The sequence below is a fragment of the Aurantimonas aggregata genome, assembly GCF_010500835.1.
Classification (GTDB): domain Bacteria; phylum Pseudomonadota; class Alphaproteobacteria; order Rhizobiales; family Rhizobiaceae; genus Aurantimonas; species Aurantimonas aggregata.
Genome location: NZ_JAAAMJ010000014.1, coordinates 54,972 through 110,025, shown reverse-complemented (window position 1 = coordinate 110,025; position 55,054 = coordinate 54,972). Strand labels below are relative to the sequence as shown.

The following is a 55,054-nucleotide window of genomic DNA, read 5'->3' as shown; positions in this document are numbered from 1 at the left end:
ACGCCCTGGCCGTAGGTCGCCAGGCCACGCACCGCGAAGGCGAGGAACACGACGACCGGCAGGGTGACGATGGCGCTGCGGTTCTGCTTGACGAAGATCTCGTCGATGACGTCGCGCATGATCCAGGCGAGGAAGGCCGTCGTTGCGGCGACGAGCACCAGGCAGACGATCGCAACCGAATACTGCCGGAGGAACAGCCGGCCGTTTTCGGCGATGATCCGCTTCAGCAGCCGGACCACCAGCCCGCGCTCGTCGGGCTTCGTCAGGGACATGGATTTCTTCACGCCGGGCGAGGGCTCCGCAATCGGTCGGTCGGTTTCATCGCCGGTCTATAAACATAGAGGCGGCGGATGCCTATCCGCCTCGCACGCTTCGATGGGCGGAGCGGACGCTTTGCGGCAATATTGCCGCGCCGGGCAAGGGCAGTCGCTCGCCAGTCGCGTTCAAAAACGGCGCGGCGCCCAGGCGCCCGGCACGTGCACCGGCCAGTGCCAGGGCCGGACGGCGACGATGTCGAAGCGCAGCGACAGGCGGTGGTGGTCCTTCTGGCGTGCGAGCCACAGATCCGCCGCCGCCTCGATGCGCCGCTGGGCGGCCGGACCGACCGCGTCCATCGCTTCTACGACGCTCGGCCGCGCCTTGACCTCGACGATGGCGACGAGGTCGCCGCGGCGCGCGACGATGTCGATCTCGCCGAGCTTCGTGCGGTAGCGCACGGCGAGGATGCGGTAGAATTTCAGCCGCAAGGCCCAGCAGGCGAGGCGCTCGCCGCGGTGGCCCTTGCCGAGATCGCGGCGTCGTCGCTCCGTCGTGCCGGGCGCCGGCGTCATGAACGGTCCTTGAGCTCCAGCGCGCGCTGGTAGAGTTCGCGTCGCGGCAGGCCGGTGAGCCGCGCGGCCTCCTGCGCGGCCTGCGTCGGCTTCATCTCGGCGAGCAGCCCGGCGAGGATGCCGTCGGTATCCGCCGCGCTCGCCGCCGCCTCGGCCGGCGGCGGCGCGATGCAGACGACGATCTCGCCGCGCACCTGCTCCATGGCGGCGAAGCGTTCCGCCAGTTCGGGCAGCGTGCCGCGATAGACCGTCTCGTAGGCCTTGGTCAGCTCGCGGCAGACCGCGGCCGGGCGTTCCCCGAGCGCCGTGGCCATGGCCGAAAGGCTGGCGGCGATGCGATGCGGCGCCTCGAAGAACACCAGCGAGCCCGGCACCCGCGCCAGCTCCTGCAGCCGCGCCGCCCGTGCCTGCTCCTTCTGCGGCAGGAAGCCGGCGAAGAAGAACGCGTCCGAGGGAAGGCCGGAGGCGCAGAGCGCCGCCAGCACGGCGGAGGCGCCGGGAATCGGCACCACCTTGATGCCGGCATCGAGGGCCAGCTGCACCAGCCGGTAGCCGGGATCGGAGACCAGCGGCGTGCCGGCGTCCGATACCAGCGCCACCGACTGGCCGGCGACCAGATCGGCGAGGAGGGCGGCGCCGGACTGCTCGGCATTGTGCTCGTGATAGGGGGTCATCCGCCGCTTGATGGCGAAACGCTGCAGGAGCTTGGCGGTGACGCGCGTGTCCTCGCAGGCAAGGCGATCGGCGCCGGCGATGATCTCCAGCCCCCGTAGCGTCACGTCGCCGAGATTGCCGATCGGCGTCGCCACGAGATAGAGGCCGGGCTCGGGGCGCGCGGCGGTGCGGGTCTGGCCGAAAAGGGCGAAGGTCGGGGCGGGGTCGTTCAGGGCGATCATGCCCCGGTTTACACGAAAGGCTTCGAGCGTGGAAAACGCTGAGTAAGGGACAACACACCGCAGATAGAATTCGACGGAGAATTTGGCAATCTTTGCCAAAGTCGGTAGGTTCACGGCAGGAGATATCGCCATGGCCACGATGAACGTTTCATTGCCCGGACCACTGAAAGCCTGGGTCGAGGCCCAGGCCGAAACCGGCCGGTACAGCAACGCCAGCGACTACGTGCGCGACCTGATACGCCGCGACCAGGAGCGGCTGGAGAAGATCGCCCAAATGCAGGCGCTGGTCAGCGAGGGGCTGGAAAGCGGCATCAGCCGGCGCTCGATGGACGACATCGAAGCGGCAGCACGCCGCGAGGCCGGGATCGATCCGTCCGGGCATGACCTATAGGCTGACGGAGAAAGCCGCTGACGACATTCAGCGCATCTACGCGCAGAGCATCCGGCTGTTCGGCGTGGTCCAGGCGTCGCGGTACCACGCCCGCCTGCGTCGGAGCTTCGAGGCGCTTGCCCGCTACCCGGAGCTTGCCCGCGAACGGACCGAACTCACGCCACCGGTGCGGGTCCATCCCTGCGGCGCCCACGTCGTCGTCTACCTGATCGACGCCGAGGGCGCCCTCATCGTCCGCGTCCGGCACGGCCACGAAGATTGGGCGCAAGACAGCTGAGGCCAGCTGCCGCTGCCGACGTCACTCGCCGATCGAGCGCTTCAGAGCTTCGTCGATCCGCGCCTGCCAACCCGGCCCCGTCGCCTTGAAATGCGAGACCACTTCCGGGCTCAGTTGGAGCGACACCGAGACCTTTTCAGTGCTGGTCCCCGAAGTGGCCCGACTGCCGCCAAACTGCGCGAGGATCTCCGGCGGAAAGGTCGCCTCGGGCGACCTGGCGCGACGAAAATCCGCCTCCGTCCACTCCGGATTGTCGATGTCGGTGACGGGCTCTCTGCTATCGTCCGACATAACGTTCGAACTCCTTTCGGTGCGCCCGGCGAAGGCTGATCGGACGGACCGACCCACCGCGAACGGTGAACGCCACGCAATAGGGCTGCCCGTCGATCAGGCCGAAGCCCCGGTACCGGACCTCACCATAGTCGTAGCGGTCATCTTCGACCACCACGCGCAGATCCAACTCGGCCGTCCGGGCCAGGGAAATGCCGTGCTTTGCGACGTTCTCAGCATCCTTGGCGGCATCGAACTCCAAAGCAAGCCAGCTCCGGCCAAACCACGTTTCATGCTGATCATATGGTGTCTCAGGGCTTCGACGGAAGCCACCTCACGCCAGATCGGCGACCACCGCATCCAGCACCAGCATGCCGGCGGGCGTGGCGCGCAGGCGGTCCGGGCCGATGCGCTCGACCATGCCGTGGGCCCGCAATTCGGCTTCGCTTTCCGGGTCGATGTCGCGGCCGGTGAGCCGGCGCCAGCGGGCGAGGTCGATGCCTTCGGTGAGGCGCAGACCCATCAGCAGGAGCTCGTCCGCCTGTTCGGTCTCGGTCAGCAATTCGTCCGTGATGGCGCCGGAATCCCAGGCCTCGACCATCTTCAGCCAAGTTTCGGGCAACGGCTCGTTGGCGACGGCGTGGCGGCCGTCCTCGCCCATCATCCGGCCATGCGCGCCCGGGCCGATGCCGGCATAGAGGCCGTAGCGCCAGTAGGTGAGGTTGTGACGCGATTCGGCGCCCGGAACGGCGTGGTTGGAGATCTCGTAGGCGGGCAGGCCGCGGGTGGCGGTGAGCGACTGCGTCGCCTCGTAGAGATCGGCCGAGAGCTCGCCATCCGGGACGATGAGCTTGCCGGCCTTGTGCAGGGCGTGGAAGGCCGTGCCTTCCTCGATGGTCAGCTGGTAGAGCGACAGATGGTCGGCGGCGAGGTCGATCGCCTGGGTGAGTTCGGCTTCCCAGCCGGCGACGGTCTGCTCGGGCCGCGCGTAGATCAGGTCGAAGGAGAGGCGCGGGAAGGTGGCGCGGGCGAGCTCGATCGCGCCCAGTGCCTGTTCGACGTCGTGCAGCCGGCCGAGCCGCCGCAGGTCCCGGTCGTTCAGCGCCTGGACGCCCAGGGACACGCGGTTGACGCCGCTAGCGCGGTAGCCGCGGAAGCGCGTCGCCTCGACGCTCGACGGGTTCGCCTCCAGCGTCACCTCGGCGCCGTCGGCGACCGTCCAGCGCTCCGCGATCGCGTCGAGGATCCGCCCGACCGTCGCCGGCTCCATCAGCGAGGGGGTGCCGCCGCCGAGGAAGATCGAGGTGACGGTCTCGCCGGGCGAGCGGCGCGCCGCCTCGGCGATCTCCCGCTCGAAGGCCGCGGCATAGCGGTCCTGGTCGATCGGCTTCTGCCGGACATGGCTGTTGAAGTCGCAATAAGGGCATTTCGCCGCGCAGAACGGCCAGTGCACGTAGACGCCGAAGCCCGGATCGCGCGGAACCGGGGGAAAGGCGAGAACGCCGCCGCTCGGGGGCATGTGCAGGGTCATGTGGTGCCGAGCGCCTCGCGCGCGAATTTCTGGAACGCCCGCGCCCGGTGCGACAGCGCATCCGGCTGGCCGGGCTTCCAGGCGTGCTTTTCTAGCGACATCATCTCGCCGAAGGTGCGGTCCTGACCATCGGGCAGGAAGATCGGGTCGTAGCCGAAGCCGAGCGTGCCGCGCGGCGGCCAGACGCAGGTGCCATCGACCTCGCCGCGGAAGAAATGCCGCTCGCCGTTCGGCAGGGCAAGACACAAAACGGCGACGAAGGTCGCGCGGCGCTGCGCCGGCTCGGTCGCGCCGGTCGCCTGCAGCTTTTCCTCGACATTGCGCATCGCCATGGCGAAATCGCGCTCCGGCCCGCCCCAGCGCGCCGAATAGATGCCAGGATCGCCGCCCAGCGCCTCGATGGCGATGCCGGAATCGTCGGACAGCGACGGCAGTCCCGTCGCCTCGAGGGCGGCGAGCGCCTTGATCTCGGCATTTTCCTCGAAGGTCGTCCCGGTCTCTTCCGGATCGACGAGACCCTTGTCCTTGGCCGACACGACGGTGAAGCCGAACGGCTCCATGAGCTCGCGGATCTCCCAGATCTTGCCGACATTGTGGCTGGCGACGAGCAGTGGGCCGTCGGCGGGATCGAGCCGGTTCAAAGCTCGGCTCCGAGCGCCTCGCGCTGCATGGCGACCAGCTCGTTGATGCCCTTGCGCGCCAGGGCCAGCAGCTTCAGGAACTCGTCTTCCGAGAACGGCGCGCCTTCGGCCGTGCCCTGGATCTCGATGATCCCGCCGGCGCCGGTCATGACGAAATTCGCGTCGGTCTGGGCGGTGGAATCCTCCGGATAGTCGAGGTCGAGCACCGGTTCGCCATTGTAGATGCCGCAGGAGATCGCCGCGACATGGCTGGTCAGCACGTCCTTGCGCTTGACCATGGCGCGCGCCTCCATCCAGGCGAGGCAGTCGGCCAGCGCCACGAAGCCGCCGGTGATCGCCGCGGTGCGGGTGCCGCCATCGGCCTGGATCACGTCGCAGTCGACGGTGATCTGGCGCTCGCCCAGCGCCGGCAGGTCGACGACGGCGCGCAGCGAGCGGCCGATCAGGCGCTGGATCTCCTGGGTGCGGCCGGACTGCTTGCCGGACGCCGCCTCGCGGCGCATCCGGTCGCCGGTGGCGCGCGGCAGCATGCCGTATTCGGCGGTCACCCAGCCCTTGCCGGAATTGCGCAGCCAGCCGGGCACGCGCTCCTCGAGGCTGGCGGTGCACAGGACATGGGTATCGCCGAACTTCACCAGGCACGAGCCTTCGGCGTGACGGGAGAAGTTCCGCTCGAGGCTGACCGGCCTCAGCTGGTCGCCGGCGCGTTTGGATGGCCGCATGATATGTCCTGACGATCGGTCGATGGTTAAGGCTTAGTTGCTTCGGGTTGTGCCGGGCTTGTATCGGCGATGCGACGGGGGAGCAAAATAATTCCGGCGATCGGCGCGTCGCGAGGTCCAAGGCGACGCCGGGAGGGTGTCGTCGGCGCGATGACCGTCGATAAGCGTTGATTCCGGCGGAAATCGATGCCGCGGCGACGGCCGGGCAGGCTCCCCGCTTGGCGCGGGCGTCCGCGCTCCTTATAGTCGGACCATGCGGAAGAAATTTGCGACGTGATGACTGAATTCCGCCTTCCCGTCAGTGATTTGGCCGCGGCAGGGGCGCTGCCGCTCGACGACCGCTCGCGCGAGGTCTTCCGGCTGATCGTCGAAAGCTATCTCGACATCGGCGAGCCGGTCGGCTCGCGCATGCTGTCGCGGCTGATCACCAACTCGCTGTCGCCGGCCTCGATCCGCAACGTCATGAGCGATCTGGAGGCCCTGGGGCTGATCTATTCGCCGCATGTCAGCGCCGGGCGGATGCCGACGGAACTGGGCCTGCGCTTCTTCGTCGATGCGTTTCTCGAAGTCGGCGATCTCGGCTCGTCCGAGCGCGAGGAGATCGAGGAGAAGGTGCGGCTTTCCGGCGACGGCCGGCCGTTCGAATCACTCCTGACCGAGGCGAGCCAGCTCCTGTCCGGCCTGTCGCGCGGCGCCGGCATCGTCGTGACGTCGAAATCGGACCTGCGGCTCAAGCATATCGAGTTTATCCGGCTGGAGCCGCTGAAGGCGCTGGCCGTTCTGGTCGGCGAGAACGGCGAGGTGGAGAACCGCATCTTCGACCTGCCGGCCGGGGTCACCGCCTCGCAGCTCGTCGAGGCCGCCAATTTCCTCAACGCCCATGTCGTCGGGCGCACGCTGGGCGAGGCAAGCGAGCGGATCGGCCGGCTGAAGGACGACACTGCCAACGCGCTTGACGTCCTGTCGCGGGAACTGGTCGATCGCGGCCTCGCCGTCTGGTCCGGTGCCTCGGCCGACCAGCCGGCACGGCTGATCGTGCGCGGCCGCGCCAATCTCCTGGAGAACGTCACCGCCACCGAGGATCTCGACCGGCTGCGGCTGCTGTTCGACGATCTGGAGACCAAGAGCGGCATCATCGAGCTGCTCGACCTCGCAGAGACCGGCAATGGCGTGCGGATCTTCATCGGCTCGGAGAACAAGCTGTTCTCGCTGTCTGGCTCGTCGCTGGTGGTGGCGCCCTACAAGGGCGGGACCGAGGCGGTCATCGGCGCCGTCGGCGTCATCGGACCGACACGCCTCAACTACCGGCGGATCGTGCCGATGGTCGACTACACCGCCCGCATCGTCTCGCGGCTGCTCTCCAAGGGGGCAGCCGAGCGACAGGCTTGATTTTGCCGCCGGCCGCTTCGATATGCGGCACCGAAGACTTTTTTGCGCACGCAGCCTGCCACGTTTCCCCAAAGGGAGCGCGTCGGCGTCGCGGCGCCAGCCTGAGACGGGATTGAGGACGGAATGACGATCGAGAACGGCCAGCGCCACGAGAGCGAAACCGACGACGCGGCAGGCGAGACCCGGCCGGGCGCCGCCGAAGCCGAATACGCGGCAGCCGATGCTGCGTCGCAGGAGCCGTCGCCGAGCGGCTTTGCCGACCCGGATGCCGCGGCCGGCGCCGACGCCGAGCGGATCGCCAAGCTCGAGGCCGAGAACGCCGACGTCAAGGACCGGCTCCTGCGGCTCGCCGCCGACATGGAGAATCTGCGCCGGCGGACCGAGCGCGAGATCAAGGATGCGCGGACCTACGGCGTCACCGGCTTCGCCCGCGAGATGCTGTCGGTTGCCGACAATCTGCGCCGCGCCATCGAGGCGGTGCCGGCGGAAGCCAAGGCGCATGGCGACGACGGGCTGAACGCGCTGATCGACGGCGTCGAGGTCACCGAGCGCAGCCTCATCTCGGCGCTGGAGAAGCACGGCGTGAAGCGGCTCGACCCGGAAGGCCAGCGCTTCGACCCGAACTTCCACCAGGCGATGTTCGAGGTTCCCAACCCGGAAGTGCCGCACAACACCGTCGTGCAGGTCGTCCAGGCCGGCTACGCCATCGGCGACCGGGTGCTGCGCCCGGCCATGGTCGGCGTCTCCAAGGGCGGGCCGAAGCAGGCCGCCGGCGAGGCCAAGCCTGTCGAATAGGCTGAATCAGGGGCAGCTTTAAGAGTGGGATCGAGTGACAATGTTTCTGCCGTCCATTCGTAATCGAGAGCAGTAGGTGGGAGGCTTTTAATGGAGCACTTACAGGAATTTCTAGACCTACCGAGTGATCCTGAGGAGGCTTTTGCGGTTTATCAGAGCGAGAAATGGAAGCAGTTGAATGAGCGGCTTCGAGTTGAAAATCGACCTGATTGGTCGGTTGAACGTGAGTATGTTGACGCAATTATAGCGTTCGATGAAGTTTATAGCTTATCATTTTTCGATAACTATAAAGATGTTCCAAGTGACGATAATTTCTTTGGAAGTTACTATAAGCAATTTGTTCGCCTTTCTGCGAAATTGACTTTGAAGATAAATCTTGAAGCCGCACGTCGTATTAAGTCTTCAGGATCCGAAATAGTTGTTCTCGATCCGGCGTCGCGATCAGCAATTCGTCAACTTATCGACGCAATTCGACAGAATATTGACACTCTTAGTATTAGCGAAGAAAAGAGGCGTACTCTTTTTCGGAAGCTAAATGCGTTTGCAGCAGAGATCGATCAAAATCTAACGCGAGTTGAAGCGTTTAAATCTTTTGCTCTTGAAGTGAATCAAGCTGCTGCAAATGCCAGTGAGGAATGGCGACCGGTCTGGGAGCGAGTAGATCGCGTTCTTGGCATGTTGGATAGTGCGAAGCATTGGGTAGAGTCTTTACCGGCCTGGAGCGAGCGGAAAAAGCTTGAGGGGCCGAAAAAGCAATTGGCGGCGCCTCAAACCAAAGATCTGGAAGACGAGATTCCGTTTTAGCGATTAGAGTCGCGGCGGCGCCTTGCCCGCCGCGCGACAGGCGGAGGTGAGCGTGTTCGCCATCAGGAGCGCGATGGTCATCGGCCCGACGCCGCCCGGCACCGGCGTGATCGCCGCGGCCCTGGCGGCAGCCGACGCGTAGTCGACGTCGCCGACCAGCCGCGACTTGCCTTCGCCCTTTTCCGGCGCGGGCACCCGGTTGATCCCGACATCGATCACCACCGCGCCCTCCTTCACGTAGTCGCCGGTCAGCATCTCGGCCCGACCGACGGCCGCGACGAGAATGTCGGCGTTGCGGCAGACGGCGGCGAGGTCTTTCGTGCGCGAATGGGCGATGGTCACCGTGGCGTTGGCGGCCAGCAGCAGCTGCGCCATCGGCTTGCCGACGATGTTGGAGCGCCCGACCACCACTGCGTTGAGACCCGACAGATCGTCGCCCAGCGCCCCGCGGATCAGGATCATCGAGCCGGCCGGCGTGCAGGGTACGAAGGCCTTGTCGAGTGCGCCGGTGGCAAGCCGGCCGACATTGATCAGGTTGAACCCGTCGACGTCCTTGTCCGGGTCGATCGCCTCGATCACCCGTGCCTCGTCGATCTGCCTGGGCAGCGGCAGCTGGACGAGAATGCCGTGGATCGCGGGGTCGGCGTTGAGGCGTTCCACGACGGCGAGGAGGTCTGCTTCGCTCGTCTCGGCGGAAAGCTCGTGCTTGACCGAGTGGAAGCCGCACTCGCGGGCCATCTTCTCCTTCGAGCCGACATAGACCTGGCTCGCCGGGTCCGCGCCGACGATCACCACGGCAAGGCCGGGCTGCGGTCCGCCGTCGGCCGTCAGCGCCGTCGTTGCCGCCTTCACTCTGTCGATGATACCCGCCGCGACGGCCTTGCCGTCGATCCGCCGTGCTTCGGCCATGCCTGTCGTCCCTCGCCATTGCCGGTGCCGTTCGCTTCTTAGGCGAAGCGGCCGGCTGGGGGAAACCGGATTTTGCGGGGAGCGACTCCCGCGGCGTCTCCCGAGGGCCTAGCGGTTGGCGTGGGCCTCGAGCCCCTGCGGGTCGAGCACGATCAGCCAGCCGTCCTTCAGGTCGATCAGGCCGTGGCGCTGCCATTCCTTGAGGCAGCGATTGACGTTCTCGCGCGAGCTGCCGATCATCCGGGCCAGCTCGCCCTGCGCCAGCGACAGCTTCACCGGCTGGACCCGCGAGCGCTCCGCCGCATCGGCCGCCGCGCGGATCAGCGTCCGGGCGAGGCGGGCCGGCACTTCCAGGAAGGCAATCTCCGTCATCCGCTCCTCCGAGCGGCGCAGCCGGGCGCACAGCAACTCCAGCAGCCGCAGCGCGGCGTCGGCGTCGTGGCGGATCAGCGCGACGACGTCGCGCCGCTCCAGCACCAGGAGCTCGCAATTGGTCAGCGCCGTCGCGGCGGCGGAGCGTTCCTTGCCGTCGAGCATCGCGACCTCGCCGAACACCTCGCCCGCCGGCAGGTCCGCCAGGATGATCTCGCGGCCGCTTTCCATCGGCGCGGTGATCCGCACGACGCCGGCGGCGATGGCCATCATGCTCTGGCCCGGCGAGCCCATCTGGAAGATCGGTTCCTTTGCCGCGTAACGCTTGAAATAGGCGCGGGCGGCCAGTTCCTGGCGCGCCGCCTCGTCCAGCGACCGGAAGATCAGGCAGTCGCGCAGCAGCCGGATCTTGTCCGGGCCGGGCTTCGGTTCGACGATCGTCATGGCACCCCGCCTCCCTCGTTTCGCATGGCACAACGAGCCGGGCCCTCAGGCCGATGCGCTTGCGCTGTGACTGCCATCACAGGCCCGCGAGACCGATTGTGAGACCTTGACCCTGCGAGAGCAATGGCGCTCCGCGCCGGGGCCGACCCGGCACACCCAACCTTCGAGGTGGGTCATGGTCAAGACAATCTGTGCCCTCGTCTTCCTCTCCGCGATATTCGCGGCGGATGTCGCGAATGGCGGCGAGATGCAGCCGGGCCAGCCCGCCAGCATCGAGTTCGACGCGGTTCGCGGCTCGGCGGTCTACACGGCCGAAGCGAAGGGCTACCGCGTCGAGGCGACGCTGACCGGTCGCGGCAGCCCCGAGGCGATGCGCTTCGTGACGACGCTGGCCGATGGCCAGCGCGCCGTCATCGCCGTCCCCCGCGCCTTCGGCATGGCGTGGACCGAAGTCGAGTTCGCCAGGGCCGGCGACGTCGTGACGATCACCGCCCCCGGCGACCTGCAACTCCAGGCATTCGCAAACTGATCTTGTCGAAGAGGAGGGACTCTCGTGAGTGACATCAGCCTGACCCGATACCGGCGCCGCGCGCCGATGAGCATCGAACCCGCCAGGGCCCTCGCCATGGTCTGGTTCCAGCGCCACCGCCAGCGCACCGCGCTGGCTTCCCTGGACGACCGCCTGCTGGCCGATGTCGGCCTGTCGCGCGAAACCGCGCGGGGCGAATGCCGGAAGCCGTTCTGGCATGCGTGAGCGGCGGGAAAGTCGCGCCCGGCAGCGCCGGGCAGCCCGCAAGCAGGCGAACCGGCGGCAGGCGCTGCGCGCCCGCATCCGGATCACCGCCCGCACCCATGTGCGCCGCAGCCCGCGCGTTCGGCTGCGGCGCTACACCGGTTGCCCGTTCCTGGTCGCCGTGCCGGTCGGGCGGGTGCTTACAGGCTTGCCGCCGTTCGTGCAGCCTGGTCGTAGTGCCCGGAGAGAACGCGCATCAAGCGCGCGACGCTGGACATCGCTTCAGCCGAAACGCCGAGTTCGGCGGCGCCAGCGACAAGGATTCGCTCTCGTAGGTCTCGGTAGCGGCGGCAGGCGGCTTCGCCTTCGCTGGTAACCTGGACCAGCCGCTCCTTGCCGGATTTTTCGCGGGAAACGAGGCCCTTGGCCTCGAGCTTGCGGATGGCGTAGGTCGCCAGATGCGTGTCCTCGATGCCGAGGACGAGGCAGATGTCGGCAAGGCGCTTGGCCTTGCCGCGATGCGTCACGGTGTGGAGGACGAGGATCTCCGTCGCCGTCAGCCCCGGCTGGCCGGCGGCGGTCATGCAGCGCTCCATCCAGCGCTCGAAGGCGTGGCCGCAGAGGATCATCCCGAACTCGACCTCCGACAGCGCCGGCATGGCGCCATCGGCTAGATGCGCCGAGGAGACGATCGGGCCGAAGGGCGGCTCGGTTGCGTCCCTGTCCGCCATCTCAGCCGCCCGAGAACATCGTGCGCGGCAGGAACAGCGCGAGGTCGGGGAACAGCGCGAGCAGCACCACCATCAGCGCCAGAAGGCCGAAGAACGGCGCGGTGGCGGACGCGATCCTGAAGATGTTCTGCCCGGTCAGGCCCTGGATGACGAAGAGGTTGAAGCCGACCGGCGGGGTGATCTGCGCCATCTCGACGACGATCACCAGATAGATGCCGAACCAGATCAGGTCGAAGCCGGCCTCGGTCACCAGCGGCATGACGACGGAGGTGGTCAAGACGACCATCGAGATGCCGTCGAGGAAGCAGCCGAGCACCATGAAGAACAGCGTCAGCGCCGCCAGCAGCGCCAGCGGCGAGAGCTCCAGCGAGCCGATATAGGCGGCGAGTTCCCGCGGCAGGCCGGTGAATCCCATGGCCGTCGTCACCACGGCGGCGCCGGCGAGGATGAAGGCGATCATTGCGGAGACGCGCGTCGCCGCCATCAGGCTCTCGGTGAAGTTCGCCCGCGTCAGCATGCCCTGCGCCGCGGTGATGGCCAGCGCCAGCACGACCCCGATCACCGCCGCCTCGGTCGGCGAGGCGATGCCGCCATAGATCGAGCCGATGACGCCGGCGATGAGCAGGATCGTCGGCAGGATGCGGCGGAGCGAGCGGAAGGCGCTCTCCGGCGCGATCACGTCGGCCTCCGGCGGCATCAGCGACGGCCTGAGGGTGGCGACCAGCGCCACGTAGCCCATGAACAGCAGCGCCAGCACGATGCCCGGCACGACGCCGGCGATGAACAGCCGGGCGATCGACTGCTCCACCGCGGCACCATAGACGATCAGGATGATCGAGGGCGGGATCAGCAGGCCGAGCGTGCCGGCGCCGGCCAGCGAGCCGATGGCGATCCTGTCGTCGTAGCCGCGGCGCTTGAGCTCCGGCAGGGAGATCTTGCCGATCGTCTGGGTGGTCGCGGCGGAGGAGCCGGAAATCGCCGCGAAGATCGCGCAGCCGACGATGTTGACGTGGACGAGGCGGCCGGGCAGCCGGCGCATCAGCGGCGACAGGCCGGCGAAGAGGTCCTCCGACAGCTTGGAGCGGAACAGGATCTCGCCCATCCAGATGAACATCGGCAGGGCCGTCAGGTCCCAGGAGGTCGAGGCCGACCAGAAGGAGGTGGCGAGGATCTGCGCGTCCGGCAGGACCGGGCGGGTGAGCAGCGCCGCCAGGGCGGTCAAGGTCAAAGCGAGGGCGACCCAGAGGCCGGAGGCGAGCGCCGTGAACAGGACGGCGAGGACGATCAGCGAGACCTCGAACATGCCCATCAGACGCCGCCCCCGCTGCCGGCGATCCGGTCGCGCCCGGTGAAGGCCAGCACCGCCTCGTCGACCAGCGCGATGGTGAGGATCACGAGGCCCAGCGCGAGGGTCGCCTGCGGCAGCGCGAGCGGCACGGCGACCATGCCGTAGGAGACGTCGTTGAACGAGAAGCTCTTCAGCGCCAGCGCGCCGGTGGCGTAAGCGCCGAAGCCGGCGACCGCGGCGCCCACCAGCGCGACGATGCCATCGACGCCCTGGCGCAGCCCGTCGGGCAGCCGCGCGGTGACGAGGTCGACGCGGATGTGGACGTTCTTCGCCAGCGTGTCGGCCAGGGCCAGGAACGTTGCCCCGGCGAGCAGGAAGCCGGCGATCTCGGCCAGCGACGGCACGACGAAGCGGGTGGGGGTCAGGCCGGCCGCGACCAGCAGCACGTCGAGCGTGCGGGCGCCGACCTGGGCGGCCACCAGCAGCAATATGGCCAGCAGGCAGAGCGCCGCAACGCCCGCGGCGGCGCTGTAGAGCGTATCCAGTACTCGGCGCATCGGCGCTCCCGTGGGCGATCGGCGGGCAATGTCACGGCCGGGCGCATCGCTGCGCCCGGCCGCCGGTTCGTCTTACTGCTGGTAGGCTTCGACCAGGGCGGCGCCATCTTCGCCGGCGCTGGCCTTCCAGGCCTCGGTCAGCGTCGCGCCGATTTCCTGAAAGCCGCTGGTCAGCGCTTCCGAAGGCTCGGCGACGGTGATGCCGTTCTCGGCGAGCAGATCGGTGGTGCGCTTGGTCTCTTCCTCGGACGCCGCCCAGCCGCGGGTCTCGGCTTCGGCGGCCGCCTCGGTGATGGCGGTCTGCGCTTCGGCCGGCAGCGCGTCGAAGGCCGCCTGATTGACGATCACCATGTTGCGCGGGAGCCAGGCGTTCAGCGGGTAGTAATAGGAGAGGAAGTCCCAGGCCTGCGAATCGACGCCCGTCGACGGCGACGTCATCATCGCGGCGACGCGGCCGGTGGAGAAGGCGGTGGCGATGTCCGACGCCTCGATCTGCGTCGGCACCATGCCGGCGGCATTGGCGATCGCCTCGGTGGAGGTGTTGTAGGCACGGAAGCTGCGACCGGAGAGCGCCTCGACCGAATCGACGGCGTCCTTGGTGTAGAGGCCCTGCGGCGGCCACGGCACGGAGAACAGCAGCTTCAGCCCTTCGGCGGCGAGCACCTTTTCCATCAGCGGCTTCTGGACGTCGTAGAGCTTGCGGGCGTCCTCGTAGCTGGTGGCGAGGAACGGCACGGAATCGGCGCCGAAGATGGCGTTCTCGTTCTCCAGCCGCGAGACCAGCGTCTCGCCGATCGGCACGATGCCGTCGCGGACCGAGCTCTTGATGTCCGGATGCTTGATCAGCGACTGGTTGAAGTGCGGCGTGATGGCGACGGCGTCGCCGGCGGCCTCGTTCACCTCGGCGATGAAGGTCGCGATGTTCTTTTCATGGAAATTGCCCTCCGGGTAGGGCGTCGGCATGTCCCAGGCGGTCTGGGCGAGGGCGATGCCCGGAAGGGCCGTGGCGACGGTGGCAAGAAGGAACGTGCGCAGATGCTTCATGGCGATCTCCCGTGACAAATGATGCGCAAGATTTCCACGAAAATTGCCACCGGTCAAACACGCTGATAATCTGCCGATAGTTTATCGATAACAGCTCAAAATAGTGGCGGAGTGCCGAACATGCAGGCAGTGGCGAACGGCAAATGGGACTTCTGGGTCGATCGTGGCGGCACCTTCACCGACGTGATCGGCCGGGCCCCTGACGGAACGCTGACGCCGAAGAAGCTGCTGTCGGAAAACCCCGGCGTCTACGACGACGCGGCGCTGGAAGGCATCCGGGACCTGCTGGGGCTGGAGCCCGGCGCCGCGATCCCGCCCGGCCGCATCGGCACGGTGCGCATGGGCACGACCGTCGCCACCAACGCGCTGCTGGAGCGCAAGGGCGACCGCACGCTGCTGCTGATCACGCGCGGCTTCCGCGACGCGCTGAAGATCGCCTACCAGGCCCGGCCGGACATCTTCGCCAAGGAGATCATCCTGCCGGAACAGCTCTACGAGCGGGTGGACGAGATCGCCGAGCGGGTGCTCGCCGACGGGACGATCGAAGCCGAACTCGACGAGGCCGGCACGCGCGAGGCGCTCGCTGCGGCAAAGGCCGACGGCATCGATGCCGTCGCCATCGTCTTCATGCATTCCTGGCATTTCCCGGCGCACGAGCAGCGTGCCCGCCAGCTCGCCGAGGAGGCCGGCTTTTCGCAGATCTCGGTGAGCCACGAGGTCTCGCCGCTGGTTAAGATCGTCGGCCGCGGCGACACGACGGTGGTCGACGCGTATCTGACGCCGATCCTTGCCCGCTACGTCCGCAAGGTGTCGGGCGCGCTCGGCGCCGATGCCGGCGACGCGGCGGCGCCGTCGCTGCAGTTCATGATGTCGTCGGGCGGCCTCACCGCCGCCGACCTCTTCCAGGGCAAGGACGCGATCCTTTCGGGCCCCGCCGGCGGCGTCGTCGGCATGGCCGAGACCGCCAAGCTCGCCGGCGAGGAAAAGGTCATCGGCTTCGACATGGGCGGCACCTCCACCGACGTGACGCACTATGCCGGTACCTACGAGCGGGCGCTGGATTCGGAAGTCGCGGGCGTGCGCATCCGCGCGCCGATGATGCGCATCCACACCGTGGCCGCCGGCGGCGGTTCGATCCTGCATCTCGACCAGGGCCGGTTCCAGGTCGGGCCGGATTCCGCCGGCGCCAATCCGGGCCCGGCCTCCTACGGCAAAGGCGGGCCGCTCACCGTCACCGACGCCAACGTCATGGTCGGCAAGCTGAAGCCGGAGCTGTTCCCGGCGGTGTTCGGGCCGGGGCAGGACCAGCGGCTCGACGCGGGAATCGTCCGCGAGAAGTTCGAGGCGCTGGCCGCCGGCATCGGCGAGGGCCGCGATCCGCGCGCCGTGGCGGAAGGGTTCCTCACCATCGCCGTCGAGAACATGGCCAACGCCATCAAGAAGATCTCGGTGCAGCGCGGCTACGACGTCTCGGGCTATCTGCTCAACTCCTTCGGCGGCGCCGGCGGCCAGCATGCCTGCCTCGTCGCCGACGCGCTCTCCATGGAGCGGGTGCTGATCCATCCGATGTCGGGGCTGCTCTCGGCCTACGGCATCGGCCTTTCCTCGCTGTTCGCGACCAAGAACCAGGCGCTGGTGGCGCCGCTGGCCGAGGACACGAAGGCCGAGATCGAGGCGCTCGCTGATCGCCTGGCGGCCGCCGTCGAGGCGGAACTCGCCGGCCAGGGCGTCGCCGCCGCCCAGGTCGACCGCACGGTGCTGCTGCAGCTGCGCTACGATGGCACCGATACGACGTTGCCGGTGCCCTACGCGGGCGACCTCGCGGCGGCCCGCAGCGGCTTCGAGGTGGCGCACCGGGCGCAGTTCGGCTTCATCTACGAGAACCGGCCGATCGTCGTCGAGAACGTCACGGTCGAGGCGGCCGAGCGCCGCGACGAGGCCGAGGCGGGCACCGCGGCCGACGCCGCGACCTATCGTCCAGAGCCCACGGAGACTGGCCGCATCTACACCGGCGGCGCCGAGCACGATGCGGCGATCTTCCGCCGCGAGGCGCTGCGGCCGGGTGCGCGCATCGCCGGCCCGGCGCTGATCGTCGAGGCGAACCAGACCATCGTCGTCGAGCCCGGCTGGGCCGCCGAGCTGACCGCGCGCGACGACTTCCTGCTGTCGCGCACCGAGCGCAAGCCGCGCCATGCGGCGCTCGGCACGGCCAAGGCGGGGACCGGGGGCGAGGCGGACGAAGGCGCCGATCCGGTGCTGCTCGAGGTCTTCAACAACCTCTTCATGTCGATCGCCGAGCAGATGGGCGTGACGCTGCAGAACACCGCCTCCTCGGTCAACATCAAGGAGCGGCTCGACTTCTCCTGCGCCGTCTTCGACGCCACCGGCGCACTGGTCGCCAACGCCCCGCACATGCCGGTGCATCTGGGCTCAATGGACCGCTCGGTGGAGACGATCATCACGCTCAACGAGGGCAAGATCCGGCCGGGCGACGTCTTCGCGCTGAACGCGCCCTACAATGGCGGCACGCATCTGCCGGACATCACCGTGGTGACGCCGGTATTCGACGAGCAAGAGGCGTCGAGTGCCGAAGGCACGAGGGGGATCAAAGGAGAGCCCAAGATCCTCTTCTACGTCGCCTCGCGCGGTCACCACGCCGATGTCGGCGGCATCGCGCCGGGCTCGATGACGCCGCGGGCGACGCGGGTCGACGAGGAGGGCGTGCTGATCGACAATCTGCGGCTGGTCGATGGCGGCGTCTTCCAGGAGGACGAGCTCCGCCACGTGCTGACCGACCACCAGTATCCGGCCCGCAATCCCGACCAGAACATCGCCGATCTCAAGGCGCAGATCGCCGCCAACGAGAAGGGCGTCGCGGAACTGCGCCGCATGGTCGAGACCTTCGGGCTCGAAACGGTCGACGCCTACATGGCCTATGTCCAGGACAACGCCGCCGAGGCGGTCCGCCAGCTCATCGACGGGCTGGAAGACTGCGAATGCGACTACCCGACCGACAGCGGCCAGGTGATCCGGGTGAAGATCACCGTCGACCGCGCCGCGAGAGAGGTGACGGTGGACTTCACCGGCACCTCGCCGTCGATGGGCAACAATTTCAACGCGCCCGAGCCGGTGACGCGGGCGGCGGTGCTCTACGTCTTCCGGGTCATGGTGGAAAAGCCGATCCCGATGAATGCCGGCTGCCTGCGGCCGGTCAGGATCGTCGTGCCGGAAGGCTCGATGCTGAAGCCGCGCTACCCGGCGGCGGTCGTCGCCGGCAATGTCGAGACCTCGCAGCACGTCACCAACGCGCTGTTCCAGGCGCTGGGCGCGCTGGCGAACTCGGAGGGGACGATGAACAACCTCACCTTCGGCGACGCCCGCTACCAGTATTACGAGACGATCTGCTCGGGCTCGCCCGCCGGCCGCATGAACGACGGCCGGTCCTTCGCCGGAACCTCGGGCGTCCATGTCCACATGACCAATTCGCGGCTCACCGACCCCGAGATCCTCGAGATGCGCTACCCGGTGGTGCTCGAGGACTTCCACATCCGAGCCGGCTCCGGCGGCGACGGCGAAAAGCGCGGCGGCGACGGGACGAAGCGCACCATCCGCTTCCTGCAGCAGATGGACTGCGCCATCCTCTCCTCGCACCGCACGCTGCCGCCCAAGGGCATCGCCGGCGGCGGCGACGGCGAGATGGGCCGCACCGAGGTCCGTCGCCTCGACGGAAGGCTGGAGCGCCTGGAAGGCTGCGACCAGACCGTGCTGGAGGCCGGCGAGGCGGTGATCGTCACGACGCCGACGCCCGGCGGCTACGGACGCGGGTGACGAGGGCGGTCGGGCGCCGGCGAATGATCGGATACGGGGCGCGGGGCTTGCTGGACCTCGCGCCCCGCCCATTTGAAGCTCCGGGCAGATCACGGAGTCGTCACCATGCAGCTTGATGGCAATGTCGCCGTCGTCACCGGGGCCGGCTCCGGCATCGGCCGGGCAATCGCCGAGGCGTTTGCGCGCCAGGGCGCCCGGGTCGCGGTCTGCGACATCGACGCAGACGGCGCCCATGCCACGGTCGGCGCCATCGAAGCCGCCGGCGGCGAGGCCATTGCGATCGACATGGATGTCACAGACCAGGCGGCCGTCGATGCCGGCGTCGACCGGGCGGCCCAGCATTTCGGCCGGATCGACACCATGGTTTCCAACGCCGGTATCCAGATCGTCCACCCGATCGAGGAATTCTCCTATGCCGAATTCCGCAAGCTGGTGACGATCCATCTCGACGGATCGTTCCTGCTGACCAAAGCTTGCGTCCGGCACATGTACCCGCAGCGCTCAGGATCGCTGATCTACATGGGCTCGGTGCACAGCTACGAGGCCTCGGCGCTGAAATCGGCCTATGTCGCGGCCAAGCACGGCATACTGGGCCTCGCCCGGGTGATGGCGAAGGAGGGCGGCAAGCACGGCGTGCGCGCCAACACCATCTGCCCGGGCTTCGTCAAGACGCCGCTGGTCGAGCGGCAGATCCCCGAACAGGCGGCGAGCCTCGGCATCCCGGAGGACGAGGTCGTCAGCCGCGTGATGCTCGGCAACACCGTCGACCAGGAATTCACCACCATGGAGGACGTGGCCGCGGTGGCCGTCTTCCTCGCCGGATTTCCATCCAATGCGCTCACCGGTCAGTCGATCGTCCCGAGCCATGGCTGGCACATGGTCTGACGGCCGGCCCGTCCTAGCTACAAACCCCGGAGGACTTATCCCATGGAAATCATTTCCCTGCAGCCCATCGTCGCCCTGATCGCCGGTATCCTCATTTTGGTGATCCCGCGGCTGCTCAACTACATCGTCGCCTTCTATCTGATCTTCATCGGGCTCGTCGGCCTGTTCCCCGGCATCTTCGACGGGCTCGGTTCCCTTGGCTGACGTGAAGGCCAGGCAGCGCGTCACGATCCTCGGCGGCGGCGCCGGGGGCCTGGAACTGGCCATCGGCCTGTCGCGGCGCAGCGACATGGACGTCACGCTGGTCGACCGGGTCAGCACGCATCTGTGGAAGCCGCGGCTGCATGAATTCGCCGCCGGCACGGTGAACTCAAGCCTTGCCGAGATGAGCTTCTATACGCTCGCCGGCATGCACGGCTTCCGCTTCGAGCAGGGCGACGTCGAGACGATCGACCGAACCGCGAAGACGGTGCGCCTGGCCGAGATGCGCAGCGCCACCGACCAGTTCATCACCGCGTCCCGCTCGCTCGCCTATGATTGCTGCGTCGTGGCGCTCGGCGGCTTGACGGCGACCTTCAACACCGAGGGCGTCGCCGAACACGCCATAAGGCTCGACGAGAAGAGCGACGCGGAGGAATTCCGCGACCTGTTCATCGCCCTGATGATCCATGCCCGCGTCAGCCGCGAGCCGGCACATGTGGTGATCGTCGGCTCCGGCGCGACCGGCACCGAGCTGGCCGCGCATCTGCGCCTGTCGGAGCAGGCCTTCGCGCATGAGCGGGGCAGCGACGAGATGCGCCCGCTCCTGAAGCTGACGATCCTCGAGGCGGCGCCGCAGCTGATGCCCGGGGCCGACGAGGGCCTGCGCAAGAGCGTTTCCGACCGGCTGGATCAGCTCGGCATCGTCGTGCGCACCAATGCGGCGGTCGACCTTGTGAGCGAGACCGAAATCCGCATCAAGACCGGGGAAGCGTTTCCCGCCGACGTCACCGTCTGGGCCGCCGGCCTGACCGGTCACCCGCTGCTGAAGCAGCTCGCCGATTTCGAGATGGACAAGAAGGGCCGCATCGTCGTCGACGACCGCCTGCGCTCCAGCATCGACCCGGCGATCACCGTCATCGGCGATGCGGCGAGCTTCACGCCCGAGGGCGCCGAAGCGCCGCTGCCGCCGACGGCGCAATGCGCCAGCCAGCAGGCCGACTATCTCGTCTCGGCGCTGCCGGAGCTTCTGGCGGGCGGCACGCCCAAGCCCTTCGTCTACAACGACCGGGGCCGTCTGCTGTCGCTCGGCGGCGCGGGCTCGGTCGGCCTCGTCGGCTTCCTGCGCAAGAACGATTTCCTCGTCGAGGGGCGCTTCGCCACGGCCGCCTATCACGGCCTGCAGCGCCGTCATCAATGGTCGGTGCTCGGACCGCTCCGGGGCTCGGTCGCCATCCTCGCCGACATGATGTCCCCGACAAGCGGACCGGCGATGAAGCTGCACGGCTGACGCCGACCGGGGATCGCCCGCCACGGGCGGTCCCGCCGAGAATAGCTGAAAGGACACCATCATGACGCATCCCGTCATCGCCGAAGGCAACGTCGCCGTCGTCACCGGCGGCGGCTCCGGCATCGGCCTCGCCGCCGCCACCCGCTTCGCCGAGGCCGGCATGGTCGTGGCGATCGTCGACCGGCTGGCCGATCGGCTCGCGGCGGCGAAGAGCACCATCGCGGAAGCCGCGCCGGGCGCTACCGTCCTGACCCTCGATACGGATGTCGGCGACAAAGCCGCCGTGGAGGCGCTGGCGAACGAGCTGTTCGGCCGCTACGGCGCCGTGCACCTGCTGCTCGACAATGCCGGTATCCAGCCCGGCAGCGACATCTTCGACACGCGCGGGACATGGGACGCGGTGCTGCGGACCAATCTCGTCGGCGCGATCCAGGTCGCGCAGATCTTCGGCGAGCGCATGGTGGCGAGCGGCGCGCCGGGCCTCATCGTCGTTTCAGGCTCCAAGCAGGGCATCACCATGCCGCCGGGCGATCCGGCCTACAACGTCTCCAAGGCCGGGCTGAAGGCCTTCACCGAGGCGCTGCAGCACGATCTGCGGGGCCGCGACGGCTGCCGCGTCGAGGCAAGGCTGCTGATCCCCGGCTTCGTCTACACGGCGCTCACCAAGGGCGACCGCTCCGAGAAGCCGGCGGGGGCCTGGACGCCGGAACAGACCGTCGACTTCATGCTGGAACGGCTCGGCACGGACGAATTCTACATCCTCTGCCCGGACGGCGAGGTGACCCGCGAGATCGACGCCAAGCGCATCGCCTGGACCGCCGGCGACATCACCGAAAACCGCCCGCCGCTGTCGCGCTGGCACAGGGACTGGGCGGAGAAGTTCAGGGCGTGGGCGGCGAAGACGGATTGATGTCGGACACGCCTTCTCGCGCCACGGCGAGGAGGCGATCGACTTCGACCACCCGCTCCAGCTCCGCCGCGATCTCGTCCAGCGCCGCCTCCACCCCGGCCCGATAACCCGCCGTCGACCCCGTGAGCCCGAACCGGGCGAGAAAGTCGCGGCGCCAGGTGTCGGCGCCGAACAGGCCGTGGAGGTAGGTGCCGAAGACCCGGCCGTCGGCGGAGATCGCGCCGTCGGGCTGGCCGTCGAGGAAGCAGACCGGCCGGGCACAGTCCGGCCCGAAGCTGCGGCCGAGATGGATCTCGTAGCCGTCGAGCGGGGCGCCGTCGGGCGTCGTTGCCTTCGCCTCGCGGACGGTCTTCTGCGGCTCCATGACGGTCTCGACGTCGAGCAGGCCGAGCCCAGCCGCCTCGCGCACCGGTCCCTCGATGCCGTCCGGGTCGCGCACCGTGCGGCTGAGCATCTGGTAGCCGCCGCAGAGGCCGACGACATGGCCGCCGCGAGCATGATGGGCGAGAAGATCGCGGTCCCAGCCGTTGGCGCGGAAAGCGGCGAGGTCGCCGATGGTCGATTTCGAGCCGGGAATCAGGACGAGCGCGGCGTCGGCGGGCAGTCGCTCTCCGGGGCGCACGAAGGCGACCTCGACATCGGGCTCCGCCTTCAGCGGGTCGAGATCGTCGAAATTGGCGATGCGGCCGAGCAGCGGCACGGCGATCTTCAGCGCCTTGCCGGCGCCGGGCGCCGACAGCCGCTCCAGCGCGACGGAATCCTCCGCCGGCAGCCGTGACGCGGCGGCCAGATGCGGCACGACGCCGAAGCTTGGCCAGCCGGTGAAGCCTGTGATCGCCGAAAGCCCGTCGTCGAACAGCGAGACGTCGCCGCGGAACTTGTTGATCAGGAAGCCGGCGATCATCGCCCGGTCTTCGTCCGGCAGGATGGCGTGGGTGCCGACCAGCGAGGCGATGACACCGCCGCGGTCGATGTCGCCGACGAGGATCACCGGCACCCCGGCGGCCGTCGCAAAGCCCATGTTCGCGATGTCGCCGGCCCGAAGGTTGATCTCGGCCGGAGAGCCGGCGCCCTCGACGATGACGAGATCGGCCTCGGCAGAGAGCCGGGCGTAGCTTTCCAGCACCGTCTGCAGGAGGCCAGCCTTCAGACGCTGGTAGTCGCGGCCCTTCGCCTCGCCGACGACCTTGCCGCGGACGACGACCTGGCTGCCGGTCTCGGACTGCGGCTTGAGCAGCACCGGGTTCATGTCGACGGTCGGCTTGGTGCCGCAGGCCAGCGCCTGCAGCCACTGCGCCCGGCCGATCTCGCCGAAGGCGTCGGAGCCGGGGATCGCCGCCACGGCGGCGTTGTTCGACATGTTCTGCGGCTTGAACGGCCGCACGGCGAGGCCGCGCCGCGCGAACAGCCGGCAGAGCCCGGCGACCAGCACCGTCTTGCCGACATCCGAGCCGGTACCCTGCAGCATGATGGCGGGAGTTCGCTTCATGCCGGTCATGAGAGCAGCAGTTTTGTCGCCAGCGCCAGGCACACCACCACCAGCAGCGGCCGGATCAGCCTGGCGCCGAAGCGCATGGCGAAGCCCGAGCCGATCCGCGCGCCGACGAATTGCGCGACGCCCATGGCGAGGCCGAGCTTCCAGAGAAGCGCCCCGGAAAAGGCGAAGATGACGAAGCCGCCGAAATTCGAGGCGAAGTTCAGGAGCTTGGTGTGCGCCGTCGCCTTCAGGACGCCGTAGCCGGCGAGCGTCACGAAGGCGAGCATGAAGAACGAGCCGGCGCCCGGGCCGAAGAGACCGTCATAGGCCGCGATGAGCGGCACCAGGAAGCCGGCGAACAGCGCCGGCGAGATCCGCCGCTCGGCGTCCTCGTCCGACAGGCCCGGCTTGAAGGCGAAGTAGACGGCGACGGCGATCAGCAGGAACGGGAGGAGGGTTTCCAGGACGTCGGTCGGCAGCACCATCGCCGCCAGGGCGCCGACCAGCGCGCCGGCGAAGGAGAGCAGCGCCGTGGGCATCAGCTTGCGCAGGTCGACATGGCCCTTGGCGGCGTAGCTGATAGAGGCGGAGCCCGAGCCGAACAGCGCCTGCAGCTTGTTGGTGCCGAGCGCCGTCAGCGGGTCGATGCCGCAGAGCAGCAGCGTCGGGATCGTCACCAGCCCGCCGCCGCCGGCAATCGAATCGACGAAGCCGGCAACGAAGGCGGCAAGTACGAGGAGGGCGAAGATCTCGGTCGGCATGGCGGTCTTTCGGCGCGCTTCGGGCGCGATCTGGGCGTCGTGGCAGGCGAGGTACCGACGAGAGGATAAGGGGCTTCATTGGTCATCCCGCGCGTCGAACGGCGATTCCTGCCCGGATCGCCCGACGACGACGCGCGAGACGAAGGCCGAGAAGGGGTCCGATTCAACGCCTGGGATGACGAAACGGAGAGGGGTTCCACCGCGTCTTGGTATCGCGCGCCTGTCGCAAAGCCAACTTGATTTGACGCCCGGCCCGCGGTGCTGTTTACGTCGACCCGCCTGACGGTGCCCGTATTCGGGCTGAGAGAAATTCCGGTGAGGCCGACCCAAGCAGGGGGCCAGGACGGAGCTGTCGGATCGGTCCGCGTGGGATAGTCTCGCGCGTCTCCTCCGGCGTTGCGAGGAGTGCGTGATGAAAGCCCTGATGCTGTGCGGCCATGGCAGCCGCGACCAGGCCGCGATGGTCGAATTCGGCGGTCTCGCCGACAAGCTCCGCACCCGCCTGCCGGACTGGTCCGTCGAGCACGGCTACCTTGAGTTCGCCAAGCCGGTGATTCGCGACGGGCTCGACAAGCTGAAGGCGAGCGGCGCCGAGACGGTGCTGGCGCTGCCCGGCATGCTGTTTGCCGCCGGCCACGCCAAGAACGACATTCCCTCGGTGCTCAACACCTATGCCGCCGCGAACGGCCTGCGGATCGAGTATGGCCGCGAGCTCGGCGTCGACCTGAAGATGATCCGCGCCGCCGGCGAGCGCATCAAGGAATGCCTGCGGGCGGACGGCTGGCATGACGGCGAGGCGCTGCACGACACGATGCTGGTCGTGGTCGGCCGCGGCGCGTCGGATCCCGACGCCAATTCCAACGTCGCCAAGGTGATGCGGATGCTGTGGGAGGGCCTCGGCTTCGCCTGGGGCGAGACGGTCTATTCCGGCGTCACCTTCCCGCTGGTCGAGCCGGGGCTCGAACATGCGAGCCGCCTTGGCTACAAGCGGATCGTCGTCTTCCCGTATTTCCTCTTCACCGGCGTCCTGGTGCGGCGGATCTACGACCAGACCGACAATGTCGCTTCCGCCCATCCCGACATCCGCTTCCTGAAGGCGCCCTATCTCGGCGCCCATGAGCTGGTGGTCGAGACCTTCGTCGATCGTCTCGGGGAAATTCTCGAGGGCACCAACAACATGAACTGCCAGATGTGCAAGTACCGCGAGCAGGTGCTGGGCTTCGAGGCGGAAGTCGGGCTCGCCCAGGAGAGCCACCACCATCACGTCGAGGGCGTCGGCTCCTCGCTCGACTGCACGCTCTGCGACACGGTCTGCACCGGCGCCTGCCGCGATGTCGCGCCGGCCGCGCCGCGCCACGAAACCGCCCATGCGCACGGGCATGACCACGGTCATGATCATGACCACAAGCATGACCATGCACACGACCACGCGCCGGGCCACGTCCACTCGCATGCCGAAGGCGAGGCGGGCGGGCACCCTCATCCCCACTCGCATTCGCACGGCGGACACGACCATTCCCACGATCACCACCACCACCCCTATCCGCATGCCGACCATCCGCTCGGCCCACGCTCGATGCGTCGTCCGTGACGCGCCGTCGCGGCCGCGAGGCGGCCTCGTGACGCCGAACCGATCGAGCAGCCGATGAGCGCCCTCTTTGATCGCTACGTCATCGTCGACTGGTCGGCATCCAACGCGCCTGCCAAAGGCAAGGATTCCGTCTGGATCGCCTTTGCCGAGCGCGAGGGCACCGAGACGCGGCTGGTCGAGACGATCAACCCGCCGACGCGGGCTGCCGCGATGGCGCGGCTGGAGGCCTATTTCCGCCAGGCGCTGGCGGACGAAAAGCGCGTCTTCGCCGGCTTCGACTTTCCCTTCGGCTATCCGGCCGGCGGCGCCGCGGCGATTGCCGGCAGCCCCGACTGGCGCGCCCTCTGGGGCTTCTTCGCCGATGCGCTGCAGGACCTCGAGACCAACACCAACAACCGCTTCGAGGTCGCCGGACGGCTCAACCGCGAGCAGCTCGCCGGCATGCCGATGTACTGGGGCCGACCGATGCACCAGGTGGTGCCGGGCCTGTCGGCGACCAAGCCCGATCCCTATCCGACAGGACTGCCGGAAAAGCGCGTGGCCGAGGCCCGGGCCGGCAAGGCCCAGCCCGTCTGGAAGCTCAACTTCACCGGCAGCGTCGGCAGCCAGGCGATCACCGGCATCGCCCGGCTCGAACAGCTGCGCCGCAACCCGGAATTTGCCGATCATCTGGCCGTCTGGCCGTTCGAGACGCGCTTTGCCTCGGCGCTGAATGCGCCGATCGTGCTGGCGGAGATCTATCCCGGCCTCATCAAGATCGAGCAGGGCGACAAATCCGCGATCGACGAGGCGCAGGTCGAGACGCTGGCGACGATCTTCAGCCGCTTCGACGCCGACGGACGCTTCGGCGAACTGCTCGCCGCGCCCACCGATCTGCCGGCCGATCAGGCCGCGACCGTGGTGGCGGAGGAGGGCTGGATCGTCGGCCTCGGCCACCGGCTGGCCGAGGCGCTTGGCGAGGACGACCCGGAGGCCTATGTCGCGCCGGGCGCGCGGCTCAACTATCTGCGCGATCCCGACGCGATCTATGCCGAGAGCTTCCGGCTGATCCGTGCCGAGACCGACCTGTCGCAACTGCCGGACGACGCGCAGGACCTCGCCATCCGGCTCGTCCATGCCTGCGGCATGCCGGAGATCGTCGCCGACCTCCTGCTCTCGCAGGATGCGATCGCGGCGGGAAAGGCGGCGCTCGCCGCCGGTGCGCCGATCCTCTGCGACAGCGAGATGGTCGCCCACGGCGTCATTCCCGGCCGGCTGCCGCAGCAGAACAAGATCGTCTGCCGGCTCTCCGATCCGCGCACAAGGCGCATCGCCGAGCGTGACGGCACGACGCGTTCGGCGGCCCAGGTGGACCTCTGGAGCGAGCTGATGGAGGGCGCGGTCGTCGCCATCGGCAACGCCCCGACGGCGCTGTTCCGCCTGCTGGAACGGCTCGACGAGGGCGCGCCAAGGCCGGCGCTGATCATCGGCATGCCCGTCGGCTTCGTCGGCGCGGCCGAATCCAAGGCCGAGCTGGTGCGCGATTCGCGCGGCATTCCGTATGTGACGATCGCCGGCCGGCGCGGCGGCAGCGCCATGGCGGCGGCGGCGGTGAACGCGCTCGCCAAGGGGCTCGACTGACCATGGCCGACCCGGTGCGGCCCTGGCTGGCGGGCCATGACGACGGCGGCAAGCCCGCGGAGGCTACGCCGGAAAGCCCGTGGCTGACGGTCATCGGCATCGGCGATGGCGGGCTGGACAGCCTGTCGGACGAAGCCCGGCAGCTGCTGGCCGACGCGACGACCGTCTTCGGCGGCGAGCGCCACCTCGCCATGCTCGGCGACACCGACGCGCAGACGATCCCCTGGGTATCGCCCTTCGCGGATTCGATCGAGCGCCTTGCCGCCTGCGCCGGGACGCCGACCGTGGTGCTCGCGACCGGCGACCCGATGTGGTTCGGCGTCGGCGCGACGTTGACCCGGCATTTCACGCCAGCGGCGATGCGCGTCATTCCTGCGCCGGCGGCCTTCCAGCTGGCCTCGGCCAGGCTCGGATGGCCGCTGCAGGACTGCGCCTGCCTCACCGTCCATGGGCGGCCGGTCGAGGCCGTCGCGCGGGCACTGGCGCCGGGCGCACAGCTGCTTGTCTATTCGGCCGACGGCCAGTCGCCGCAGGCGCTGGCGCGGCTCCTGACCGGTCGCGGCTACGGCCCGAGCCGGATGATCGTGCTGGAGCATCTCGGCGGCGAACGCGAGCGGGTGCGCGAGACGACGGCCGCCGGCTTCGACCTGGATGAGGTCGCCAACCTGAACACCGTGGCGGTGGCCTGCGTCGCCGGCCGGGCGGCCGAGCCGCGGCCGCTTGTCGCCGGGCTTCCGGACGACGCCTTCGTCCATGACGGCAAGATGACCAAGCGCGTGCTGCGGGCGCTGGCCCTCGCGGCGCTGGCGCCGATGCCGGGCGAATTGCTCTGGGATGTCGGCGCCGGCTCCGGCTCGATCTCGGTCGAGTGGCTGCGAAGCGCCGTCCGGACGCGTGCCATCGCCATCGAGCCGATCGAAGCGCGCCGGGCGATGATCGCCGAGAACGCCGCGACGCTGGGCGTGCCGGAACTCGTCGTGGTCGCCGGATCGGCACCCGAAGCCTTCGACGGGCTCGACCAGCCGGATGCCGTGTTCATCGGCGGCGGCCTGACGGACGGCGTTTTCGACGCGGCATGGGAGGCGCTGCGGCCGGGCGGGCGGATGGTCGCGCATGCCGTGACGCTGGAATCGGAAGCGCTGCTGATCGGGCTGCATGAGAAGCTGGGCGGGGAGCTGATGCGCGTTTCGGTGGAGCGGGCCGAGAAGGTCGGCCCCTATCGCGGCTTCAAGCCGTCGATGACCGTCATCCACTGGCATTTGAGCAAGGGCATCGGCCGATGAGCGGCACGCTCTACGGGCTCGGCGTCGGGCCCGGCGATCCCGAGCTGCTGACGCTGAAGGCACTGCGCATCCTGCAGTCCGCCCCCGTCGTCGCCTATCCGGCGCCGGATCACGGCACGAGCTTTGCCCGCTCCATCGTCGCCGCGCATCTGGGGCCGCACCAGGAAGAGATTCCGATCGTCGTGCCGATGCGCGTCGAGCGGTTTCCGGCCGCCGCGGTCTACGACAAGGCAGCGTCCGCGATCGCCGGTCGGCTCGCCGCGGGCCATGACGTCGCCGTGCTCTGCGAGGGCGACCCGTTCTTCTACGGCTCCTTCATGTATCTGTTCGAGCGGCTGGCCGATCGCTTCCCCACCGAGATCGTCCCCGGCGTGACCTCGGTTTCCGCCGCCTCGGCCCGGCTGCAGCGCCCGCTGGCGGCGCGCAACGACGTCCTGACGGTGCTGCCGGCGCCGCTCGACGACGACGCCCTCCAAGCGCGCATAGAAGCCTGCGAGGCCTTCGCGATCATCAAGCTCGGCCGGCATTTCGCCCGTGTCCGCGCGTTGCTCGAACGGCTGGGCCTTGCCGACCAATGCGCGCTTTGCGAGCGCGTCACGCTCGACGCCGAGCGCATCGTGCCGCTGGCCGAGATCGACGGGGACGTGCCGTATTTCTCGATGATCCTCGGCTATCGCGGCGCGGAAGCGGCGATCCTGCGCGGGCTCGGAGCCCAGCCAGCAGCGGAATCTGCATAATGACCAAGCCGGCCATCGTCATCCTCTCCGATTCCGCGCGTCCCGTCGCCGCGCGGATCGCCGCCGCCACCGGCGGCACGATCCATGGCGCCAGCGCCCGCTGCGCCGACGTCGCCGTCAGCTTCGACAGCGCAGCGACGCATCTGCAGGCGCTCTACACGGAAGGCCGGCCGATCGTCGCACTGATGGCGACGGGCGCGCTGGTGCGCATGCTGGCGCCGCTCCTCGCCGACAAGCATCGCGAGCCGCCGGTCGTCGCCGTCGCCGAGGATGGCTCGGCCGTCGTGCCGCTGCTCGGTGGCCACCATGGCGCCAACGATCTCGCCCGGGCTATCGCGGCGGCGCTGGGCACGGCGGCGGCCATCACCACCGCCGGCGATTTGCGCTTCGGCGTCGCGCTGGACGCGCCGCCGCCGGGTTGGCGGCTGGAGAACCCGGACTTCGCCAAGTCTGCCATGGCCGAGCTGGTCGCCGGCGGCACGGCGCGGCTCGCCGGATCGGCGCCCTGGCTGGAGGCCGCGCGGCTGAACTTCGCCGCCGACGGCGATGTGCTGCTGACGGTCACTGACGCCGTCCGCGCACCGAACCCCGGCGAGTTGCTCTACCGGCCGCAGAACCTCGTGCTCGGCATCGGGAGCGAGCGCGGCGCGCCGGTGGACGAGGCGATCGCGCTCTCCGAGGCGACGCTGGTGGAAGCCGGCGTGAGCCCCTTGGCGCTCGCCTGCGTCGTCTCCATCGACCTCAAGGCGGACGAGCCGGCCGTGCATGCGGTCGCCGCGCATTTCGGCGTCCCGGCGCGGTTCTTCGCCGCGTCCGCGCTGGAGGCCGAGGCCCCGCGCCTCGAAACGCCCTCCGAGATCGTCTTTGCCGAGACCGGATGCCATGGCGTCGCCGAGGGCGCGGCGTTGGCGGCCGTGGGCGCCGAAGGCCGGCTGCGCCTTGCCAAGCGCAAGAGCCGCCGCGTCACGGCAGCTTTGGGTGAAGCGCCGCATCCGGTCGACGCCGCAAGGATCGGCCGCGCGCGCGGCACGCTCTTCGTCGTCGGCATCGGACCGGGCGGCGCCGAATGGCGCTCGCCGGAGGTCAGCCGCATGGTGGCGGAGGCCACCGACCTCGTCGGCTACTCGCTTTATCTGGACCTCTTGGGTCCTCTGGCCGACGGCAAGACGCGGCATGATTTCGCGCTCGGCGAGGAGGAAACGCGGGTGCGCCACGCGATGCTTCTGGCCGGCGAAGGCAAGAGGGTCGCGCTGATCTGCTCGGGCGATGCCGGCATTTACGCCATGGCGACGCTGGTCTTCGAGCTTCTCGAGAAGGGAGGCCTCGCCGACGGCGCAAGGCGCGCCGAGATCGTCGTCTCGCCCGGCATCTCGGCGCTGCAGGCGGCCGCCGCCCGCGCCGGCGCGCCGCTCGGCCACGATTTCTGCACCATCTCGCTGTCCGACCTTTTGACGCCCTGGGCGGACATCCAGACCCGCGTCCGCGCCGCGGCGGAGGCGGACTTCGTCATCGCCTTCTACAACCCTGTCTCGCGCAAGCGCCGCACCCAGCTGGCCTTCGCCCGCGACGAGCTGCTGAAGCACCGCCCGCCCGGGACCCCGGTGATCCTCGCCACCAATCTCGGCCGTCCGGGTGAGCGCGTGCGGATCGTGACGCTCGCCGAACTCGACGTCGACGATGTCGACATGCTGACCGTGGTGATCATCGGCTCGTCGGAAAGCCGGTGCTTCACCACCGGCGACGGCAAGGCCTGGGCCTATACGCCGCGCGGCTATGCGGGCAAGGCCGGGACGGGGATGGCAGGTGGAAGCAAGGGAGAAACCGCATGACCGTCCATTTCATCGGCGCCGGCCCCGGCGCGCCGGATCTGATCACCGTGCGCGGGCTGCGGCTGATCGAGGCCTGCCCGGTCTGCCTCTATGCCGGGTCGCTGGTGCCGGAAGAGGTGGTGAAGGCGGCGCCCGCAGGCGCCCGCGTGCTCGATACCGCGCCGATGAATCTCGACGAGATCATCGCCGAGATGGAAAGCGCGCATGCCGCCGGCCAGGACGTCGCGCGGGTGCATTCGGGCGATCCCTCGCTCTATGGCGCCGTCGCCGAGCAGATGCGACGGCTGAGGGCACTGGGCATCCCCTTCGACGTGACGCCGGGCGTGCCGGCCTTCGCGGCGGCTGCCGCGGCGCTGCAGAAGGAACTGACCGTCCCCGAGATCTGCCAGACGGTGATCCTGACGCGCACCGCGATGAAATCCTCGCGCATGCCGGAGGGCGAGGAACTCTCGACGCTCGGCCAGAGCGGCGCGACGCTCGCCATCCACCTGTCGGTCCGCAACATCCCGCACATCCAGCGCGAGCTCCTGCCGCTGCCGGCCTACGGGCCGGACTGCCCGGCGATCGTCGCCTACCGGGTCGGCTGGCCGGACGAGGCCTTCATCCACGGCACGCTCGCCGACATCCATACGAAAGCCCGCGAGGCCAAGCTGACGCGCACCGCGCTGATCTTCGTCGGGCGGGCGCTGGGGGCGGAGGATTTCGTGGATTCCCACCTCTATGACGCGACGCAGGTGCATCTGCTGCGGCCGAAGCGCAAGGCGGCGGTCTGAGGCGGCTCAAGGCGCGATGGCGGCGATGATTTCCTCCACCGAGCGGACGACCGGCGGCGGAGGCTCCGGCGGGCGGTCGATCATGATCACGGACAGGCCGAGCTCCCGCGCCGCCGCGATCTTGGCGAAGGAGGCGCTGCCGCCGGAATTGCGGCAGACGAGATGGGTGACGGCGAGCCGGGCCAGCAGCGCGGCTTCGTCCGCGACGTCCGCCGAGGGCCGCGCCAACACGATCTCGGCCGGGAAGGGCAGCGGCGGCACCGGCGCCTCGATCATCCGGACGACGGGCTTGAGATCCGGCCGCGCCGCGAACGGCGCCAGATGCTGGCGACCCAGTGCCAGGAACGGCCGTGCATTGGCCGGCAAGGCATCGCGCGCGCCGGCGAGGCAGGCGACGGATGTCCAGCGGTCGCCGTCTTGGGCGACCCAGGGCGGGCGCACCAGCGCGATGCGGCGCGTGCCGGTGGCGTCCGCCGCGCGGGCGGCATTGCGGCTGATTCCGGCAGCGAAGGGGTGGGTCGCGTCGAGGAGGCAGGTCACGCCCTCCTGGCGCAGATATGCCGCCAGGCCATCGCTGCCGCCGAAGCCGCCGACCCGAACTTCGCAATCGGCCGGGAGCACCGGGGTGGTTGTGCGCCCTGCGAGCGACAGGATGATCCGCGCGTCCGGCCGCGCCGCGCGCAGCGCCGCGATGAGCTTGTTGGCCTCGGCGGTGCCGCCCAGCACCAGGAAGGTCTCAGCCGACCCGGGCAAGCACGCCTCCGTCGCGGTCGACGACCAGAATCTCGACGCCGACCGGCGCGCCGCGCAGGATCTCCAGCGCCGCCCGGCGGGCCGCTTGCGCCACCGGCGCGGCAAGGTCGATCCCCTCCGCGCGGGCAAGGTCGAGCACGGCCTTGGCGGTGTTGGCAGCGAGGATCTTGGGGCGCAGCGCCTCCGCGCGTTCGGGCGCGGCTGCGGCGACGAGGTCGGCGAGAAAGGCGAGGTCGACCTGGCTGCGGCCGGAATGCAGGTCCATCGCCCCCTGCGCCAGCTTGGTCAGCTTGGCGAAGCCGCCGGCGATGGTGAGGCGGTCGACCGGATGGGCGCGCAGATATTTGAGCAGGCCCCCGGCGAAGTCGCCCATGTCGAGCCAGGCGATCTCGGGCAGGTCCGGATAGAGCGCGCGGGCCGCCGCTTCGCTGGTCGAGCCGGTGGCGCCGACGACGTGGGAAAGCCCCGCAGCGCTCGCCACGTCGACGCCGCGGTGGATCGAGTGGATCCACGCGGCGCAGGAGAACGGATGGACGATGCCGGTCGTGCCGAGGATCGACAGGCCGCCGACGATGCCGAGGCGGGGGTTCCAGGTCTTTTCCGCCAGCGCCGCGCCGCCGGTGACGCCGATCTCCACCAAGACGTCGGCGGCCCTTCCATGCGCCGCGCAGAGCGCCGCGACGACGTCGCCGATCATCCGGCGCGGCACCGGGTTGATCGCCGGCTCGCCCGGCGGCAGCGGCAGGCCGGCGAGCGTCACCGTGCCGACGCCTTCGCCGGCGCGAAAGACGAGCCCCGTGCCCGGCGCGCCGAAGCGCACCGTCGCGACGATCTCGGCCCGATGCGTCACGTCCGGATCGTCGCCGGCATCCTTGATAATCGTCGCCATGGCGGTGCCGCCGCCGAGCGCCTGGCGGTTCAGCGCGAAGGCGGGCGTCTCGCCCTTCGGCAGAGTGATGCCCACCGGGTCGGGGAACTCGCCGGTGAACAGGGCCGTCAGCGCCGCCTTGGTCGCGGCGGTCGCGCAGGCGCCCGTCGTCCAGCCGCGGCGAAGCGGCCGGTCCGCCGCCGCATCGTCACTCTTGTCCTCGCCGCGCCTGACGTTCATGGCAGGCTTATAGGCCGCGCCCCGACGGCCGCAAAGCAGGGAGCCCGATCGTGACGGGGCTGATGATCGCCGCGCCGCAATCAGGCGCCGGCAAGACCACGGTGACGCTGTCGCTGCTGCGGGCGCTCAGCCGGCAGGGTGCGGCCGTCCGGTCCGCCAAGGCCGGGCCGGACTATATCGACCCGGCCTTCCATGCAGCGGCGAGCGGCCGTGCCTGCGTCAATCTCGATCCCTGGGCGATGCGGCCGGAACTTGTCGCCAACCTGGCCGCGGAGGCAGGGGAGGCGCCGGCCTTCGTCGTCGAAGCGATGATGGGCCTCTTCGACGGCGCCGCCGACGGCTCGGGCTCGGCCGCCGATCTCGCCGTCCTGCTCGGCCTGAATGTCGTCCTCGTCGTCGACTGCGCCAAGCAGTCGCATTCCGTCGCCGCTTTGGTGCGCGGCTTCGCGACGCATCGACCGGATGTCGCGCTCGCCGGGCTGATCCTCAACCGGGTCGGCTCGGACCGGCACGAGGCGCTGCTGCGCGAGGCGCTGGCGCCGCTGGCGATCCCGGTCCTCGGCGTCCTGCCGCGCGCTGCCGCGCTGGCGCTGCCGGAGCGGCATCTGGGGCTCGTGCAGGCGGGCGAGCATGAGGCACTGGCGGCGTTCCTGGAGCGGGCGGCCGACTGGGTCGCATCCGGCTGCGACCTCGATGCGCTGGCGGCGCTGGCGGCACCTTCAGCAAGCGGCGGCGGAGCTGCTGCCGCACCGCTTCCGCCGCTTGGTCAGTGCATCGCTGTCGCCCGCGACGAGGCCTTCGCCTTCGCCTACCCGCATCTCCTCGACGGCTGGCGCCGCGCCGGGGCCACGATCAGCACCTTCTCGCCATTGGCCGACGAAGCGCCAGCCGCGGACGCCGACGCGATCTACCTGCCGGGCGGCTATCCCGAGCTGCATGCCGGGCGGCTCGCCGCGGCCGGCACGTTTCGGCAGGGCCTGCGCAAGGCCGCCGCGCACGGCACCCGGATCTATGGCGAGTGCGGCGGCTACATGGTGCTCGGCGCCGGCCTCGAAGACGGCGACGGGACGCGCCACGCCATGCTGGATCTCCTGCCCCTCCAAACCAGTTTTGCAACGCGCCGCCTGCATCTCGGCTATCGGCGGCTGCAGGCGTCGGACGGGTTCGTCTGGCCCGGACGGCTGCGGGGCCACGAGTTCCACTACGCGACGATCGTCTCGGAGGGTCCGGGCGAGGCGCTGTTCACCGCCGAGGACGCGCGGGGCGACGACCTTGGCGCGTTCGGGCGGCGCAAGGGCAGCGTCTGCGGCTCATTCCTCCACGTCATCGACCGGGAGGCGTGATGGCGGCGCTCGACCCGGCACTGCGCCACGGCGGCGCGCTCGACGCCGCGATCGCAAGCTTCGGCGGGCGGCGCGCCGAATGGCTGGACCTGTCGACGGGCATAAACCCGGCGCCGCCGCCGCTGCCGCCGCTTTCGCCGGCGCTCTGGCAGCGACTGCCGGAAGCCGAGCTGGAGGCGGGCGCCATCGCGGCGGCGCGCGTCTGTTATGGCGCCCCGCCCCAAGCCGGCATCGTCGCCGCGCCGGGGACGCAGGCGCTGATCGCCGCGCTGCCGTCGGTGCTGCCCCGGAGCCGCGTCGCCATCCTGGAGCCGACCTATTCCGGGCACCGGACGGCGTTCGAGACGGCAGGCCATGCGGTCGCAGGCATCACCGCGCTGGGCGACATCGCGGCCGACGCCACGATCGTCGTCGTGGTGAATCCGAACAATCCGGATGGCCGAGCCCATGAACCGGCGGACCTGCTGGCGCTGGCGGACCGGCTGGCGGCACGGGGCGGGCTGCTCGTCGTCGACGAGGCCTTCGCCGATGCCGATCCCGCGCGCTCCGTCGCGGGGGCCACCGGGCGGCCGGGGCTGCTGGTCTACCGCTCCTTCGGCAAGTTCTTCGGCCTCGCGGGCCTGCGGCTGGGCTTCGCCCTGACCACGCCGACGCTCGCCGATGCGCTGCGCGGCAAGCTCGGCGCCTGGGCCGTGTCCGGGCCGGCGCTGGCGGTCGGCGCCGACTGGCTGGGCGACGCCAAGCTCTGCGCCGATGTCCGGGCCGCGATTGACCGCCAGCACGGGTTGCTGGCCGTCACGCTGGCGGCGGCCGGCCTGACGCCCATCGGCGGCACGCGCCTCTTCCAGACGATCCGCCACCCGGACGCGGCAGCGCTGTTTGCGGCGCTCTGTCGCCGGCAGATCCTGACGCGGCCTTTCGCCTACCGCACCGACTGGCTGCGCATCGGCAATGTCGTGGACACAGCCGAGGCGCGGCGGCTCGGCGCGGCGCTGGACGAAGCGCTCGGCGAGATCGCGGCGTGATCGACCGGCTGGCCGCTGCCGTTATCGGCCTCGTCCTCGACCGGCTGGTCGGCGATCCCGACTGGCTGTGGCGGCGCCTGCCGCACCCGGTGGTGCTGATCGGCAACCTCATCGGGACGCTGGATCGGCGGCTCAACCGGGAAGCGCTGGGCGAAACCGCGCGGCGGCGGCGCGGCGTGCTGGCGATTACCCTGCTGGTAACCGGCGCACTCCTCACCGGCTTCCTGCTGGCGGCCTTGTTCGCTGCGGCCGGCCCCCTCGGCCTGGTGCTCGAAGCCGTCGTGCTGGCGATCTTCCTGGCGCAGAAGAGCCTGATCGACCACGTGCGGGCCGTGGCGGACGCGCTGGACGGGGAAGGGATCACGGCCGGGCGCCGGGCGGTGGCGATGATCGTCGGGCGCGACCCCGAGCAACTGGATGCGGCCGGCGTCAGCCGCGCGGCGATCGAGAGCCTCGCCGAGAACGCCTCGGACGGCATCGTCGCGCCGCTCCTCTGGTACCTCGTCCTCGGCCTGCCGGGGCTCATCGCCTACAAGGTGGTCAATACCGCCGATTCCATGATCGGCCACATGAGCGAGCGCCATCGCGCCTTTGGCTGGGCGGCGGCAAAGATGGACGATGTCGTGAACTGGCCGGCGGCGCGGCTCACCGCCCTGCTGTTCGCGCTGGCGGCGGGGCTGGGTCGCAAGGCGGGGATCGGCACAGTCTGGGCCGTCACCCGCCGCGATGCGCCGTCGCACCGCTCGCCCAATGCCGGCTGGCCGGAAGCGGCAATGGCGGCCGCCCTCGGCCTGTCGCTCGGCGGACCGCGCCGCTACGGCGAGATCATGGTCGAGGCGCCGATGCTCAACCCGCAGGGACGGCGGGAGGCGGAGAGCGCCGACATAAGGGCCGGCATAGCGCTGTTCGATCGGCTGTCCCGCCTGTTGATGGTCGCGACCGCGCTTCTGCTGTTCGCCGCGATCACATAACGTTGGACATGGGGCAGTGCATCGGCCCACGCGGCCGATGCATCCTGCGGCGTCCGGCTTCGCCGGGCGATCAGCCTTCGGCCATGGTGCCGTCGGGGTTCAGCGTCACCCAGGCATTGCGTTCCGCCGACGCGTACATCGCCATGATCAGGCCGACATCGCGCAGCCCCATGGCGCCGGGGGTCCTCGGCTCGAAATCCTCCATCACGGCACGTGACAGATGGTCGATCTCGCCGGTGAACTGCCGCGCCGCCGGCTCCGATACCGGCACGATGCGGGTGCCGACGTCAGGCCCGGTTTGACGCAGTTCGTTGCCGCTGTACGACGTCGCCGGGTCGAGCAGGCCGGTGCCTTCGGTGCCGAGCAGCTGGATGCGGTTCTCGTTCAGCGTATAGGCGGAGGCGAGGTTGACCAGCGCGCCGGACGGGAACGTCAGCTGTGCGGTCAGCATGTCCTCGACCTCGCGGAAGCGCACGTCGTCGGGCGGATTGGCGATGGATGCGACCAGCGCGGTCGGCGTCTCGCCCAGGAAGTACAGCGCGCCGTTCAGCGCGTAGATGCCGATGTCCATGGTCGAGCCGCCGCCGGCGAGGTCGCGCAGGACCCGCCACTCGTCGCGGGGTCGCGACAGGTCCAGCGTGCGCATGGTGCTGGCGAGCACCATCTTCACGTCGCCGAACTCCCCGTCCTCTTTCATCTGCAGGGCGCGCTCGTTATGCGGTTCGAAATGCGCGCGATAGGCGATCATCAGTTTCTTGTCGGCCCGCTCGGACGCGGCGATCATCTGCCGGCATTCCTCCACGGTGTTCGCCATCGGCTTTTCGCACATGACGTGCTTTCCGGCTTCGAAGGCGCGGATCGTGTATTCGGCGTGCAGACCGTTCGGCAGCACGATGTAGACGACGTCGATGTCGTCGTTGTCGGCGATCTCATCGAAATTCTCGTAGTCGTAGATCGCGGCATCCGGCACGCCGTAATGCTCCGCGACCCGGGCCGCCTTGTCGGCATTGCCGGAAACCAGTGCCGTGAGCCTGGCGGTCTGCGAACGGGCAATCGCCGGAATCACCTGGTTCAGCGCGAAGGAGCCGAGCCCGACGACGCACCAGCCGAGGCGCTCGCCTGGCGGTAGCGGCATCTGCAGCTCGGCCTCCGGGAAGGGACGACCGGTCGCCTCGTCCGGTATGGTCGGCAGGTTCTCCGGCTGGGCCTGGGCCTGGCCCGCCAGGGCAACGCCGGCAGCGGTGCCGGCGGCAAGCTTGAGCATGGACCGGCGCGACAGGCCGGACGGGGTTTCGTCGGTCATGAAGGCTCTCCGTCGATGGGGCGTTCAGGTTGCGGTCGCGAAGGACGCGGGTGCCGGGCCGCCACGCGACCCTGAGGAGGCAATGCCGCCCGGCGGAGCCAGTTCCTTCCCACGCGCCAAAGCGCCGCAGAAGCTCGGCGGTCAGCCGAGGCAAAGCCCTACAAGGGCCGCGATCTCGGTCAGCTGCTGCGCCGCGCCGAGGCAGTCGCCGCTCTGTCCGCCGAGGCGGCGGCGGATGACGCCGCGAAACCACAGGAGCACGAGGCCGCCAAGGACAAGGCCGGCGAAGGCCGGCAGGATGCCGAAGGCCAGCGCGCCGAGGACGAGGAAGATGCCGTCGCCGACGAGCAGGGTGCGGAGCCCGGTCGCCTCCGTCGGCCGGCCCATCCGGTCGGCGAGCCCGCCCCGATCCGCCGACGGCAGCACGGACCAGAGCCAGGCCATCGCCCCGCGGCTCACCGCGGCAGCCGCGAAAAGCGCGAGGGCGGCAGCGCCCGGGTCGTGCTCCAGCAGTTGGGCGAGCAGGCCGATCCGCAGCGCGACCGACAGCAACAGGGCCAGCGCACCGTATGTCCCAATCCGGCTGTCCTTCATGATCGCGATCGCCCGCTCGCGCCCGTGATGGCCAAAGAGCCCGTCGGCGACGTCGCCGAGCCCGTCCTCGTGCAGCGCGCCGGTGGTCAGCACCAGCGTCCCGATCGAGAGCGTCGCCGCAACCAGCGGCGACAGGCCGGCGGCATCAGCCGTGATCAGCACCAAAGCGGCGGGAATCGCGGCCAGCAGGCCGGCGAGCGGAAAGGCGTGGGCATCCGCGCCGAGGGAGCTGTCGGCCGGGAACGAGGCGAAACGGGCGGGGAACCGCGTCAGGAAAACCAGGGAGCGAAGCGTCGCATCGGCGAATTCTCTCATCGCGGCCTCTTGCTCCCGTTCTTGCGGCGTCGCATGTCGACGTTTCATCCAGCCGTACCCGGTCCGCCGCGTCGCCAGCAACACTTTCGCCAGGAATGTCCCATGTCCATCACCGGCCTGCCCTTCGACGACATTCGCGAACTGGTCCGGCGCATGCCGGGGCCCGACATGGCGGCGGTGCGGGCCAAGCGCGAGCGCGAGGCGACGCTGACCAAGCCGGCGGGCTCGCTCGGCCGGCTCGAGGAGCTGTCGGAATGGCTGGCCGCCTGGCAGGGCAGGGCGCCGGCGGTGCGGCGGCCGCTGGTCGCGGTGTTCGCCGGCAATCACGGCGTCGCCCGGCACGGCGTCTCGGCCTTTCCCGCCGAGGTCACCGCCCAGATGGCGGCGAACTTCGCCGCCGGCGGCGCCGCGATCAACCAGATCTGCGCGACCTTCGATCTCGGGCTGAAGATCTACGACCTCGCGCTGGAACTGCCGACCGGCGACATCAGCGAGGAAGCCGCGATGGACGAGCGGACCTGCGCCGCGACCATGGCCTTCGGCATGGAAGTGCTGGCCGGCGAGCCGGATCTCCTGTGCATCGGCGAAATGGGCATCGGCAACACCACCGTCGCCGCCGCCGTGCTGGCGGCCTTGTTCGGCGGCGAGCCGGCGCTCTGGGTCGGGCCCGGCACCGGCCAGGACGCCGCGGGCGTCGCCCGCAAGGCTGCGGTGGTGGAAAAGGCGCTCGCCTTCCACGCCGGCCATCTCGCCGACCCGCTGGAAGTGCTGCGCCGGGTCGGCGGCCGGGAACTGGCGGCGATGGCGGGGGCGATCCTCGCGGCGCGGACGCAGCGTGTGCCGGTGATCGTCGACGGCTTCGTCGCCACCGCCGCAGCGGCGGTGCTCTACGCCATGGACCCCGCCGCGCTCGACCATTGCGTGTTCGGCCATGTCTCGGCCGAGCCCGGCCACATGCGGGCGCTGGAGCGCATGGACAAGGTGCCGCTGCTGGCGCTCGGCATGCGGCTTGGCGAGGGGACCGGCGCGGCGCTCGCGGCGGGCATCGTCAAGGCCGCCGCCGCCTGCCACGGCGGCATGGCAACCTTCGAGCAGGCCGCCGTCACCAACCGGGCCGAGGGTTCACATCACTGACTGCCCGTGGTGCCGGCGCGCCCTACATCGGCTATCATTGGCAAGGCACGCGTGCCGCGTTGCCCACTTGAAGGAACCGTCCCCGTGAAGCCTGTCCTGCTCGCTGCCGCTTTGTTGTTCTCGACCACTGCCCTGCCCGCGTTGGCCCAGGACGCCAGTAAACCGCCGGCCGCAACGCCGCCTGCGGCAGCACCCGCCGAGACTTCGCCGGAACCGGCACCCGCCGAGGCACCCGCGCCCGCTGCCGAAGCCCCCGCCGCTCCTGGCGAAGCGCCGCCGCCGCCGGCCTCCGGCGTCATGGCGGCGATCGATTCCGACGAGGTGCCGGTGATCTCGCTCAATCTGATGTCCGGCCAGGTCAAGGAACTGCAGGTGATCGGTGCCGACGACGAGGAGATCGGCGAGGTCAACGCCGTGCTCGGCGATCAGAACGGCCAGCCGCAGGCCGTCAGCGTCGAGATCGGCGGCTTTCTCGGCATCGGCGCGAAGACGGTCATCCTGATGCTGACCGACGTCCGTCTCGATCTAGGCAAGCTGCGGACCGTGCTGACCAAGAACGAGATCGAGAACCTGCCCGACTTCGGCGGCTGAGCCTTCGCGCTTCGCATGGCGTCATCGTGGCGTCAGGCGAAGAGGTCGCGCTCGTTGTCGACCGCGTCGCGGATGAAGTCCGCCACCGCCGTGATCCGCCGGACGTCGCGGACGCTCTCGTGATAGACCAGCCAGTAGCTTCGCCTGATCGATATCTCGGGCAGCACGCGGACAAGTCCCATTCGTCCGCCGGCCATGAAGCCGTGCAGGATGCCGATCCCGGCGCCGGCGGCGACCGCCTCGCTCTGGCCGAGCGCGCTCGACACCTCGAACCGTGCTGGCCAGTCGGCGACGATGTCGCCGTGATAGGCGAGGCGCGGGCTGTAGAGCAGGTCCTCGACCGCGCCCACGAGCCGATGCCGCGGCAGGTCCGCCAGCGTCCCTGGCGCGTCGTGAGCCTCCACATAGCCGGCTGAGGCATAGAGCCCCAGCGAGTAGTCGACGAGCTTGGCGGCCACCAGCCGCCCCGCCTGCGGCCGCTCGATGGTGATGGCGATGTCGGCCTCGCGCCGCGACATCGAGAAGGCGCGCGGCACCGGCACCAGCTGCACGGTGAGGTCGGGATGCATGTCGGTCAGCCGCCAGAGGCGCGGCGCCAGGAACATCGTGCCGAACCCGTCCGGCGCGCCGACCCGGACGCTGCCGGACAAGGCGACGTCGGTGCCGCCGATCCCGGCGCGGGCGGCGAGCATCGCCGCTTCCATCCGCTCCGCCTGCTCGAGGAAGGCCCGCCCGGTCTGCGTTAGCTCACAGCCGTTCGGTCGCCGGTCGAGAAGCCGCGCGCCGAAGGCGGTCTCCAGCGCCGTGAGGCGTCGCCCGACCGTGGCGTGGTTGAGCTCCAGACGCCGGGCCGCGGCGAGGATCTGGCCGGCGCGTGCCACCGCCAGGAACAGCCGGACATCGTCCCAATTGAAGTTCATCTGCTCTCCTGATGCGCGTAGAGCATTGATATACGCACAACGGATGCGCGCTGGGGAGGCTTGGCTTTTGCGGCCCAGCGGCGGAGAAAGGACCCAACCAAAATCCGGAGGAGGAAATTCATGGAACAGATCGGTCACTTCATCGGCGGCAAGCGCGTCGCCGGCACAAGCGGGCGCACCGCCGACGTGTTCAATCCCGCCACCGGCGAGGTCCAGGCGCAGGTCGCGCTGGCGGGTGCGGCGGAAATGCGCGCGGCGGTCGAGGACGCCAAGGCGGCGCAGCCGGCCTGGGCTGCGACCAACCCGCAGCGCCGGGCGCGGGTGATGATGAAATTCGTCGAACTCCTCAACCGCGACATGGACAAGCTCGCCGAGACGCTGTCGCGCGAGCACGGCAAGACCGTGCCGGACGCGAAGGGCGACGTGCAGCGCGGCCTTGAAGTGGTCGAGTTCTGCATCGGCGCGCCGCATCTCCTGAAGGGCGAGTTCTCCGAAGGCGCCGGCCCCGGCATCGACATCTATTCGGTGCGCCAGCCGCTCGGCGTCGTCGCCGGCATCACGCCGTTCAACTTCCCGGCGATGATCCCGATGTGGAAATTCGCGCCGGCCATCGCCTGCGGCAATGCCTTCATCCTCAAGCCGTCGGAGCGCGACCCGTCGGTGCCGCTGATGCTGGCCGAGCTGATGATCGAGGCGGGGCTTCCCGCCGGCATCCTCAACGTCGTCAACGGCGACAAGGGCGCGGTCGACGCGATCCTCGACGACCCTGACGTCCAGGCCATCGGTTTCGTCGGCTCGACGCCGATCGCGCACTACATCTATTCGCGCGGCTGCGCCAACGGCAAGCGCGTGCAGTGCTTCGGCGGCGCCAAGAACCACATGATCATCATGCCCGACGCCGACCTCGACAAGGCCGCCGACGCGCTGATCGGCGCGGGCTATGGTGCCGCCGGCGAGCGCTGCATGGCAGTTTCCGTTGCGATTCCGGTGGGCAAGGAGACGGCGGACCGGCTGGTCGCAAAGCTCATCCCGAAGGTCGAGGCGCTGAAGATCGGACCCTATACGGCCGGCGACGACGTCGATTTCGGCCCGCTGGTCACCGGCGAGGCGCAGAAGCGCGTCCTCGGCATGATCGACAGCGGCGTCGAAGCGGGCGCGGACCTCGTCGTCGACGGGCGCGGCTTCAAGCTGCAGGGCTACGAGAACGGCTTCTTCGTCGGCGCCTGTCTCTTCGACAACGTCACGCGGGACATGGACATCTACAAGACCGAGATCTTCGGCCCGGTCCTCTCGGTGGTCCGCGCCAAGGACTACGAGGAAGCCCTGTCGCTGCCGATGGAGCACGAATACGGCAACGGCGTCTCGATCTACACCCGCGACGGCGACGCGGCGCGGGACTTCGCCAGCCGCATCAATATCGGCATGGTCGGCGTCAACGTGCCGATCCCGGTGCCGCTGGCCTATTACACCTTCGGCGGCTGGAAGGCTTCGGGCTTCGGCGATCTCAACCAGCATGGCCCGGACGCGTTCCGCTTCTATACGCGGACCAAGACCATCACCAGCCGCTGGCCCTCGGGCATCAAGGACGGCGCCGAGTTCATCATGCCGGTCATGCGCTGAATCGAAAAAGATCTGGCGGACTACGAGGGCGCCCGCGACGGGGCGCCCTTTTTCGTTCAGCTCGTCCGAGGATTTGCGCTCTCGGCCCGCGGCATCGCCGCACCCGCCGGCTGGGGCGGCAGCCGCAAAGGCACGGGCGAATGCCCAGGCACCAGCCGGGCCGGCTTTGCGGCGAAGGCGGGACGCACGCCCTGCGACGCCACCCGCCACCAGTCGAGATAGCGGGCCAGCGCGATCTGGATGAAGAGGCCGCCGCCGATCAGCAGCGTGTCGAACAGGAAGTCCGGCGCCTGGCCGTGCTTGATGACCTGGCCGAACAGCGACAGGACGGTGCCGAACGCGAAGACCGGCAGCGAATGACGGCCGAGCATGGCGAAGACGTTGTCCCGGGTGACCGTCGAGAAGGGCGAACTCGGGGCCGCATTGGCGAAGAGATAGCAGATCGACAGGATGTGCAGGAGGCGCGGGAGGCTGACATAGGTCTTGTCGAAGCCCGTCAGGATCATCGGCAGCGGATAGGCGCCCCAGAGCCACCAGAGGTCGAGCCGGATCGTCAGGAACGACGCGAAGACATAGGCCAGTGCCGCGTAGAACAGCCACGGGCGGTAGGGGACGCTGGCCTTGCCCTCGACCCGCCGGAACCCGCAATACAGCCCGATGGCGAATATCAGCTGCCAGGCGAACGGATTGAAGAACCAGCCGCCGGGGAGCGGATAGGCCGGCACGTCGATGCGCCAGAGATAGGCGGCGAACCACATCGCGACGGCGGCGCCGAGCATGATGTTGCGGCTGATCCCGACGAGGAAAAGGTGCAGCGGCAGCAGCAGCAGCAGCACGGAATACATCGGCAGGATGTTCACGTAGCCGAGCTGGTGCCCGAGGCTGGCGAAGCCGACCATCGTCTCGAGCGGCATCGCGATGAACTGGGCCAGACCGATGTTCCGCATCAAGCCGCCTTCGCCCAGCGCCAGCGCGCCCCAGGAGAAGATCGCCACCGCTGCCATCGTCAGGCTGATATGGACGAGATAGAGGACGCCCGCCCGCCGCGCCGCCCGCAGCGAGGCGATCAGCTTCTCGCCGCCGAGGAAGAGCCGACCATAGGCGAAGGCCGAGGCGAAACCGGCGAGGAAGACGAAGAGTTCGGCCGCATCGGAGAAGCCGAAATTGCGGGAGGTATAGTCCTCCCAGAAATTCCCGGGAATGTGGTTGATGAAGATCATCGCCAGCGCGATGCCGCGCCAGAAATCCACGCGCTGGTCGCGGGTCTGGACGGCGATGGCAGGCGTCGCGCTGGTGATCATGCTGATGAACTAGGACTCAAACGGGATCGGGCAGCATCCCTGGTCCCTTCATCGTGTCATTCTCAAGGTCGGGCTGGTGGCGATCGAGGCGCGCAAGCCGCTGGCGCCAGACTGCGGCGTCGCGGATGACCGGCTCGGGGTCTGCCTCGAACGGCGTCTCGAACAGATGGCGGCGGCGCGCCCAGTCGCCCAGCGCCGGACTGCCCGTCGCGCTGATCAACAGCGGCGCGGCGACCAGCGGCAAGGCGATGGGCAACGTCCACAGCATGAGGTTGGGGGAATAATTGATCGTCGCCAGCAGCACCGCGGCGCCGGCGAGGACCATCCACCAGCTGGCCTGGAAGGCCGTGCCGAGCGGCAGGCTGCCGTCCTCGCGCTCGCTTGCCGGCCAGCCGGCATCTGCGCCGACGAGGATTTCGGCCACGGCCTTCGACTGGAACATCATCATCACCGGGGCGAGGATGCTGGTCATCACCAGTTCGACGGTCGCTCCGGCGATCACCGACAGGGCGCCGCCGAATTTGCGCCGCCGCTTCGTCAGCGCGCTGCCGAAGGTGATCAGGGTCTTCGGCAAAAGCAGCAGCACGAAGATGCCGAACAGCAGCAGCAGCGCCTTCTGGGTCTCCGGTTGCGGAAAGACCGGGAACAGCGAGTCGGCCGGGAAGTAGTTGGGCTCGGGGGCGAGGATCGGGTCGAGCAGGCTGACGATCAGGAACATCAGCCAGATCGGCGAGGCGGCATAGGCCATGATGCCGCTGACCAGGGCGACGCGGCTCCAGGGCTTGAGGCCGGGCGCGCCGAGCAGCTTGCCGTGCTGCAGATTGCCCTGGCACCACCGCCGGTCCCGCTTGGCGTATTCGATGATGTTGGACGGGGCTTCCTCGTAGGAGCCTTCGAGGTCGGGATCGACGCGGACCTTGTAGCCGCCGCGCGCCAGGAGTGCCGCCTCGACGAAATCGTGGCTGAGGATGTGGCCGCCGAAGGGCGGACGCCCCTTGAGCGTCGGCAGGCCGCAGCAGGCCGCGAAGGCCCGGACGCGGATGATGGCGTTGTGGCCCCAGAAAGGGCCTTCCCGCCCCTGCAGCGCGGCGATGCCACGCGAGAAGATCGGAGAGAACAGCGCCGCCGAGAACTGCAATGCCCGGCCGAACAGCGTCCGCCGGCCGATGATCAGCGGCTGGGTCTGCAGGAGGCCGAGCTCGGGGTCCTCGTCCATGCGCGCCACCATCTGCACGATGGTCTCCGGCCGCATCAGGCTGTCGGCGTCCAGCACCAGCATGTAGTCGTAGGCGCCGCCACTATTGGTGACGAAGTCCTCGATATTGCCGGCCTTGCGCCCGACGTTCTTCTCGCGATGCCGGTAATAGAGCCGCCCGGCCGCGCCGAGCTCGGCGAGCAGCAGCCGGGTCCCCTCGCGTTCGGCATCGACGCATTCGATCCGGGTCGAGTCACTCAGCACATGGACGTGAAACCGCTCGAGCTGGCCGATACGGCGCAGGCCCTCGATCATCGCCGCGACGCGGGCGAAAACGGCACGCGCGTCCTCGTTGTAGACCGGAACGAGGATTGCGGTCCGGCTGTCGCTGCGCCAGCGCGTAGCGTCGACGACGAGGCGGGGGGGCTGCGGCACGAGGATGCCGGCGAGCGCCATGTTGAATCCCCATGCCAGCCAGAGACAGCAGAGCATGAGAAGACCCACCTGGACGAAATGCAGGTTGGTCACGCCGTTCACGGTCACGACGACGAAGAAAAGATAGGTGGCAACGGCAGCCAGAAGCGCCGAGGCAGCGGCGAAGACAATCCGCTTCATCGTGATCAACGTCGTCTTCCTTTACCGGCCGAAACGTTGACCTCGATCAGTGCCGCCTGCTCGAGACCAGCCAATAGCGTTCAGCGGCCCAGCGAGAGCTTGGCAAACCCGCCGCCGAGCGAAAACCGCCGGCGCGTCGAAGCCAGCTGCTGCGTCGGCATCGTCAGTTTCGCCGACGGCGCGGGCACGGCGATCGTCCGGAGCAGGGACGCTGCTTCGGACTCCGACTGGCGGGCCGACGACAGGATGCCGTGCGCATCGTCGTCCGACCGTCCCTCGGCGCGCAGCCGTTCGCAGAGCGCGCTCGCGATCACGTCGTCCGCCAAGTCAGGCCGGCCGATGAGGGAACCCAGGTTCGTCTGCATGTCGATATCTGCCACGGTGCTCATAGAGTGCCCGTCCATTGATAGAGCCAAGTCTCGCTTATAATGCGCTGCAGCATGGAAAGTTTCACGCGCAGTTCGACAGCTTCCGAATCCTGCCGTTCGACTTCCAGCGACAAACGCCAGCCGCCGTCGGGGAGCCGCGACATCCCCGAGTGAAGCAGCACTGCATTGGGGGAAATGTCGATCATCGGCTGGAGTTCCGCATCCTCCGGCAGGTTGGCGATCGTGCCGCCTTCGAAGTTGATGGCGAATCGGCGCAGCGACGGATTGATGTCGGTGGCGGCCGCATTGCCGCCGACCCCGACGAAGGTGCCCGAGACCGTGGCCAGGCTCGAAGGCGTCTGCGCGTCGAGCCCCCACGACATGCGGTAACGAAACTCCAGGGCGCTGCCGGCGGTCGGCCGGTCCTCCGGAATCCAGAAGGCGACGATGTTGTCGTTGGCCTCCGAATCGGTCGGAATCTCCGCCAGCGCGATGGTTCCAGTCCCCCAGTCGCCGAGCGTCTCGACGAGCAGGGACGGCCGCAACTCGTAGCGGGCCTCGGTATCCTCGTAGCTGGCGAAGGACCGATCCCGCTGCAGCAGGCCGAACGAGCGTGGACTGGTCTCACGGAAGAACGACAGCGCCAGCGTCTGCGGGTTCTTCAGCGGGCGCCAGAGCCGCTCCCCGTCGGCGCGCTCGATGCAGAGCCCGTCGCTGTCGTGAACCTCGGGCCGGAAATCGTCGCGCCCCGCCCGATCGTTCTCCCCGAAGGTGAACATCGAGGTCAGCGGCGCGATGCCGAGGCGCGCGACCTCGTTGCGGAAATACAGCCGGTTCGAGACCTCGACCTCGGTCTGCACGCCGGGTGTTATGACGAACAGGAAGGCGCCGGCGACGCTCGGGCTGTCGAGCTCGGCCATCAGGCGGATCGAGTGCTCACCCGGCCGCGGCGCGTCGATGTAGAAGGCGTTGAATCGGGGAAACTCTTCCTGATCCCCGGTCGCCGTGTTGATCGCGAGGCCCCGCGCCGACAGGCCGTAGCGCGTGCCAACGCCGAGAGCGCGGAAATAGCTCGCCCCGAGGAAGGTCACCATCTCGTCGTAGTAGTCCGGCCGCTGCAGCGGCGCGTGGATGCGGAAGCCGGCGACGCCGGCGAGGCCGATCCCCTGGAACGCCGCCGGATCGAGCGGCGGGCGGTACTCGAAATCCTCGGACGTGAAGGTATGCGGACGGTAGATGCCGTCCTGCCCGATGAAGACATGGGTGGTTTCCCGGAAGATCCATCCCGGATGAAACGCCTGGAGGTGGAAGTCGACCGGTTCGGTCCGCCACAACGCGTGGTCGGGACGATAGCGGATCGCCCGGTGCTGGTCGTAGTCGAGATTGGCGATGACGTCCGGCAACTCGTTCGCCGGCGCCTCGTAGGGGCGGGTTGCCCGCTCGCGCATCTGCTCCGACAGCATGTCGAATGTGAACGGCGTATCGGTCGTCCCGACGGCGGCGTCGGTCGGCGCGGGTGCGGCGGAATCCTGGGCGAATGCGACAGGCGGAAGCAGCGATGCAAACCCGGCGGCGAGCGCCGTCTTGAGTGCAGTGCGGCGGGACGCGTAATTCAGGTTCTTCACGGGGCGCTAGCGGCTCTGGTGAGATTTGCGTTGGCGCCCAGAATAGGCACGATTGCGACAATTGAATAGCTAAGGCGCGGCGGCTACCGAAATATTGCAGTGCATGATGAACGCCCTCGAAAGGGCCTTCATCAAGGCCTTCGCTACCGGTCGTCGGCGCTGCCGGAATGGCTGAACCGGTACTTGCTGGAATGGCGATAGTGCTCCCCCGGGCGCAGCAGCGCCTGCGGGAATTCCGGGCGGTTCGGCGCATCCGGCCAGACCTGCGGCTCGAGCGCCGCGGCGGCACGGGACCGGATCGGCCGGCCGGCGAGGTCGATGGCGCTGCCGTCCAGCTTGGAGCCGTCATAGACCTGCAGCCCGGGCTCGCTCGTCTGCAGCGTCATGGTCAGGCCGGTCTGCGGTCCGGTGAGGATGGCCGCGGGTCGCACGATCGGCGAGCGATCGCCCACCAGGCAGAAATTGTGGTCGAGAAGCTCGGGCGCGTCCCGCAGCTTGCGCGGCGCCCGGAAGTCGAAACCGCTGCCTTCCACCGGCAGAATGCGGCCGTCCGGCAGGGTGCCGGCATCGATCGGCAGGTACTCGTCGGCGAAGACCTGCAGCAGATGGTCGCCGACATCCTCGCTGCCGTCGAGATTGAAATAGAGGTGGGAGCTGAGATTGACGACGGTGGCGCGGTCGGTCTCCGCCTCGTAGATGACGGACAGTTCGGCCTCGGGAGAGACCGCGAAGGTAGCGCGGCAGGTGACGCGGCCAGGATAGCCGGCCTCGCCATCCTCGGAGACAGAAACAAGGGTCACGCGGTCGGGGTGGCTGGCCTCGACGGTCCACTCCTTGGTCGAGAAGCCGTCCGGGCCGCCATGAAGGTGATGCGGCGGGTCGTTGCAGGCCAGCTGGTAGTCGACACCGTCGACGCTGAGGTGGCCGGCGCCGATGCGGTTGGCGAAGCGGCCGACCGTCGCGCCGAAATAGTCGCGGTTGCCGTTCTCGTAATGTGCGAGGTCGCCGGCGCCGACGACGAGCGAGTGGTCGAACCCGGCCAGACGCAGCGACCGGATCGCCGCGCCGGCGGTGACGATCTCGGCGCTGAGCGTCCCGCTGTCGATGATGATCGTCTGAGCCAAGTGCCGTCCCCGTGCCGTCCGCCGGTCTCCCATCGCAGGCGCCATGTCGGGCGTCAATGCGTGGGAACGGCCGGCCCGCCGTTCAGCGAAGCCGGCGAAGCTTCTGCGTCAGGAGTTCGCCGGTGCGGGCCAGCGACCGGTCGAGGATGGCGAGATCATCGGCCGGGATCGAGGCGACCAGGTCGGTCTCGAGGCGTCGCCAGACATTTCTGATCGATGTCTGGGCCTGTTCGCCGAGCGGCGTCAGCTGCACCATGGTGCGGCGCGCGTCGCGGCTGTTGGCGATGCGGGCGACGAGCCCCTTTTCGATCAACCGATCGAGCATCTTGGAGACGGTGGAGGGCCGGACCGCAAGCTGTTCGGCCAGTGCCGAGACGCTGATCGGGGCGTTGGGATCGAGCCGGTCCAGCAACTGGTCCTGGCCCGGATGCAGGTCGATCTCGGCCAGCAAAAGGGCCAGAAAGGCCCGCGTCGACTTGGCGATCGACAGAAGCGACGGCACGATGACCGGCGCCCCCATCTCGAGGTGGCGCGGAGCAACGGGGCTTTGAAGAGGCGATTGCATATCCATGAGGGGCCTTAGAACCGATAGCCGGGCGACGAACATTATATTGGTATACGAGATGGCAACTATTCTTTCGCCGGGCGGGTTCCCGTACCGTCGCCTACAGGGGATGAAGCCGCTTTGTTGCAAGCAGCGGCTCTCTTGCCCGGCTCAACCCGAAGGACCGGAATGGCAGACGTCAGAGTGATTTGTGCGATCGGGCGGAGCGGGCAGCTCGGGCTCGACGGCGGCATGCCCTGGGAGGGACGGCCCGAGCGGGCCTTCACCGAGGACGTCGAGCGCTTCTTCGAGATCACCCGCGGTCATGTCCTGATCGCCGGTCCGCGCACCATCGCCTCGTTTCCCGATTTCGCCCACGAGCATCGCACCCTGGTCGAGATCCGCTCGTCGGACGAGCCGGAGGAAGTGCTGTCGCGCTTTGCCGACCGCGTCGTCTATGTCGGCGGCGGTCCGGCCGTGTGGGACGTCTATGCCCGCTTCGTGCGGCACTGGGACATCAACACGCTGCCCTATGACGGCGAGGCCGACACCTGGTTCGACCCGGCCTGGCTGCTCGCCGGGGGAACCCGCCGGCAATCACCCGGCTGAGCAGACTTAATTTCGGTCGATCGTCGAGCCGAGACTGCGGGGATCGACGCCGCATTCGGCCGCGATCGCCGCGCAGAGGCCGTGCGCCAGCGCGCCGATACGTGGGTCCCGCGGCTCTTTCGGCTGACCCGCCAGCGTCGCGGGCGCGATCAGCCGCAGGCTGTTGCTCAGGAACACCGACCCCCGCGCGAGATCGTCGAGCGCCAGGGGCCGCTCGCGGGCGGTCAGGCCGAAATCGGCGGCGTGGGCGAGCAGCCAGCGCCGGGTGATCCCGTCCAGGGCGCCATCGTCGAGCGGCGGCGTCGCCAGCTCCTCGGCGGTCAGCAGGAACAGATTGGCCAGCGCGGTGCAGGCGACCCGCCCGACGGTGTTGAGGAACAGCGCTTCGTCGGCTCCCGCCTGCTGGACTTCCCGCTGCGCGAGCAGGGCATCTAGATAGGCGAGCGACTTCAACTGCGCGGTCGGCGATGTCTCGTTGCGCCGGATCGGCGATAGCGCGAGGCGAAGCGGCGCAAACATCGCGCTGGATGCGAGCGGCGCCGAGGCGCCGAGCAGCGTCGGTTTGGGGACAGGGGGAAAGCCGAGGCCGCGCGGGCCGGATCCCCGCGTCAGGGTCAGGCGGATCGAGCCGTTCTGCTGCCGCGCGGCGAGCGCTGCCAGGGCGTCGGCAAGATCGGCGCGCAAGACCGGTATCTCCAGCCGCGATGCCGCGGCGACTAGGCGGTCGAGATGCTCGCCGGCGCGAAACACCGTCCCGCCCAGGACCAGCGACGTGTCGAAGACGCCGTCGGCCAGCAGCAGGCCGCGATCGTCGGCCGCGATGGCCTGCTCGGCGGCGACAAAACGGCCGTTAAGCCAGATCTCGGCCATGCCAGCGCTCCGCCAGATCGAGGAAGTTCGCGAAGATCCGCTCGCCGTCTTCGGTGAGCACGGATTCGGGGTGGAACTGGATGCCGTAGGTCGGATGCGCCCGGTGCGACAGCGCCATGATCTCGCCTTCGGCCGAGCGCGCGTCGACGGTGAGCGCTGCCCGCATCGCCGGGGTCTCCTCGACGATCAGCGAATGGTAGCGCCCGACCGTCGTCGGGCCGTCGAAGCCCGCAAACAGCCGGGTCCCGGCATGCTCGACCGTCGACGCCCGGCCGTGCATCGGCTTCAGTGCGCGGGTCACCGTGCCCTCGAAGGCTGCGCCGATGATCTGGTGGCCGAGGCAGACGCCGAGGATCGGCAGCCGGCCGGACAGGCGCCGCACCAGCTCCAGCGAGATCCCTGCCTCCTGCGGGCTGCAGGGCCCGGGCGAGATGATCACCGCCTCCGGGGAGAGCGCTTCCAGCGCCTCGACGGTCGTCGCGTCGTTGCGCAGGATCGTCAGCTCGCCGCCCAGACGCTCGACATAGCGGGCGACGTTGAAGACGAAGCTGTCGTAATTGTCGAGGACGAGGATCATCGCGGCCCGTCCTCGAACGAGGCGAAGACCTTCACCGCCTTGGTGAAGGTCTCCTCGTATTCCGCCGCCGGATCGGACAGGACGGTGATCCCGCCGCCGGCCGACAGCCGGGCGCGGCCGCCCCTGAAGCTGACGGTGCGGATGGCGATGTTGAGATCCATCGTGCCGTCGAAGCCGAGATAGCCGATCGAGCCGCAGTAGATCTCGCGGGCGGTGCGCTCGATCTCGGTGATGATGTCCATCGCCCGCAGCTTCGGTGCGCCGGTGATCGAGCCGCCCGGGAAGGTCGCGGCGACGAGGTCCGTGGCGGTCTGCCCCGGCCGGAGGCGCCCGGTGACGACCGAGACGAGATGATGCACGGCGGCATAGGATTCCAGGCCGCACAGCACCGGCACCTCGACCGAATCCGCTTCGCAGACGCGCGACAAATCGTTGCGCATGAGGTCGACGATCATGACGTTCTCGGCCCGGTCCTTCTCCGATGCCAGCAGCGCTTCGGCCAGCGCATGGTCTTCGGCCGGGTCCGGGGATCGCCGGGCGGTGCCCTTGATTGGCCGCGCCTCCACCGCGTCGCCCGTGAGCTTGAGGAAGCGCTCCGGCGACGACGAGGCGATGGCGAGGTCGGGATACTCAAGGAAGGCGGCAAAGGGCGCCGCGTTGGTCTGGCGAAGCCTTTGGTAAAGCGCGAAGGGGTCGAAGCCATCGGGCAGGGTGGCCTGGAACGTCTGGGCGATGTTGGCCTGGTAGATGTCGCCGGCCAGGATGTACTCCCGCACACGCTCGATCGCGTCGCGATAGGGACCGGCGAAGAAGTTCGAGCGCCAGTCGAGGCGGCCGGCAGGGGCAGAGGGCGGCTCGGTTTCCGGCGCCGAGAGTGCTTCACTGAACGCCGCGATGCGCTCGCGCGCCCGTGATTCGCGCCCGGCCCCTTCGGACGGATGACCGGTCGAGATCAGGAAGGCCCGGCCGGCGACGAGGTCGAAGGCCAGCACCGTATCGTGGAGCCCGAAGCGCATCGTCGGAAGAGCCGGGTCGAGATCCGGCGGCATCGCGAGACGCTCCAGATGGTGGGCGAAATCATAGGAAACGAAGCCTGCAGCGCCGCCCTGGAACGGGGGCAGGCCGGGGATGGTCGCGCAACGATAGCGCGCCAACACGCCGTCCAGTGCGGCGAGCGGCGGCCCTTCAAGACGCGTGCCGTCAAGGCATGCGCCGCCGGCATCCACGGTGAAGCACGCGAACGGTGATGCCGCGACGAAGGCATAGCGTCCCAGCGTCTCGTGGCGCATGGCGCTGTCGAGAAAGGCGAGGCCGCCCAGCCGCCTCAGCCTTGCGGCCGCCACCGCCGGATCCAGAGGTTCGATCTCTTCATGGAGCATGCCGCCAGATGGTCAGAAGGCGGGCGTCTGGTCAAACCCTGCGGGCTGATCGATCGTCGCCCACCAATCCGGCTCGATCACGCCCGCTTGATGCCTCTTGGTGAGCAGCGCGGGAACACCAGTTCTCCGCGGAACGCGTGAGGACAAAGCGATGTCGCGAATTACACCAATCCTGCTCGGACTGGTCGTCGGCCTGGCCGGCTGCAACACCGAGACCCCCTATCCCAACCGCTCCCCGATCGCCGGTGCACGGGTCTCGGCCAACCCGAACCCGCCGGGCACGCCGGAATTCTGCCGGCAATATGCCCGCCAGACCGCCGGCAATCAGTACGAGAACCTCGTCGACCGCGGCGAGGACGGGTTCGGTGTCCGCGCCCTGCAGCGGCAATCGGCCGTTGCGGACGGCGACCGGGCGTATCGGAACTGTCTGGCCGGTCGCACCGGTTGAGGCCGTATTGGCGTTCCGTCCGGGCGATCCCGACGGACGTCCGGGGAAGGATTCACCGACCCTTCACCCGGACCGCGGATGATGCGGCGTCTTGAAGCGGCTTGCGGATCCTGTGGAATGACCGGCAACGACGGGTTCGAAGCCATATTGGGCGGCATGGAGGCCGCCGGCAACGGCGATCGCACCGGTCACGCCCGCGTGAAGACCGGCCCCGGCTTCTGGTCGGTACTGGGCGCGATGCATGCCGAGCCGACTGTCGCCCAGGAGGGTGAAGCGGCGGCGGACGCCGCGGACGCCACGGAGAGCGACATCGCGCTCGCGCCGAGCATCGATCCCGTCGACATCGCGCGGGATCTGGCGATACGGCCAGGCCTTACCGCGGCGCAGCTGAAAACTCTCCGACGTCTCTTTGCCGGGGCCAACCACCCCGACCGCATGCCGACAGTCTTCCGGGAACAGGCCACGATCCGCATGCAGGTCGCCAACCGGCTGATCGACGAGGCCCTGCGGGCCGGGCCGCCACGGCGCCATCCCGCCGCGTGATCGCGGGGCGGTGTAGGAGCGGGCACGTCAGTCGCCTTGTCTGCGGTGATCCCGCTGGGTAAACATGCAAGAAGTTGTCAGTAATGGCCTGCAGCCGCGCGTCATGGGGCGCGGGCGAAGAGGAGACCACCGATGATCCTTGCGCGCTCTGCCATCGGATGGGTCCTCTCCCTGGCGCTGGTCGGTGTATCCGGCTTACCGGCGATGTCGCAGACGACGCCACCCGCATCGCCTCCGCCGATCTCTCAGGTCCAAACCCCTGCCCCGTCGCCCTCCGGATCCGCCGCGCCGGCGCCGTCAGACCCTGCCGCGACCGCCGAAGCCGGACCCAACTGGCGGGTCAATTGCGACGGTGAGGGCGAGGCGCGTCGC

58 protein-coding genes (2 of these 58 only partly in view) are annotated in these 55,054 nt (G+C 69.1%); 28 read left to right on the top strand and 30 right to left on the bottom strand.

Going from position 1 to position 55,054, the window contains the following annotated elements; genetic code table 11:
• From GTW51_RS16605 to rsmI, 3 genes are all read right to left on the bottom strand, one after another.
• Positions 1–272, bottom strand: partial view of an ABC transporter ATP-binding protein gene (locus GTW51_RS16605; RefSeq protein WP_163045149.1) — the beginning only. 1,537 nt of this gene lie to the left of the window's left edge; only the first 272 of its 1,809 coding nucleotides appear in the window; it begins with the start codon at positions 270–272; its stop codon lies off the left edge, out of view.
• Between the two features lie 171 nt (positions 273–443).
• Positions 444–830 (bottom strand): YraN family protein, encoded by a 387-nt coding sequence (locus GTW51_RS16600; protein ID WP_163045148.1) that lies wholly within the window; start codon positions 828–830, stop codon positions 444–446.
• A complete protein-coding gene (rsmI, locus tag GTW51_RS16595; RefSeq protein ID WP_163045147.1) occupies positions 827–1,726 on the bottom strand; it encodes a 16S rRNA (cytidine(1402)-2'-O)-methyltransferase in 900 nt (299 codons plus the stop codon). The genes GTW51_RS16600 and rsmI overlap by 4 nt, the downstream gene beginning before the upstream one ends.
• Before the next feature lie 130 nt (positions 1,727–1,856).
• Here rsmI and GTW51_RS16590 point away from each other — a divergent pair, with 130 nt between their 5' ends.
• A complete protein-coding gene (locus GTW51_RS16590; protein ID WP_163045146.1) occupies positions 1,857–2,117 on the top strand; it encodes a type II toxin-antitoxin system ParD family antitoxin in 261 nt (86 codons plus the stop codon).
• Positions 2,107–2,394, top strand: a complete 288-nt coding sequence (locus tag GTW51_RS16585) for a type II toxin-antitoxin system RelE/ParE family toxin (RefSeq protein WP_163045145.1) — start codon at positions 2,107–2,109, stop codon at positions 2,392–2,394. Before GTW51_RS16590 ends, GTW51_RS16585 begins: the two co-directional genes overlap by 11 nt.
• A gap of 21 nt (positions 2,395–2,415) precedes the next feature.
• On the opposite strand, the gene GTW51_RS16580 is transcribed toward GTW51_RS16585, so the two are convergent.
• From GTW51_RS16580 to rph, 5 genes are all read right to left on the bottom strand, one after another.
• Entirely contained in the window at positions 2,416–2,685 is a 270-nt protein-coding gene (locus tag GTW51_RS16580; RefSeq protein WP_163045144.1) for a BrnA antitoxin family protein, read from the bottom strand.
• Positions 2,672–2,926 (bottom strand): BrnT family toxin, encoded by a 255-nt coding sequence (locus tag GTW51_RS16575; RefSeq protein ID WP_163045143.1) that lies wholly within the window; start codon positions 2,924–2,926, stop codon positions 2,672–2,674. The genes GTW51_RS16580 and GTW51_RS16575 overlap by 14 nt, the downstream gene beginning before the upstream one ends.
• A gap of 72 nt (positions 2,927–2,998) precedes the next feature.
• Positions 2,999–4,195: a radical SAM family heme chaperone HemW gene (gene hemW, locus GTW51_RS16570; RefSeq protein WP_163045142.1), complete on the bottom strand. Its 1,197-nt coding sequence runs from the start codon at positions 4,193–4,195 to the stop codon at positions 2,999–3,001.
• Positions 4,192–4,836: an RdgB/HAM1 family non-canonical purine NTP pyrophosphatase gene (rdgB, locus tag GTW51_RS16565; RefSeq protein WP_163045141.1), complete on the bottom strand. Its 645-nt coding sequence runs from the start codon at positions 4,834–4,836 to the stop codon at positions 4,192–4,194. The genes hemW and rdgB overlap by 4 nt, the downstream gene beginning before the upstream one ends.
• Positions 4,833–5,558 (bottom strand): ribonuclease PH, encoded by a 726-nt coding sequence (gene rph / locus GTW51_RS16560; protein ID WP_163045140.1) that lies wholly within the window; start codon positions 5,556–5,558, stop codon positions 4,833–4,835. Before rph ends, rdgB begins: the two co-directional genes overlap by 4 nt.
• Before the next feature lie 276 nt (positions 5,559–5,834).
• Here rph and hrcA point away from each other — a divergent pair, with 276 nt between their 5' ends.
• The 3 genes from hrcA (at position 5,835) to GTW51_RS16545 (ending at position 8,546) form a co-directional block, all read left to right on the top strand.
• Positions 5,835–6,947, top strand: a complete 1,113-nt coding sequence (hrcA, locus tag GTW51_RS16555; RefSeq protein WP_163045139.1) for a heat-inducible transcriptional repressor HrcA — start codon at positions 5,835–5,837, stop codon at positions 6,945–6,947.
• Between the two features lie 123 nt (positions 6,948–7,070).
• Positions 7,071–7,742 (top strand): nucleotide exchange factor GrpE, encoded by a 672-nt coding sequence (gene grpE, locus GTW51_RS16550; RefSeq protein WP_163045138.1) that lies wholly within the window; start codon positions 7,071–7,073, stop codon positions 7,740–7,742.
• A 90-nt stretch (positions 7,743–7,832) separates the two neighbouring features.
• Complete coding sequence (locus GTW51_RS16545; protein WP_163045137.1) at positions 7,833–8,546, top strand: hypothetical protein; 714 nt, start codon at positions 7,833–7,835, stop codon at positions 8,544–8,546.
• Between the two features lie 3 nt (positions 8,547–8,549).
• On the opposite strand, the gene folD is transcribed toward GTW51_RS16545, so the two are convergent.
• Positions 8,550–9,455, bottom strand: coding sequence for a bifunctional methylenetetrahydrofolate dehydrogenase/methenyltetrahydrofolate cyclohydrolase FolD (gene folD / locus GTW51_RS16540; RefSeq protein ID WP_163045136.1), 906 nt, complete (start codon positions 9,453–9,455; stop codon positions 8,550–8,552).
• 108 nt (positions 9,456–9,563) lie between these two features.
• Positions 9,564–10,271, bottom strand: a complete 708-nt coding sequence (locus GTW51_RS16535) for a Crp/Fnr family transcriptional regulator (RefSeq protein WP_163045135.1) — start codon at positions 10,269–10,271, stop codon at positions 9,564–9,566.
• A gap of 175 nt (positions 10,272–10,446) precedes the next feature.
• On the opposite strand from GTW51_RS16535, the gene GTW51_RS16530 reads away from it, so the two are divergent.
• Positions 10,447–10,800: a hypothetical protein gene (locus tag GTW51_RS16530; RefSeq protein ID WP_163045134.1), complete on the top strand. Its 354-nt coding sequence runs from the start codon at positions 10,447–10,449 to the stop codon at positions 10,798–10,800.
• Between the two features lie 24 nt (positions 10,801–10,824).
• A complete protein-coding gene (locus GTW51_RS24535; RefSeq protein WP_203566131.1) occupies positions 10,825–11,025 on the top strand; it encodes a YjiS-like domain-containing protein in 201 nt (66 codons plus the stop codon).
• A 179-nt stretch (positions 11,026–11,204) separates the two neighbouring features.
• Here GTW51_RS24535 and GTW51_RS16520 read toward each other — a convergent pair whose 3' ends face one another.
• From GTW51_RS16520 to GTW51_RS16505, 4 genes are all read right to left on the bottom strand, one after another.
• Positions 11,205–11,735, bottom strand: coding sequence for a winged helix DNA-binding protein (locus GTW51_RS16520; RefSeq protein ID WP_163045133.1), 531 nt, complete (start codon positions 11,733–11,735; stop codon positions 11,205–11,207).
• Position 11,736: 1 nt separating this feature from the next.
• Positions 11,737–13,044, bottom strand: coding sequence for a TRAP transporter large permease (locus GTW51_RS16515; RefSeq protein ID WP_163045132.1), 1,308 nt, complete (start codon positions 13,042–13,044; stop codon positions 11,737–11,739).
• Positions 13,044–13,580 (bottom strand): TRAP transporter small permease, encoded by a 537-nt coding sequence (locus GTW51_RS16510; RefSeq protein WP_163045131.1) that lies wholly within the window; start codon positions 13,578–13,580, stop codon positions 13,044–13,046. Before GTW51_RS16510 ends, GTW51_RS16515 begins: the two co-directional genes overlap by 1 nt.
• A gap of 72 nt (positions 13,581–13,652) precedes the next feature.
• Positions 13,653–14,624, bottom strand: coding sequence for a TRAP transporter substrate-binding protein (locus tag GTW51_RS16505; protein ID WP_163045130.1), 972 nt, complete (start codon positions 14,622–14,624; stop codon positions 13,653–13,655).
• Positions 14,625–14,744: 120 nt separating this feature from the next.
• Between GTW51_RS16505 and GTW51_RS16500 the strand changes: the two genes are divergently transcribed.
• From GTW51_RS16500 to GTW51_RS16480, 5 genes are all read left to right on the top strand, one after another.
• Positions 14,745–18,452, top strand: a complete 3,708-nt coding sequence (locus GTW51_RS16500; protein WP_163045129.1) for a hydantoinase B/oxoprolinase family protein — start codon at positions 14,745–14,747, stop codon at positions 18,450–18,452.
• 105 nt (positions 18,453–18,557) lie between these two features.
• A complete protein-coding gene (locus GTW51_RS16495) occupies positions 18,558–19,337 on the top strand; it encodes a 3-hydroxybutyrate dehydrogenase (protein WP_163045128.1) in 780 nt (259 codons plus the stop codon).
• Positions 19,338–19,379: 42 nt separating this feature from the next.
• Entirely contained in the window at positions 19,380–19,541 is a 162-nt protein-coding gene (locus GTW51_RS16490; RefSeq protein WP_163045127.1) for a DUF3096 domain-containing protein, read from the top strand.
• A gap of 1 nt (position 19,542) precedes the next feature.
• Positions 19,543–20,826: an FAD-dependent oxidoreductase gene (locus GTW51_RS16485; RefSeq protein ID WP_163045165.1), complete on the top strand. Its 1,284-nt coding sequence runs from the start codon at positions 19,543–19,545 to the stop codon at positions 20,824–20,826.
• 61 nt (positions 20,827–20,887) lie between these two features.
• Positions 20,888–21,736 (top strand): SDR family NAD(P)-dependent oxidoreductase, encoded by an 849-nt coding sequence (locus GTW51_RS16480; RefSeq protein WP_163045126.1) that lies wholly within the window; start codon positions 20,888–20,890, stop codon positions 21,734–21,736.
• On the opposite strand, the gene GTW51_RS16475 is transcribed toward GTW51_RS16480, so the two are convergent.
• The gene (locus tag GTW51_RS16475) at positions 21,708–23,225 is read right to left on the bottom strand and encodes a cobyric acid synthase (RefSeq protein WP_163045125.1); all 1,518 of its coding nucleotides are present in this window, start codon (positions 23,223–23,225) and stop codon (positions 21,708–21,710) included. The two genes, GTW51_RS16480 and GTW51_RS16475, sit on opposite strands and share 29 nt — an antisense overlap.
• 5 nt (positions 23,226–23,230) lie before the next feature.
• Positions 23,231–23,974, bottom strand: coding sequence for a TSUP family transporter (locus tag GTW51_RS16470; RefSeq protein WP_163045124.1), 744 nt, complete (start codon positions 23,972–23,974; stop codon positions 23,231–23,233).
• A 412-nt stretch (positions 23,975–24,386) separates the two neighbouring features.
• Between GTW51_RS16470 and GTW51_RS16465 the strand changes: the two genes are divergently transcribed.
• The 6 genes from GTW51_RS16465 to cobM all read left to right on the top strand — a co-directional run bounded on the left by GTW51_RS16465 (position 24,387) and on the right by cobM (position 31,807).
• Positions 24,387–25,565, top strand: coding sequence for a sirohydrochlorin chelatase (locus GTW51_RS16465; RefSeq protein ID WP_163045123.1), 1,179 nt, complete (start codon positions 24,387–24,389; stop codon positions 25,563–25,565).
• 939 nt (positions 25,566–26,504) lie between these two features.
• Positions 26,505–27,185 (top strand): precorrin-8X methylmutase, encoded by a 681-nt coding sequence (locus GTW51_RS24015; RefSeq protein ID WP_246233230.1) that lies wholly within the window; start codon positions 26,505–26,507, stop codon positions 27,183–27,185.
• Between the two features lie 2 nt (positions 27,186–27,187).
• On the top strand, positions 27,188–28,468 hold the full coding sequence (gene cbiE, locus GTW51_RS16455) for a precorrin-6y C5,15-methyltransferase (decarboxylating) subunit CbiE (RefSeq protein WP_163045121.1): 1,281 nt from the start codon (positions 27,188–27,190) through the stop codon (positions 28,466–28,468).
• Positions 28,465–29,205 (top strand): precorrin-2 C(20)-methyltransferase, encoded by a 741-nt coding sequence (cobI, locus tag GTW51_RS16450; RefSeq protein ID WP_163045120.1) that lies wholly within the window; start codon positions 28,465–28,467, stop codon positions 29,203–29,205. The genes cbiE and cobI overlap by 4 nt, the downstream gene beginning before the upstream one ends.
• Positions 29,205–31,034, top strand: a complete 1,830-nt coding sequence (cobJ, locus tag GTW51_RS16445) for a precorrin-3B C(17)-methyltransferase (RefSeq protein ID WP_163045119.1) — start codon at positions 29,205–29,207, stop codon at positions 31,032–31,034. Before cobI ends, cobJ begins: the two co-directional genes overlap by 1 nt.
• Complete coding sequence (gene cobM, locus GTW51_RS16440) at positions 31,031–31,807, top strand: precorrin-4 C(11)-methyltransferase (RefSeq protein WP_163045118.1); 777 nt, start codon at positions 31,031–31,033, stop codon at positions 31,805–31,807. The genes cobJ and cobM overlap by 4 nt, the downstream gene beginning before the upstream one ends.
• Before the next feature lie 6 nt (positions 31,808–31,813).
• On the opposite strand, the gene GTW51_RS16435 is transcribed toward cobM, so the two are convergent.
• Together GTW51_RS16435 and GTW51_RS16430 are read right to left on the bottom strand one after the other, a co-directional pair.
• Entirely contained in the window at positions 31,814–32,560 is a 747-nt protein-coding gene (locus GTW51_RS16435) for a cobalt-precorrin-6A reductase (protein ID WP_163045117.1), read from the bottom strand.
• A complete protein-coding gene (locus GTW51_RS16430; protein WP_163045116.1) occupies positions 32,544–33,668 on the bottom strand; it encodes a cobalt-precorrin-5B (C(1))-methyltransferase in 1,125 nt (374 codons plus the stop codon). The genes GTW51_RS16435 and GTW51_RS16430 overlap by 17 nt, the downstream gene beginning before the upstream one ends.
• Before the next feature lie 50 nt (positions 33,669–33,718).
• Between GTW51_RS16430 and GTW51_RS16425 the strand changes: the two genes are divergently transcribed.
• Genes GTW51_RS16425 through cbiB form a run of 3 tightly spaced genes read left to right on the top strand, consistent with a single transcriptional unit; the run spans position 33,719 to position 37,007 of the window.
• A complete protein-coding gene (locus tag GTW51_RS16425) occupies positions 33,719–35,011 on the top strand; it encodes a cobyrinic acid a,c-diamide synthase CobB (RefSeq protein ID WP_163045115.1) in 1,293 nt (430 codons plus the stop codon).
• Positions 35,011–36,036, top strand: a complete 1,026-nt coding sequence (gene cobD, locus GTW51_RS16420) for a threonine-phosphate decarboxylase CobD (protein WP_163045114.1) — start codon at positions 35,011–35,013, stop codon at positions 36,034–36,036. Before GTW51_RS16425 ends, cobD begins: the two co-directional genes overlap by 1 nt.
• The gene (gene cbiB / locus GTW51_RS16415) at positions 36,033–37,007 is read left to right on the top strand and encodes an adenosylcobinamide-phosphate synthase CbiB (protein ID WP_343034039.1); all 975 of its coding nucleotides are present in this window, start codon (positions 36,033–36,035) and stop codon (positions 37,005–37,007) included. Before cobD ends, cbiB begins: the two co-directional genes overlap by 4 nt.
• A gap of 70 nt (positions 37,008–37,077) precedes the next feature.
• On the opposite strand, the gene GTW51_RS16410 is transcribed toward cbiB, so the two are convergent.
• Entirely contained in the window at positions 37,078–38,310 is a 1,233-nt protein-coding gene (locus GTW51_RS16410) for a Gfo/Idh/MocA family protein (protein ID WP_163045113.1), read from the bottom strand.
• 141 nt (positions 38,311–38,451) lie between these two features.
• Complete coding sequence (locus GTW51_RS16405) at positions 38,452–39,219, bottom strand: adenosylcobinamide-GDP ribazoletransferase (RefSeq protein WP_163045112.1); 768 nt, start codon at positions 39,217–39,219, stop codon at positions 38,452–38,454.
• A 102-nt stretch (positions 39,220–39,321) separates the two neighbouring features.
• Between GTW51_RS16405 and cobT the strand changes: the two genes are divergently transcribed.
• Both cobT and GTW51_RS24530 read left to right on the top strand, forming a co-directional pair.
• A complete protein-coding gene (cobT, locus tag GTW51_RS16400; RefSeq protein WP_163045111.1) occupies positions 39,322–40,353 on the top strand; it encodes a nicotinate-nucleotide--dimethylbenzimidazole phosphoribosyltransferase in 1,032 nt (343 codons plus the stop codon).
• 84 nt (positions 40,354–40,437) lie between these two features.
• The gene (locus tag GTW51_RS24530; RefSeq protein ID WP_163045110.1) at positions 40,438–40,944 is read left to right on the top strand and encodes a PRC-barrel domain-containing protein; all 507 of its coding nucleotides are present in this window, start codon (positions 40,438–40,440) and stop codon (positions 40,942–40,944) included.
• Positions 40,945–40,976: 32 nt separating this feature from the next.
• Here GTW51_RS24530 and GTW51_RS16390 read toward each other — a convergent pair whose 3' ends face one another.
• The gene (locus GTW51_RS16390) at positions 40,977–41,864 is read right to left on the bottom strand and encodes a LysR family transcriptional regulator (protein ID WP_163045109.1); all 888 of its coding nucleotides are present in this window, start codon (positions 41,862–41,864) and stop codon (positions 40,977–40,979) included.
• A gap of 120 nt (positions 41,865–41,984) precedes the next feature.
• On the opposite strand from GTW51_RS16390, the gene GTW51_RS16385 reads away from it, so the two are divergent.
• Entirely contained in the window at positions 41,985–43,484 is a 1,500-nt protein-coding gene (locus GTW51_RS16385; protein ID WP_163045108.1) for a CoA-acylating methylmalonate-semialdehyde dehydrogenase, read from the top strand.
• Positions 43,485–43,540: 56 nt separating this feature from the next.
• On the opposite strand, the gene GTW51_RS16380 is transcribed toward GTW51_RS16385, so the two are convergent.
• The 6 genes from GTW51_RS16380 to GTW51_RS16355 form a co-directional block, all read right to left on the bottom strand.
• On the bottom strand, positions 43,541–44,785 hold the full coding sequence (locus GTW51_RS16380; RefSeq protein WP_163045107.1) for an OpgC family protein: 1,245 nt from the start codon (positions 44,783–44,785) through the stop codon (positions 43,541–43,543).
• 16 nt (positions 44,786–44,801) lie between these two features.
• Positions 44,802–46,604 carry a glucans biosynthesis glucosyltransferase MdoH gene (gene mdoH, locus GTW51_RS16375; protein WP_163045106.1) on the bottom strand — a complete coding sequence of 601 codons (1,803 nt, stop codon included), beginning with the start codon at positions 46,602–46,604 and terminating at the stop codon, positions 44,802–44,804.
• Between the two features lie 71 nt (positions 46,605–46,675).
• A complete protein-coding gene (locus GTW51_RS16370; protein WP_163045105.1) occupies positions 46,676–46,975 on the bottom strand; it encodes a hypothetical protein in 300 nt (99 codons plus the stop codon).
• A 5-nt stretch (positions 46,976–46,980) separates the two neighbouring features.
• Positions 46,981–48,588: a glucan biosynthesis protein gene (locus tag GTW51_RS16365; protein ID WP_163045104.1), complete on the bottom strand. Its 1,608-nt coding sequence runs from the start codon at positions 48,586–48,588 to the stop codon at positions 46,981–46,983.
• A gap of 143 nt (positions 48,589–48,731) precedes the next feature.
• Complete coding sequence (locus GTW51_RS16360; RefSeq protein WP_163045103.1) at positions 48,732–49,712, bottom strand: aldose epimerase family protein; 981 nt, start codon at positions 49,710–49,712, stop codon at positions 48,732–48,734.
• 82 nt (positions 49,713–49,794) lie between these two features.
• Positions 49,795–50,283, bottom strand: a complete 489-nt coding sequence (locus GTW51_RS16355; RefSeq protein WP_246233216.1) for a MarR family winged helix-turn-helix transcriptional regulator — start codon at positions 50,281–50,283, stop codon at positions 49,795–49,797.
• Positions 50,284–50,445: 162 nt separating this feature from the next.
• Between GTW51_RS16355 and GTW51_RS16350 the strand changes: the two genes are divergently transcribed.
• Positions 50,446–50,865 carry a dihydrofolate reductase family protein gene (locus tag GTW51_RS16350; RefSeq protein ID WP_163045102.1) on the top strand — a complete coding sequence of 140 codons (420 nt, stop codon included), beginning with the start codon at positions 50,446–50,448 and terminating at the stop codon, positions 50,863–50,865.
• A 6-nt stretch (positions 50,866–50,871) separates the two neighbouring features.
• Here the strand turns inward: GTW51_RS16350 and GTW51_RS16345 are convergent, their stop codons facing one another.
• The 3 genes from GTW51_RS16345 to pabB are packed head-to-tail and all read right to left on the bottom strand — an operon-like array spanning position 50,872 to position 53,691.
• A complete protein-coding gene (locus GTW51_RS16345; protein WP_163045101.1) occupies positions 50,872–51,735 on the bottom strand; it encodes an aminotransferase class IV in 864 nt (287 codons plus the stop codon).
• A complete protein-coding gene (locus GTW51_RS16340) occupies positions 51,716–52,312 on the bottom strand; it encodes an anthranilate synthase component II (RefSeq protein ID WP_163045100.1) in 597 nt (198 codons plus the stop codon). Before GTW51_RS16340 ends, GTW51_RS16345 begins: the two co-directional genes overlap by 20 nt.
• Positions 52,309–53,691: an aminodeoxychorismate synthase component I gene (gene pabB / locus GTW51_RS16335; RefSeq protein ID WP_163045099.1), complete on the bottom strand. Its 1,383-nt coding sequence runs from the start codon at positions 53,689–53,691 to the stop codon at positions 52,309–52,311. The genes GTW51_RS16340 and pabB overlap by 4 nt, the downstream gene beginning before the upstream one ends.
• A 151-nt stretch (positions 53,692–53,842) precedes the next feature.
• On the opposite strand from pabB, the gene GTW51_RS16330 reads away from it, so the two are divergent.
• From GTW51_RS16330 to GTW51_RS16320, 3 genes are all read left to right on the top strand, one after another.
• Entirely contained in the window at positions 53,843–54,139 is a 297-nt protein-coding gene (locus GTW51_RS16330; RefSeq protein WP_163045098.1) for a hypothetical protein, read from the top strand.
• A gap of 117 nt (positions 54,140–54,256) precedes the next feature.
• Positions 54,257–54,682, top strand: coding sequence for a hypothetical protein (locus GTW51_RS16325; RefSeq protein WP_163045047.1), 426 nt, complete (start codon positions 54,257–54,259; stop codon positions 54,680–54,682).
• A 132-nt stretch (positions 54,683–54,814) separates the two neighbouring features.
• On the top strand, positions 54,815–55,054 hold the start of the coding sequence (locus GTW51_RS16320) for an invasion associated locus B family protein (protein WP_163045097.1). The gene runs 381 nt beyond the window's last position; 240 of the gene's 621 nt are visible here — the first part of the coding sequence; its start codon is at positions 54,815–54,817; the stop codon falls past the right edge of the window.

Coding starts and splice junctions, on each gene's coding strand:
- GTW51_RS16600 (WP_163045148.1), bottom strand. CDS start 830: ATGACGCCGGCGCCCGGCACGACGGAGCGACGACGCCGCGATCTCGGC.
- rsmI (WP_163045147.1), bottom strand. CDS start 1,726: ATGATCGCCCTGAACGACCCCGCCCCGACCTTCGCCCTTTTCGGCCAG.
- GTW51_RS16590 (WP_163045146.1), top strand. CDS start 1,857: ATGGCCACGATGAACGTTTCATTGCCCGGACCACTGAAAGCCTGGGTC.
- GTW51_RS16585 (WP_163045145.1), top strand. CDS start 2,107: ATGACCTATAGGCTGACGGAGAAAGCCGCTGACGACATTCAGCGCATC.
- GTW51_RS16580 (WP_163045144.1), bottom strand. CDS start 2,685: ATGTCGGACGATAGCAGAGAGCCCGTCACCGACATCGACAATCCGGAG.
- hemW (WP_163045142.1), bottom strand. CDS start 4,195: ATGACCCTGCACATGCCCCCGAGCGGCGGCGTTCTCGCCTTTCCCCCG.
- rph (WP_163045140.1), bottom strand. CDS start 5,558: ATGCGGCCATCCAAACGCGCCGGCGACCAGCTGAGGCCGGTCAGCCTC.
- hrcA (WP_163045139.1), top strand. CDS start 5,835: ATGACTGAATTCCGCCTTCCCGTCAGTGATTTGGCCGCGGCAGGGGCG.
- grpE (WP_163045138.1), top strand. CDS start 7,071: ATGACGATCGAGAACGGCCAGCGCCACGAGAGCGAAACCGACGACGCG.
- GTW51_RS16545 (WP_163045137.1), top strand. CDS start 7,833: ATGGAGCACTTACAGGAATTTCTAGACCTACCGAGTGATCCTGAGGAG.
- folD (WP_163045136.1), bottom strand. CDS start 9,455: ATGGCCGAAGCACGGCGGATCGACGGCAAGGCCGTCGCGGCGGGTATC.
- GTW51_RS16535 (WP_163045135.1), bottom strand. CDS start 10,271: ATGACGATCGTCGAACCGAAGCCCGGCCCGGACAAGATCCGGCTGCTG.
- GTW51_RS16530 (WP_163045134.1), top strand. CDS start 10,447: ATGGTCAAGACAATCTGTGCCCTCGTCTTCCTCTCCGCGATATTCGCG.
- GTW51_RS16520 (WP_163045133.1), bottom strand. CDS start 11,735: ATGGCGGACAGGGACGCAACCGAGCCGCCCTTCGGCCCGATCGTCTCC.
- GTW51_RS16515 (WP_163045132.1), bottom strand. CDS start 13,044: ATGGGCATGTTCGAGGTCTCGCTGATCGTCCTCGCCGTCCTGTTCACG.
- GTW51_RS16510 (WP_163045131.1), bottom strand. CDS start 13,580: ATGCGCCGAGTACTGGATACGCTCTACAGCGCCGCCGCGGGCGTTGCG.
- GTW51_RS16505 (WP_163045130.1), bottom strand. CDS start 14,624: ATGAAGCATCTGCGCACGTTCCTTCTTGCCACCGTCGCCACGGCCCTT.
- GTW51_RS16500 (WP_163045129.1), top strand. CDS start 14,745: ATGCAGGCAGTGGCGAACGGCAAATGGGACTTCTGGGTCGATCGTGGC.
- GTW51_RS16495 (WP_163045128.1), top strand. CDS start 18,558: ATGCAGCTTGATGGCAATGTCGCCGTCGTCACCGGGGCCGGCTCCGGC.
- GTW51_RS16490 (WP_163045127.1), top strand. CDS start 19,380: ATGGAAATCATTTCCCTGCAGCCCATCGTCGCCCTGATCGCCGGTATC.
- GTW51_RS16480 (WP_163045126.1), top strand. CDS start 20,888: ATGACGCATCCCGTCATCGCCGAAGGCAACGTCGCCGTCGTCACCGGC.
- GTW51_RS16475 (WP_163045125.1), bottom strand. CDS start 23,225: ATGAAGCGAACTCCCGCCATCATGCTGCAGGGTACCGGCTCGGATGTC.
- GTW51_RS16470 (WP_163045124.1), bottom strand. CDS start 23,974: ATGCCGACCGAGATCTTCGCCCTCCTCGTACTTGCCGCCTTCGTTGCC.
- GTW51_RS16465 (WP_163045123.1), top strand. CDS start 24,387: ATGAAAGCCCTGATGCTGTGCGGCCATGGCAGCCGCGACCAGGCCGCG.
- cbiE (WP_163045121.1), top strand. CDS start 27,188: ATGGCCGACCCGGTGCGGCCCTGGCTGGCGGGCCATGACGACGGCGGC.
- cobI (WP_163045120.1), top strand. CDS start 28,465: ATGAGCGGCACGCTCTACGGGCTCGGCGTCGGGCCCGGCGATCCCGAG.
- cobJ (WP_163045119.1), top strand. CDS start 29,205: ATGACCAAGCCGGCCATCGTCATCCTCTCCGATTCCGCGCGTCCCGTC.
- cobM (WP_163045118.1), top strand. CDS start 31,031: ATGACCGTCCATTTCATCGGCGCCGGCCCCGGCGCGCCGGATCTGATC.
- GTW51_RS16430 (WP_163045116.1), bottom strand. CDS start 33,668: ATGAACGTCAGGCGCGGCGAGGACAAGAGTGACGATGCGGCGGCGGAC.
- cobD (WP_163045114.1), top strand. CDS start 35,011: ATGGCGGCGCTCGACCCGGCACTGCGCCACGGCGGCGCGCTCGACGCC.
- GTW51_RS16410 (WP_163045113.1), bottom strand. CDS start 38,310: ATGACCGACGAAACCCCGTCCGGCCTGTCGCGCCGGTCCATGCTCAAG.
- GTW51_RS16405 (WP_163045112.1), bottom strand. CDS start 39,219: ATGAGAGAATTCGCCGATGCGACGCTTCGCTCCCTGGTTTTCCTGACG.
- cobT (WP_163045111.1), top strand. CDS start 39,322: ATGTCCATCACCGGCCTGCCCTTCGACGACATTCGCGAACTGGTCCGG.
- GTW51_RS16390 (WP_163045109.1), bottom strand. CDS start 41,864: ATGAACTTCAATTGGGACGATGTCCGGCTGTTCCTGGCGGTGGCACGC.
- GTW51_RS16385 (WP_163045108.1), top strand. CDS start 41,985: ATGGAACAGATCGGTCACTTCATCGGCGGCAAGCGCGTCGCCGGCACA.
- GTW51_RS16380 (WP_163045107.1), bottom strand. CDS start 44,785: ATGATCACCAGCGCGACGCCTGCCATCGCCGTCCAGACCCGCGACCAG.
- GTW51_RS16355 (WP_246233216.1), bottom strand. CDS start 50,283: ATGGATATGCAATCGCCTCTTCAAAGCCCCGTTGCTCCGCGCCACCTC.
- GTW51_RS16350 (WP_163045102.1), top strand. CDS start 50,446: ATGGCAGACGTCAGAGTGATTTGTGCGATCGGGCGGAGCGGGCAGCTC.
- GTW51_RS16345 (WP_163045101.1), bottom strand. CDS start 51,735: ATGGCCGAGATCTGGCTTAACGGCCGTTTTGTCGCCGCCGAGCAGGCC.
- GTW51_RS16340 (WP_163045100.1), bottom strand. CDS start 52,312: ATGATCCTCGTCCTCGACAATTACGACAGCTTCGTCTTCAACGTCGCC.
- pabB (WP_163045099.1), bottom strand. CDS start 53,691: ATGCTCCATGAAGAGATCGAACCTCTGGATCCGGCGGTGGCGGCCGCA.
- GTW51_RS16330 (WP_163045098.1), top strand. CDS start 53,843: ATGTCGCGAATTACACCAATCCTGCTCGGACTGGTCGTCGGCCTGGCC.
- GTW51_RS16325 (WP_163045047.1), top strand. CDS start 54,257: ATGACCGGCAACGACGGGTTCGAAGCCATATTGGGCGGCATGGAGGCC.